This is a genomic window from Chelatococcus reniformis (assembly GCF_014640075.1).
Classification (GTDB): Bacteria; Pseudomonadota; Alphaproteobacteria; order Rhizobiales; family Beijerinckiaceae; genus Camelimonas; species Camelimonas reniformis.
This window is the reverse complement of the sequence record NZ_BMGG01000013.1, coordinates 1-56,020: the sequence shown is the minus strand read 5'-3', so window position 1 is coordinate 56,020 and position 56,020 is coordinate 1. Positions and strand designations below refer to the sequence as shown.

The 56,020-nt window shown below is 68.2% G+C and carries 52 protein-coding genes and 1 tRNA gene (1 of these 53 cut by a window edge); 27 read left to right on the top strand and 26 right to left on the bottom strand.

The features are described from left to right. The 3 genes from IEW34_RS28945 to IEW34_RS30990 all read right to left on the bottom strand — a co-directional run. Window positions 1–1,034, bottom strand: partial view of a potassium transporter Kup gene (locus tag IEW34_RS28945; protein WP_373288352.1) — the 5' portion only. It extends 904 nt beyond the left edge of the window; the window shows 1,034 of its 1,938 coding nt (coding positions 1–1,034); its start codon is at window positions 1,032–1,034; its stop codon lies beyond the left edge, outside the window. A 223-nt stretch (window positions 1,035–1,257) separates the two neighbouring features. Then, a complete protein-coding gene (gene ispG / locus IEW34_RS28940) occupies window positions 1,258–2,559 on the bottom strand; it encodes a flavodoxin-dependent (E)-4-hydroxy-3-methylbut-2-enyl-diphosphate synthase (protein WP_188612731.1) in 1,302 nt (433 codons plus the stop codon). A 101-nt stretch (window positions 2,560–2,660) separates the two neighbouring features. Then, entirely contained in the window at window positions 2,661–3,269 is a 609-nt protein-coding gene (locus IEW34_RS30990) for a Fur family transcriptional regulator (protein WP_280516346.1), read from the bottom strand. A gap of 328 nt (window positions 3,270–3,597) precedes the next feature. Here IEW34_RS30990 and IEW34_RS28930 point away from each other — a divergent pair, with 328 nt between their 5' ends. Further along, window positions 3,598–4,653, top strand: a complete 1,056-nt coding sequence (locus tag IEW34_RS28930; protein ID WP_188612729.1) for a patatin-like phospholipase family protein — start codon at window positions 3,598–3,600, stop codon at window positions 4,651–4,653. A gap of 71 nt (window positions 4,654–4,724) precedes the next feature. Here the strand turns inward: IEW34_RS28930 and IEW34_RS28925 are convergent, their stop codons facing one another. The 6 genes from IEW34_RS28925 to ftsE all read right to left on the bottom strand — a co-directional run bounded on the left by IEW34_RS28925 (window position 4,725) and on the right by ftsE (window position 9,415). Then, window positions 4,725–5,387 carry a class I SAM-dependent methyltransferase gene (locus tag IEW34_RS28925; protein ID WP_188612728.1) on the bottom strand — a complete coding sequence of 221 codons (663 nt, stop codon included), beginning with the start codon at window positions 5,385–5,387 and terminating at the stop codon, window positions 4,725–4,727. After that, window positions 5,384–6,601: a glycosyltransferase gene (locus IEW34_RS28920; RefSeq protein ID WP_244642290.1), complete on the bottom strand. Its 1,218-nt coding sequence runs from the start codon at window positions 6,599–6,601 to the stop codon at window positions 5,384–5,386. Before IEW34_RS28920 ends, IEW34_RS28925 begins: the two co-directional genes overlap by 4 nt. Before the next feature lies 1 nt (window position 6,602). Further along, entirely contained in the window at window positions 6,603–6,839 is a 237-nt protein-coding gene (locus IEW34_RS28915; protein WP_188612726.1) for an Lrp/AsnC ligand binding domain-containing protein, read from the bottom strand. A gap of 47 nt (window positions 6,840–6,886) precedes the next feature. Beyond that, window positions 6,887–7,654, bottom strand: coding sequence for a YdcF family protein (locus tag IEW34_RS28910; protein WP_244642289.1), 768 nt, complete (start codon window positions 7,652–7,654; stop codon window positions 6,887–6,889). A 112-nt stretch (window positions 7,655–7,766) separates the two neighbouring features. Then, window positions 7,767–8,741 carry a cell division protein FtsX gene (locus IEW34_RS28905; protein WP_188612749.1) on the bottom strand — a complete coding sequence of 325 codons (975 nt, stop codon included), beginning with the start codon at window positions 8,739–8,741 and terminating at the stop codon, window positions 7,767–7,769. Window positions 8,742–8,755: 14 nt separating this feature from the next. Next, window positions 8,756–9,415 (bottom strand): cell division ATP-binding protein FtsE, encoded by a 660-nt coding sequence (gene ftsE, locus IEW34_RS28900; protein WP_188612725.1) that lies wholly within the window; start codon window positions 9,413–9,415, stop codon window positions 8,756–8,758. Window positions 9,416–9,672: 257 nt separating this feature from the next. On the opposite strand from ftsE, the gene hpt reads away from it, so the two are divergent. Next, on the top strand, window positions 9,673–10,206 hold the full coding sequence (gene hpt, locus IEW34_RS28895; RefSeq protein ID WP_188612724.1) for a hypoxanthine phosphoribosyltransferase: 534 nt from the start codon (window positions 9,673–9,675) through the stop codon (window positions 10,204–10,206). 26 nt (window positions 10,207–10,232) lie between these two features. Here hpt and IEW34_RS28890 read toward each other — a convergent pair whose 3' ends face one another. Both IEW34_RS28890 and IEW34_RS28885 read right to left on the bottom strand, forming a co-directional pair. After that, window positions 10,233–10,823 carry a TspO/MBR family protein gene (locus IEW34_RS28890; RefSeq protein WP_188612723.1) on the bottom strand — a complete coding sequence of 197 codons (591 nt, stop codon included), beginning with the start codon at window positions 10,821–10,823 and terminating at the stop codon, window positions 10,233–10,235. A gap of 128 nt (window positions 10,824–10,951) precedes the next feature. Continuing rightward, window positions 10,952–11,923, bottom strand: a complete 972-nt coding sequence (locus IEW34_RS28885; RefSeq protein WP_210324618.1) for a hypothetical protein — start codon at window positions 11,921–11,923, stop codon at window positions 10,952–10,954. A 361-nt stretch (window positions 11,924–12,284) separates the two neighbouring features. Here IEW34_RS28885 and dnaK point away from each other — a divergent pair, with 361 nt between their 5' ends. The 8 genes from dnaK to IEW34_RS28845 all read left to right on the top strand — a co-directional run bounded on the left by dnaK (window position 12,285) and on the right by IEW34_RS28845 (window position 19,606). Then, a complete protein-coding gene (dnaK, locus tag IEW34_RS28880; protein WP_188612721.1) occupies window positions 12,285–14,195 on the top strand; it encodes a molecular chaperone DnaK in 1,911 nt (636 codons plus the stop codon). 227 nt (window positions 14,196–14,422) lie between these two features. After that, complete coding sequence (gene dnaJ, locus IEW34_RS28875; RefSeq protein ID WP_188612720.1) at window positions 14,423–15,550, top strand: molecular chaperone DnaJ; 1,128 nt, start codon at window positions 14,423–14,425, stop codon at window positions 15,548–15,550. 198 nt (window positions 15,551–15,748) lie between these two features. Next, window positions 15,749–16,345 (top strand): class I SAM-dependent methyltransferase, encoded by a 597-nt coding sequence (locus IEW34_RS28870; protein WP_244642288.1) that lies wholly within the window; start codon window positions 15,749–15,751, stop codon window positions 16,343–16,345. Between the two features lie 32 nt (window positions 16,346–16,377). Then, on the top strand, window positions 16,378–17,127 hold the full coding sequence (gene pyrF / locus IEW34_RS28865; protein ID WP_188612719.1) for an orotidine-5'-phosphate decarboxylase: 750 nt from the start codon (window positions 16,378–16,380) through the stop codon (window positions 17,125–17,127). Between the two features lie 62 nt (window positions 17,128–17,189). After that, on the top strand, window positions 17,190–17,498 hold the full coding sequence (locus IEW34_RS28860) for a DUF1330 domain-containing protein (RefSeq protein ID WP_188612718.1): 309 nt from the start codon (window positions 17,190–17,192) through the stop codon (window positions 17,496–17,498). A 7-nt stretch (window positions 17,499–17,505) separates the two neighbouring features. Continuing rightward, window positions 17,506–18,315, top strand: coding sequence for a 4-hydroxy-tetrahydrodipicolinate reductase (dapB, locus tag IEW34_RS28855; protein WP_188612717.1), 810 nt, complete (start codon window positions 17,506–17,508; stop codon window positions 18,313–18,315). 56 nt (window positions 18,316–18,371) lie between these two features. Beyond that, window positions 18,372–18,995, top strand: coding sequence for a 2,3-bisphosphoglycerate-dependent phosphoglycerate mutase (locus tag IEW34_RS28850; RefSeq protein WP_188612716.1), 624 nt, complete (start codon window positions 18,372–18,374; stop codon window positions 18,993–18,995). Then, on the top strand, window positions 18,992–19,606 hold the full coding sequence (locus IEW34_RS28845) for an alpha-ketoglutarate-dependent dioxygenase AlkB family protein (RefSeq protein ID WP_188612715.1): 615 nt from the start codon (window positions 18,992–18,994) through the stop codon (window positions 19,604–19,606). Before IEW34_RS28850 ends, IEW34_RS28845 begins: the two co-directional genes overlap by 4 nt. A 180-nt stretch (window positions 19,607–19,786) precedes the next feature. Here the strand turns inward: IEW34_RS28845 and IEW34_RS28840 are convergent, their stop codons facing one another. Next, window positions 19,787–20,686: a polyprenyl synthetase family protein gene (locus tag IEW34_RS28840; RefSeq protein WP_244642287.1), complete on the bottom strand. Its 900-nt coding sequence runs from the start codon at window positions 20,684–20,686 to the stop codon at window positions 19,787–19,789. Between the two features lie 122 nt (window positions 20,687–20,808). On the opposite strand from IEW34_RS28840, the gene mtgA reads away from it, so the two are divergent. From mtgA to IEW34_RS28820, 4 genes are all read left to right on the top strand, one after another. Continuing rightward, a complete protein-coding gene (mtgA, locus tag IEW34_RS28835) occupies window positions 20,809–21,570 on the top strand; it encodes a monofunctional biosynthetic peptidoglycan transglycosylase (protein WP_188612746.1) in 762 nt (253 codons plus the stop codon). A gap of 292 nt (window positions 21,571–21,862) precedes the next feature. Then, window positions 21,863–22,048: a 50S ribosomal protein L32 gene (gene rpmF / locus IEW34_RS28830; RefSeq protein WP_188612714.1), complete on the top strand. Its 186-nt coding sequence runs from the start codon at window positions 21,863–21,865 to the stop codon at window positions 22,046–22,048. A gap of 313 nt (window positions 22,049–22,361) precedes the next feature. Beyond that, on the top strand, window positions 22,362–24,110 hold the full coding sequence (locus IEW34_RS28825; protein ID WP_188612713.1) for an EAL domain-containing protein: 1,749 nt from the start codon (window positions 22,362–22,364) through the stop codon (window positions 24,108–24,110). Window positions 24,111–24,258: 148 nt separating this feature from the next. Next, window positions 24,259–24,348, top strand: a tRNA-Ser gene (locus tag IEW34_RS28820). 831 nt (window positions 24,349–25,179) lie between these two features. Here the strand turns inward: IEW34_RS28820 and IEW34_RS28815 are convergent. The 3 genes from IEW34_RS28815 to IEW34_RS28805 form a co-directional block, all read right to left on the bottom strand. Beyond that, window positions 25,180–25,746 (bottom strand): UbiX family flavin prenyltransferase, encoded by a 567-nt coding sequence (locus IEW34_RS28815; RefSeq protein WP_188612712.1) that lies wholly within the window; start codon window positions 25,744–25,746, stop codon window positions 25,180–25,182. Further along, window positions 25,743–26,264, bottom strand: coding sequence for a TIGR02444 family protein (locus IEW34_RS28810; protein WP_188612711.1), 522 nt, complete (start codon window positions 26,262–26,264; stop codon window positions 25,743–25,745). Before IEW34_RS28810 ends, IEW34_RS28815 begins: the two co-directional genes overlap by 4 nt. A gap of 244 nt (window positions 26,265–26,508) precedes the next feature. Then, the gene (locus IEW34_RS28805) at window positions 26,509–27,864 is read right to left on the bottom strand and encodes a UbiD family decarboxylase (RefSeq protein ID WP_188612710.1); all 1,356 of its coding nucleotides are present in this window, start codon (window positions 27,862–27,864) and stop codon (window positions 26,509–26,511) included. Between IEW34_RS28805 and IEW34_RS30820 the strand changes: the two genes are divergently transcribed. Then, complete coding sequence (locus IEW34_RS30820) at window positions 27,753–28,934, top strand: FUSC family protein (protein ID WP_244642286.1); 1,182 nt, start codon at window positions 27,753–27,755, stop codon at window positions 28,932–28,934. The genes IEW34_RS28805 and IEW34_RS30820 overlap by 112 nt on opposite strands. Before the next feature lie 138 nt (window positions 28,935–29,072). Here the strand turns inward: IEW34_RS30820 and IEW34_RS28790 are convergent, their stop codons facing one another. From IEW34_RS28790 to IEW34_RS28775, 4 genes are all read right to left on the bottom strand, one after another. Continuing rightward, the gene (locus tag IEW34_RS28790; protein ID WP_188612707.1) at window positions 29,073–30,701 is read right to left on the bottom strand and encodes a UbiD family decarboxylase; all 1,629 of its coding nucleotides are present in this window, start codon (window positions 30,699–30,701) and stop codon (window positions 29,073–29,075) included. A 26-nt stretch (window positions 30,702–30,727) separates the two neighbouring features. Beyond that, complete coding sequence (locus tag IEW34_RS28785) at window positions 30,728–31,153, bottom strand: SRPBCC family protein (protein WP_188612706.1); 426 nt, start codon at window positions 31,151–31,153, stop codon at window positions 30,728–30,730. Window positions 31,154–31,420: 267 nt separating this feature from the next. After that, window positions 31,421–32,101, bottom strand: a complete 681-nt coding sequence (locus tag IEW34_RS28780) for a cysteine hydrolase family protein (RefSeq protein WP_188612705.1) — start codon at window positions 32,099–32,101, stop codon at window positions 31,421–31,423. A 338-nt stretch (window positions 32,102–32,439) separates the two neighbouring features. Then, complete coding sequence (locus IEW34_RS28775; RefSeq protein ID WP_188612704.1) at window positions 32,440–33,399, bottom strand: amidohydrolase family protein; 960 nt, start codon at window positions 33,397–33,399, stop codon at window positions 32,440–32,442. A gap of 229 nt (window positions 33,400–33,628) precedes the next feature. Here IEW34_RS28775 and IEW34_RS28770 point away from each other — a divergent pair, with 229 nt between their 5' ends. After that, window positions 33,629–35,419, top strand: a complete 1,791-nt coding sequence (locus tag IEW34_RS28770) for a sulfatase family protein (protein ID WP_188612703.1) — start codon at window positions 33,629–33,631, stop codon at window positions 35,417–35,419. A 499-nt stretch (window positions 35,420–35,918) separates the two neighbouring features. Here the strand turns inward: IEW34_RS28770 and IEW34_RS28765 are convergent, their stop codons facing one another. After that, window positions 35,919–36,236, bottom strand: coding sequence for a hypothetical protein (locus IEW34_RS28765; RefSeq protein ID WP_188612702.1), 318 nt, complete (start codon window positions 36,234–36,236; stop codon window positions 35,919–35,921). 1,332 nt (window positions 36,237–37,568) lie between these two features. Beyond that, window positions 37,569–38,186: a TetR/AcrR family transcriptional regulator gene (locus tag IEW34_RS28760; protein ID WP_188612701.1), complete on the bottom strand. Its 618-nt coding sequence runs from the start codon at window positions 38,184–38,186 to the stop codon at window positions 37,569–37,571. A gap of 66 nt (window positions 38,187–38,252) precedes the next feature. On the opposite strand from IEW34_RS28760, the gene IEW34_RS28755 reads away from it, so the two are divergent. The 5 genes from IEW34_RS28755 (at window position 38,253) to IEW34_RS28740 (ending at window position 41,997) form a co-directional block, all read left to right on the top strand. Further along, entirely contained in the window at window positions 38,253–39,314 is a 1,062-nt protein-coding gene (locus IEW34_RS28755) for a zinc-dependent alcohol dehydrogenase family protein (protein ID WP_308424409.1), read from the top strand. Beyond that, on the top strand, window positions 39,311–40,168 hold the full coding sequence (locus IEW34_RS28750) for an alpha/beta fold hydrolase (RefSeq protein ID WP_188612699.1): 858 nt from the start codon (window positions 39,311–39,313) through the stop codon (window positions 40,166–40,168). The genes IEW34_RS28755 and IEW34_RS28750 overlap by 4 nt, the downstream gene beginning before the upstream one ends. Before the next feature lie 4 nt (window positions 40,169–40,172). After that, window positions 40,173–40,832, top strand: a complete 660-nt coding sequence (locus IEW34_RS28745; RefSeq protein ID WP_188612698.1) for a nitroreductase — start codon at window positions 40,173–40,175, stop codon at window positions 40,830–40,832. A gap of 158 nt (window positions 40,833–40,990) precedes the next feature. Further along, window positions 40,991–41,281 (top strand): alcohol dehydrogenase catalytic domain-containing protein, encoded by a 291-nt coding sequence (locus tag IEW34_RS31080; protein ID WP_308424408.1) that lies wholly within the window; start codon window positions 40,991–40,993, stop codon window positions 41,279–41,281. A gap of 59 nt (window positions 41,282–41,340) precedes the next feature. After that, entirely contained in the window at window positions 41,341–41,997 is a 657-nt protein-coding gene (locus tag IEW34_RS28740; RefSeq protein ID WP_308424407.1) for a zinc-dependent alcohol dehydrogenase family protein, read from the top strand. A gap of 275 nt (window positions 41,998–42,272) precedes the next feature. On the opposite strand, the gene IEW34_RS28735 is transcribed toward IEW34_RS28740, so the two are convergent. Next, window positions 42,273–45,878: an autotransporter outer membrane beta-barrel domain-containing protein gene (locus IEW34_RS28735; protein WP_188612697.1), complete on the bottom strand. Its 3,606-nt coding sequence runs from the start codon at window positions 45,876–45,878 to the stop codon at window positions 42,273–42,275. Between the two features lie 496 nt (window positions 45,879–46,374). Here IEW34_RS28735 and IEW34_RS28730 point away from each other — a divergent pair, with 496 nt between their 5' ends. The 6 genes from IEW34_RS28730 to IEW34_RS28705 all read left to right on the top strand — a co-directional run bounded on the left by IEW34_RS28730 (window position 46,375) and on the right by IEW34_RS28705 (window position 53,359). Then, window positions 46,375–47,667 (top strand): MFS transporter, encoded by a 1,293-nt coding sequence (locus IEW34_RS28730; protein WP_188612696.1) that lies wholly within the window; start codon window positions 46,375–46,377, stop codon window positions 47,665–47,667. A gap of 498 nt (window positions 47,668–48,165) precedes the next feature. Continuing rightward, entirely contained in the window at window positions 48,166–48,483 is a 318-nt protein-coding gene (locus tag IEW34_RS28725) for a hypothetical protein (protein ID WP_210324617.1), read from the top strand. A 55-nt stretch (window positions 48,484–48,538) separates the two neighbouring features. Then, window positions 48,539–48,820: a hypothetical protein gene (locus IEW34_RS28720; RefSeq protein WP_188612694.1), complete on the top strand. Its 282-nt coding sequence runs from the start codon at window positions 48,539–48,541 to the stop codon at window positions 48,818–48,820. Between the two features lie 65 nt (window positions 48,821–48,885). Beyond that, the gene (locus IEW34_RS28715; RefSeq protein ID WP_188612693.1) at window positions 48,886–50,319 is read left to right on the top strand and encodes an HlyD family secretion protein; all 1,434 of its coding nucleotides are present in this window, start codon (window positions 48,886–48,888) and stop codon (window positions 50,317–50,319) included. Further along, window positions 50,316–52,445, top strand: a complete 2,130-nt coding sequence (locus tag IEW34_RS28710) for a peptidase domain-containing ABC transporter (RefSeq protein WP_188612692.1) — start codon at window positions 50,316–50,318, stop codon at window positions 52,443–52,445. The genes IEW34_RS28715 and IEW34_RS28710 overlap by 4 nt, the downstream gene beginning before the upstream one ends. A gap of 227 nt (window positions 52,446–52,672) precedes the next feature. Next, window positions 52,673–53,359, top strand: coding sequence for a DUF2848 domain-containing protein (locus tag IEW34_RS28705; protein ID WP_244642285.1), 687 nt, complete (start codon window positions 52,673–52,675; stop codon window positions 53,357–53,359). A gap of 455 nt (window positions 53,360–53,814) precedes the next feature. Here the strand turns inward: IEW34_RS28705 and IEW34_RS28700 are convergent, their stop codons facing one another. From IEW34_RS28700 to IEW34_RS28685, 4 genes are all read right to left on the bottom strand, one after another. Next, a complete protein-coding gene (locus IEW34_RS28700) occupies window positions 53,815–54,105 on the bottom strand; it encodes a nucleotidyltransferase domain-containing protein (RefSeq protein ID WP_188612690.1) in 291 nt (96 codons plus the stop codon). After that, window positions 54,105–54,743 carry a hypothetical protein gene (locus tag IEW34_RS28695; RefSeq protein WP_188612689.1) on the bottom strand — a complete coding sequence of 213 codons (639 nt, stop codon included), beginning with the start codon at window positions 54,741–54,743 and terminating at the stop codon, window positions 54,105–54,107. The genes IEW34_RS28700 and IEW34_RS28695 overlap by 1 nt, the downstream gene beginning before the upstream one ends. Beyond that, window positions 54,740–55,432: an HNH endonuclease signature motif containing protein gene (locus IEW34_RS28690; protein ID WP_188612688.1), complete on the bottom strand. Its 693-nt coding sequence runs from the start codon at window positions 55,430–55,432 to the stop codon at window positions 54,740–54,742. Before IEW34_RS28690 ends, IEW34_RS28695 begins: the two co-directional genes overlap by 4 nt. A gap of 77 nt (window positions 55,433–55,509) precedes the next feature. Continuing rightward, window positions 55,510–56,020, bottom strand: a 511-nt coding sequence (locus IEW34_RS28685) for a DUF7919 family protein (protein ID WP_210324616.1), incomplete at its 5' end; no start/stop codon positions are given.

Sequence of the window (56,020 nt, the reverse complement as noted above, 5' to 3'; positions counted from 1 at the left end):
GGGATCAGGCCGAGCTGGATGGCCTGCCGGGTCAGCGAGAAGGCGCCGGTGATGACGGACTGGCTGGCGATGATGGTGGCGGCCGTCGCCAACAGGACCAACGGCAGCAGCAGCCATTGCGGTGCCAGGCGATAGAACGGGTTCTCGATGGCGGCCGGATCGGCGAGCACCAGGGCGCCCTGGCCGAGGTAGTTCAGCATCAGGGCCGGAAAGACGTAGCCGAACCAGGCGCTGCGGATCGGCGTGCGGCCGAAGTGTCCGAGGTCGGCGTAGAGCGCCTCGGCGCCGGTGACGGACAGGCAGACGGCGCCGAGCACGGCCAGGCTGAGGCCCGGGTGGTTGATGAAGAAGAGCGCGGCGTGGTGGGGCGAGATGGCCCACAGCACGTCCGGGTTCTGCACCACCTGCACCAGCCCGAGCAGGCCCATGGTGCCGAACCAGAGCCCCATGACCGGGCCGAAGAGGGCTCCGACCCGGCCCGACCCGTGATTCTGCACCGCGAACAGGGCGATGAGAATGACGATGGTGATGGCGACGATGTAGTGGTCGAGCGCCGGCGTGATCAGCTTCACGCCCTCGACCGCCGACAGCACCGAGATCGCCGGCGTGATCATGGCATCGCCGAAGAACAGGGCGGCGCCCGCCGCGCCGAGGAAGAGGATGGCGTGGCGCCACCGGCCGGCCAGGGCGCGCTGGGCGAGCGCCACCAGGGTGAGCGTCCCGCCCTCGCCGTTGTTGTCGGCCCGCAGCAGCACCAGCACGTATTTGCAGGTCACGATGATGGTCAGGGACCACAGGATGAGCGACAGCGCGCCGACCACGAGGGCGCGGGACAGGGTCTCGCCCCCGTGGCTCACCACCACGTTCACGGTTTCGCGAAAGGCATAGAGCGGGCTGGTGCCGATGTCCCCGTAGACGACGCCGAGCGAGCCGATCACCAGGGGCCAGAAGCCCACCTTGGGGGCGGGCGCCTCCAGGGCAGCCGACGTCATGTCGGCGTTGTCGGCCTGCTGAAGCGTTCGGTCGGATGCCATGTGAGGTGCCGGCTCGATAGGATCGCTAGGTCTGGTCGCTTGGCTGCGGCCCACCTGCTGACATGCGGACCGTCCGGACGCGGACCCTGCGGCCTCGGGACTGCGAGCGTGCGGTCCCGGCCGCCCGGCCCCCCCGAGCCCCATGGACGTACCACAGCTCTGCAACGGAAAGATAGACGGGTCCGTGGCGCCCCACCATAGGCGGGGAAGGGGGCGCGGATCGTCAGGCGGGCGTGCCGAAGCGGTCTTCGATGTAGGTCTCGACCATGCCGCGGAAGTCGGCGGCGATCTGGGGCCCGCGCAGCGTCGCGACCTTTTGACCGTCGACGAACACCGGGGCTGCCGGGCTCTCGCCGGTGCCGGGCAGCGAGATGCCGATGTCGGCGTGCTTGGACTCGCCCGGACCGTTGACGATGCAGCCCATGATGGCGACGTTCAGCGTCTCGACACCGGGGTAGCGCTCTCGCCAGCCGGGCATCGAGGCGACGATCCAGTCCTGGATATCCCGGGCGAGTTCCTGGAACACGGTGGAGGTGGTGCGGCCACATCCGGGGCAAGCGGCGACCAGAGGCACGAAGGTGCGGAAACCCATGGTCTGGAGGAGTTCCTGGGCGGTGCGCACCTCCAGCGAGCGGTCGCCGCCGGGCTCCGGCGTCAGCGAATAGCGGATGGTGTCGCCGATGCCCTCCTCCAGCAGGATGCCGATCGCCGCCGACGAGGCGACGATGCCCTTGGAGCCCATGCCCGCCTCGGTCAGGCCCAGGTGGATGGCATAGTCGGACCGCCGGGCGAGCTCGCGGTAGACGGCGATCAGGTCCTGTACCGCCGAGACCTTCGCCGACAGGATGATGCGGTCGCGGCCGAGCCCCATCTCCTCGGCCCGGGCAGCGGAGAGCAGGGCGGACTGGATCATGGCTTCGCGGGTGATGGCGCGCGTGTCGCGCGGCGCCGGCGCGCGCGCGTTCTCGTCCATCAGCGTGGTCAGCAGTTCCTGGTCGAGCGAGCCCCAATTGGCCCCGATGCGCACCGGCTTGTCGTAGCGCAGCGCCATCTCGATGATGGCGCCGAACTGGCGGTCGCGCTTGTCCTTGAAGCCGACGTTGCCCGGGTTGATGCGATATTTGGCCAACGCCTCGGCGCAGGCCGGGTGATCGGCGAGCAGCTTGTGGCCGATGTAGTGAAAATCGCCCACCAGCGGCACCTCGACGCCGATGCGGGCGAGCCGGTCGCGGATGAACGGCACCGCCCGCGCCGCTTCGTCCCGGTCCACCGTGATGCGCACCAGTTCGGAGCCCGTCTGCGCCAGCGCCGCCACCTGCCGGACCGTCGCGTCGACGTCGGCGGTGTCGGTGTTGGTCATCGACTGGACGACGATCGGCGCGCCGCCGCCGATCGTCACCTCGCCGACGCGAACGGCGACCGTCCGCCGGCGCGGGCTCGGCCCGGCAAGGCGCTCCTCCAGGCAGGGCGGCGGCCCGGCTTCATCGCCAGCCGCGGCGGCAGGAACTTGAACCGCAAGGTTCATGGCGATCTTTCTCCATCACGGCGCCGCCGGCGCCAGCGTGACTTGACGCGCTGATTAGGAAAATCCTGCGGCGCTCACAAGCCGCCGCGGCGCCGGGCTGGTCAGCGCGGCCGGCAATGGGCGCAAAGTCCCTCGATCTCCAGCACCTGGCCACGCGGCGCGAAGCGATGCGCGGCGATGACGGCGCCGACCGCACCAGCGACCTGCGGCGACGTCGCCTCGTCGACACCGCCGCAGGCCTCGCAGATCAGGAAGACGTTCATCTCGCCGGGGGCGTGGGCGTGCGGGCAGGCGACGAAGGCGTTCTTGGTGGCCAACCGGTGCACGAAACCCTGCTCGGTCAGGAATTCGAGCACTCGGTAGATGGTGATCGGCGCGATGCGCTTGCGCGTGCGCCCGGCCAGCACCTCGGCCAGGTCGTAGGCGCCCAGCGGCCGGTGCGTGTCGTAGAGCGCCTCCAGGACGGAGCGGCGCAGGTCCGTCAGCCGCACGCCGCGCTCGCGGCAGATCTCGTCCGCGAGGGCGAGCGCCTGCGGCGCCTCCCGCGCCCGTTCGGCCGCATGGGCGCAGGCGCCTGCATCGTGCGCATGGGCGGCGTGCGCAGGGGCAGCGGAGGCGCGGTCGGCGGGGGCGTGCGCAGCGTGGCCACGCACCTCGGCCTTCGCCTGCCGCCGGCCGTCGCGGCTCGGTTTGCGGTCAATGATCGTCACGGGGTTCCCGTCATGGCGCGCTCCACGCCTTCTGCTCCGGGCAATATAGGCCAGTCCGCGGGCGGTTTCACCTGTCAGCGGCGACCGTGGCGTAGCGAAGGCGAGCCTGGGAGCGCTTCGCGATCCGGCGGCGTCACCCAATCGCAGGAGAAGCGCTCCAGGATCAGAATTCCCGAGCATTTCTGCGCCGTCCGAGGGACCCATCCAACGGCGGAACGCTCTCGCCTGCAAGCCCCCTGAGCTTGTGCAGGCGCAGCCGGCACTCCATTTATGCTGCATTGCACAACGGCGCGGGGGCCGAATTCACCCCAAAGAACAGGATTGCAGGATGTTGGACGCGTTCTTCCGGCGCAAGCCGCCCCCGGTGGGGCTGGCGGGGCCGGGAACCGAGAAATACGTGGCGCTCGCGCTGCAGGGCGGGGGCGCCCATGGCGCCTTCACCTGGGGCGTGCTCGACGCGCTCCTGGAGGACGGGCGCCTCGGCTTCGAAGCGATCTCAGGCGCCAGCGCCGGCGCGATGAATGCCGTGGTGATGGCCGACGGCTTCCTCGCCGACGGGGTCGATGGCGCGCGGGCGCATCTGGAGCGGTTCTGGAAGGCGGTGAGCCTGGACGGCACGCTCAATCCGGTGCAGCGCGCCGTCATGGACCAGGTGCTCGGTTTTTGGAGCGGCGCGGTGGCGCCGTTCTCCACCGTGCTGCGACAGATGAGCCCCTATGAGAGCAACCCGCTCAACATTAATGCGCTCCGCAGCGTGGTGGAGGAGCTGATCGACTTTCCGCGGGTGCGGCAGGCGACGGCCGTGAAGCTCTACGTCTCGGCCACCAACGTGCGCACCGGCAAGCTGACGATCTTCGCGGGCGGCGAACTCACGGCGGACCATCTGATGGCCTCGGCCTGCCTGCCTACCATCTTCCAGACGGTGGAGATCGACGACGTGCCCTATTGGGACGGCGGCTATTCCGGCAATCCGCCGCTCATTCCGCTGTTCTACGAGGCGTCCAGCGACGACATCCTGCTGGTCCAGATCAACCCGATCGAGCGCGCCGAGACACCGCGGTCGCACAAGGAGATCGAGAACCGGCTGAGCGAGATCAACTTCAACAGCGCGCTGCTGCGCGAGCTGCGCACGGTGGAGTTCGTCGGCCGGCTGATCGACGAGGGCAAACTGTCGCTGCGCGAATACAAGCGCGTGCTCATGCACCGCATCGACGCCGATGAGGTGCTGAACGCCCTGCCGGGCGAGACGCGCGGGGCCGCCGACTGGCGCCTCTTCCAGGACCTGCGCGATGCCGGCCGCGCCTGCGCCCAGGCCTGGCTTGGCCGCCACTACGGCGACATCGGCAGCAAGGCAACCCTGGATCTCGCCGCCATGGTGGCCTGACGGGCGGCCCGTCTCCATCTGCCTCTCCCGCGCGGGGCAACATCGGCGTGAGCAGGCCGCGGCACGGGCAGTCAGCCGTCCGCCAGCCGCCACACCGACGTGTGCTTGATCTCGCTGTCCTCCAGCTCCCGCGTCACCGCGATGTCGTAGCTCGCGACGGCACGGAGCCGCTCGCGCGGCAGGTAGCTGCGGCCGGGATCGCCGATCAGCACGGTGGCACCGCGCCCGGCCAGCACCGTGAGCCAGGCGATGACCCGGGCCGCGAGGTCCCGCTCGTAGCAGATGTCGCCGGCCAGCACGACGTCCCAGCCCTCGTCCAGGTCCAGCACATCGTCGTCGCGCGCCGCGACGACGGCGCCGTTGAGCGCGGCGTTGAGGCCGATGGCGGTGACGGCAAAGACGTCGATATCGGCCGCCTCCACCTTGGCCGCGCCCGCCCGTGCGGCCGCCACCGCGACCAGGCCCGAGCCCGAGGCGAAGTCGAGCACGCGCCGGCCGGCGACCAGGCCGGGGTTGTCGAGGATGTAGCGGGCCAGCGCCTGGCCGCCGGCCCAGGCGAAGGCCCAGAACGGTGGCGGCAGGCCGATCTCGCCGAGCTCCTCCTCGGTCTTCTGCCACAGGGCCGTGGCCTCGCCGGCCAGGTGTAGCCGCAGCTCCGGCGCGTTGGGCACGGGAAAGACCGTGGTGTGGGCGGCGATGAAGGCGGCGCGGTCGGCGACCGATGGGGGGCTCATGCGGCGGCGGATCGCGGCGCCGCGGCGGCGGGGCCGGCCGGCAGCGGCGCGGCCAGCAGGCGCGCGTAGATCGCCTTGACGTCGTCCATCACTGCCCGCTCGGTGTGGCCGTCGAGCAGGCGCGCCCGGGCGGCCGCGCCACAGGCGGCCACGCGTCCGGGATCGCCGGCGAACTCCATCAGGGCGGCGGCGACGGCGGCCGCATCATCGACCGCCACCACGCGGCCATCGATGCCGTCGCGGACGAACGAGCGGCAGCCCGGCACGTCGGTGGTGACGATCGCGCGGCCGCAGGCCGCCGCTTCCAGCAGCGTGCGCGGCAGGCCCTCGCCGCCGCGCGAGGGCAGGCAGGCGACGTGATGGTCGCGCCATACCGCCGGCACGTCGTCGGAGCGGCCGTGCCAGGCGATTCCCGGCTCGGCCGCCCATTGCCGCAGCGTGGCCTCGGGAATGGCCTTGGGATTGGAGGGATCGGGCGCCCCGTAGAGCGACAGCTCGACGGCCGCGCCCTGGGCCCGCGCCAGGCGGGTCGCGGCGACGGCGAGGTCGATACCCTTGGACCACAGCATGCGCGCGACGACCGCGACCTTGAGCGGCGGCTGCGGGGGCAGCGGCGCCGGCGCGAAAGCGTCGGGATCGACGCCGGCCCCGCCGACCACGGCGACGCTCGGGTCCCCGGGCTCCAGGCCCAGGCGCCGGACGTCGTCCACATTCTCGAACAGGAAGACGGTCGTGGCGTTGCGCAAGACGCCGCGCATGGCGGCGCGGATGATGCCGCGCGCCCGCTTGCCGACCTGATCGCGCCGCGCGCCGAGGAAGCCGAGGCCGGTCAGGGCAAAGATCCGGCGCGCCACGCCGGCGCGGCGCGCGGCGAAGCCGCCGATCAGGATCGAGCGCAGGGCGATCATATGCAGGATCGCCGGCTTCTCCCGCGCCAGGATCGCGCTCAGCCGGGCGAAGGTGGCGGCGATCGCCAGTGGATTGAGGCTGCGCCGCTCGGCCTCCAGCGCGATGACGCGGCAGCCTGCCGCCTCCAGCACCGCGCGGTGACGCCGCACCCGGGTGATGACGAGCACGTCGAGCCCCATCTCGCGGGCGGCGCGCGCCATCGGCAGGAAATGCGAGGCGAAGAACCAGTCCTCGGTGATCAGGAAGGCGAGCAGCGGCGCCCGGCCGCCGCCGCCGCCGCAGGGCGGGGACCGGTCGGCCTCCACACTAGAACGCCTTGAAGGTGATGAGCGTGCGCGTGTCGGCGATGTCCGGAACGGTCTGCACCTTCTCCGCCACGAAATGGCCGATGTCGACACCGGCATCCACGTGGAACTTGGCGATGATGTCGAAGTCGCCGGCGATCGAATAGATCTCCGAGGCGATCTCGCGATCGGCCAGTTCGCTCGCCACCGCGTAGGTGCGGCCGAGCTTGCATTTGATCTGCACGAAGAAGGTCTGCATCAGCCTGGGTTCTTGAACGGATCGCGGGCCGGGTCAAGCCCGCCGGCTCAATGCAGGTAGGCGACGGGCAACGGCGTCAGCGGCTTCCTGCCGCCGACCACCACCGCGACGCGCGAATGCTCCGGATCGCCCTCGACCCGCGTACGCACCAGGGCCAGCAGGTACTTGGCGTATTCGCTGAGCAGCAGACGGGCGGTCATCGGCTCGTACCACCAGCGGTCCGGATTGGACTGGTCGGTGACGACGACATGCGGGCGCAGTTGCGCGCCCTCCACGACGCTCGACAGCTCCACCAGGGCGCGCGGCATGTGATAGTTCGAGGTGACCACGATGAGCGAGCGAAAGCCGTGCTCGCGCACCCAGCGGCGCGTCTCGATGGCGTTGCCGATCGTATTGCGGGCCCGGTAGTCGAGATCGACGCAGCAGGAGAACAGGCGCTGCGCCTCCGGGTTGAGGCGGGCGATCTGGCCGCGGCTGGTCTTCTCGTTGACGCCCGAGACCAGCAGACGCTGGGCCTGGCCGCGCAGCAGCAGGTTGACGGCGTCGTCGATCCGCTGGGCTCCCCCGGTGAGCACGACGATGCCGTCAGCGGATTCGGTCGGCAGCGATTCCTTGCGCTCGATCGCGTTGACGAACCAGAAGAAACCGCCGCCGAGCACGATCACCGCCACGACGCTCGTCACGGCCGCCAGGCGCCCGAGGATGTGCACTACCTGTCCTAGCAGTCGCGCTCCAGCTGCCGACCATTCGCTCATACCGGTCATGGGCGTGCGCGCAAAGCGGGCGTAGGGAGCCGTCGATCGGATCATAGACATCGAATGCCACCATAGGGCCGAATGCGGCACCCTGAAGGCGTAGGCCTTAACGTCTTGTTAAGAGCGCGCTTCTTGCCGATCCGACGATGCATGGGACCCCGTTTTATTTTGGCTACTCGATGTCGTGCAGATGCCGCCGCACGGTGACCCGCGACATCACCGCCGTGACCAGCGCTACCACGATGGCGATGGCGAGCACGGCGGCGTAGCCCTCCCAGCCGATGCTGAAGGCGCCGAACAGGGCCTCGATCTGCTCGCCGCCGGCGCTGGAGCGCCAGACCGCGGCGAGCATGCCGAGCAGCATGATCAGCGCCACTGCGCCAAGGCCCCCGATGAGGCCCCCGCGCAGGCCGAGATTCAGGAACCGGGCCTGGAATTCGCGGGCGATGAAGCGGTCGTCGGCGCCGACGAAATGCAGCACCTCGACGATCTCCTTGTTGCCCGCCATGGCGCCGCGCGTGGCGAAGGCGACCGCCAGCGCCGTCGCGACCAGCACCAGGCCGACGATCAGCGCACCGATCACCACCACCGTGTTGGCCATGGCGGCGAGCCGGGTGATCCACATGTGGTGGTCGTCCAGCGTCGAGCCCGGCACGGCGGCGGCGAGGGCCTTGCGCAGGCCGTCCGGATCAAGCTGGCGGCCGTTCGCCAGCTTGAGCACGACGATGCGCGGAATGGGCAGTTCCGCCAGCCCCAGGTTGCTGCCGAGCCATGGCTCGAGCAGCCGTTCGGCCTCCGCCTTCGAGTAGATCTCGGCGCTGGCGATGCCCGGCGTCGCCTTGGCGATGTCGGCCGCCTTGGCCACGTCTGCCTCCACGTCGCGTTGGCTGGTGGGGCGCACCTGGATCGTCATCTCGCGCGCCACGTCGGCGCGCCAGTCGGAGGAGGCGCGTGCCATCAGCACCGCGCCGCAGGCCGTCAACGCGGCAAGGAACGTCAGGATGGCGATGACGGTGACCAGGGCGCGTCCCGAGATGGAGCCCGCCGGCACCAGGGGCTGGTCGCGCCGGAGCGAGGCCGTGGCGGGCTCGCTGTCGGCGGTCCCGGTCTCTGGCTGCGGGACCGCGGTGGCGCGATCGTCGGTCATGGTCATCGATACAATCAATCGTAGATGTGCAGCCGGCCCTCGCCCAAGACGAGCCGGCGTGCGTCCACCTGATCCATCAAATTGAGATCGTGAGTGGCGATGAGGACCGACGTGCCCAGGCGATTGAGCTCGATGAACAGGCGCAGCAGCCGCCGCGCCAGGTTAGGATCGACGTTGCCGGTCGGCTCGTCGGCAAGCAGCAGCTCCGGGCGCACGATCAGGGCCCGGGCGATGGCCGCCCTTTGCTTCTCGCCGCCCGAGAGCACCGGCGGCAGCACGTGCATGCGCTCGCCCAGGCCCACCCAACGCAGCAGCTCGACGACCTCGGAGCGGTAGCTGGCCTCCTCCTTGCCCTGCACCCGGAGCGGCAGCGCCACGTTCTCGTAGGTGGTGAGGTGGTCGAGCAGGCGGAAATCCTGGAACACCACGCCCATGCGCCGGCGCACCGAGGTCAGGGCCTCGCCGCCGATGTGCGAGACGTCCTCGTCGAAGATGCTGATGAAGCCGCGAGTCGGCTTCAGCGCCAGCAGGATGAGCCGCAACAGCGTCGTCTTGCCGGCGCCGGAGGGGCCGGTGAGGAACTGGAACGATCGAGGCTCGATGGCAAAGGTGAGGTCGCGCAACACCTCGGGCCCCATGCCGTATCGCAGGCCGACACTCTCGAAACGAACCACCGCGGGCGAGCCCTCTCCGTTCGATCCGCCGTCACCGCGGCCGGATCGCGGCCGGACTGTACCGCCGCGGCCGGCAAACTGGAATATGGGTAGCGCCTGTGCGGCCGTGCCGTCGCCATGGCCGGGCTTGACCCGGCCATCTATCCACTAAGAATGCATCGCCAGCGGCTCGGGCACGCGTTTGTCGGGGCGGCGGACGGCCCCGGTCAATCCGCCAGGCGCGCGGTGCCGAACGGACGAGGGGACGAAGGAACGACATGACGGCAGAACGACGCATCCGGGTCCTGTTCGACGAGGCCGCCATCGCCGGGCGCAACGACGAGATCGCCCAGGCCATTGCCGCAGCCCACCTCAAGGATCTCCTCGTCGTGGCGATCCTCAAGGGCTCCTTCATGTTCGCGGCCGACCTGCTGCGCACCCTGCACCGGGCCGGGCTGACGCCGCAGGTCGAGTTCATGCAGCTCTCCAGCTACGGCCTGGGCACCACGTCGGTCGGCCAGGTCACCATGATCAAGGACATCGAGAGCGACGTGCGCGGCCGCGACGTATTGCTCGTCGACGACATCCTGGAATCCGGGCGCACGCTGGCCTTCGCCAAGGACCTCCTGGTGGCGCGCGGGGCCCGCGCCGTGAAGTGCTGCGTGATGCTGGAGAAGCCGCGCCGGCGGGCGGTCAACATCGTGCCCGACTATGTCGGCTTCCCATGCCCTGACGTTTTTGTCGTCGGCTACGGCATGGACGTCGGGCATTCCTATCGGCAACTTCCGTTCGTCGGTGTCATCGAAGATTGAAGCGGTCGTTCGCGGACTTCGGGAGGCTATCCGTTGAGCCGCCATACCGCCAGGTTGAGCAACGCGGCGAAGGCCACCCAGGCGGCCAGCGGCACCAGCAGCCAGGCTGCGGCGCGGTCGAGGCGGCGGAACAGCGCGATGGCGACCAGGATCGCCGCCAGCTGCACGACGATGTTGGCGAGACCGAGCGGTGGGTTGCGGGCGGCGAAGAACATCCATGGCCACGTGGCGTTGAGCGCCAGCTGAACGAAGAAGGCGGCGAGCGCCGTCGTCCGTCCGGGGCGGTCGGCCGGCAGCCGAAGGATGCGCCAGACCGCGAACGCCATCAGCGCGAACAGCGCCGTCCAGACCGGGGCGAACACCCAGTCCGGCGGGTTGAACGACGCCTTCGTGAGGCCTGCATACCAGCTCTCGATGTTGGGATAGGTGGCGACCTGTCCGAGCACCGAGGCGGCGACGACCGGCAGGACGGCCGCCGCAAGGCGGGCCAACGGGGACGGCCGGGCGCCGCCGGGCGCGTGGGCTGGCTCGGCGTTGCCGCTTCCGGGACCCTCGTGCGGACCGAGAGGCGGGCGGGGTAAAGGGGTTTGGGGGTCGCCGGGGTGTGCGTCGCGCATGGTGCTCCTCGTGTCGGACATAACGGCCGGGACGGGCGGGCGGGTCCGAACGGGCGCGATCTGCTATCTGTTTGATTTGTCGCGCGTTTTCTTCACGCGAACCGGCGTCCACTTCGCTCGAAAACGCTCTATTGTGCGGCGGCGGCAGCCGGGCGGGGTGTCTGCGCCCGCGCCTCGGCGGTCGCCTGCGGCGACAGTCGTGCCCTGAGGCCGGCGACACGGGCCTGGGTGAGACGTGTGTTGCAGAAGCCGTGGGAGTCCTCGGCGACGTAGTTGGCGCACTGCATGCTGCGCCGGGACGAGAAGCCCGCCTGCTCCGCGGCCTCGCGCGTCACCTCCGGGCCGCGGGCTCGCGCCAGCACCTGCCGGAAGACGTCGCGTAGGGCGGCATCGGCCCGGCCGCGCTCGCGCTCGATGTCCCGCACTTTGGGGCCGAGCGAGGTGCCCTTCGGCCCCCACAGGCCGGTGACCTCCGCCCGGCATTGCGCCTGGGTGAACGTGCATGCGCCGCCGTCAGGGCCGTTGGCGATCACCGCGTCGTCCATGACGTCGAGGTCGATGGGGCAGACCGGCGCATCGATGCGGTAGCGGGGCAGCCCGTCGGGCGAGCCGAGCGCAAGCAGGGATCCGGTCGACGCCATGTCGACCTGGCACAGCTGGTCCGGGCTGCCGATGGCGCGCCCGGCGAGTTTGAGCTCGGCCGATACGCCGTTCCCCGCTCGCGTCAACTTGAGCGAGCTGCCGTTGCCGTTGAGATAGAGGTCGGTGCCGAACAGCGTCGGCTCGGCGAAGCGTCCCGCGACCGCCGGGCCGGTGGGCGTCACCACGGCGGGCCGCTGGGCCAGGCCATGACTGGTGGCCGAGCGGACGGAGCTGCCGCCGGCGGCGCCCGGACGCGCCGGGCGCTTGCTTTCCCCCGGCGGCTGGCGTTTCAGCATCTGCGGCTGGGCGCCCTGGAGGATGAGCTGGGCTGCGGCGGGCGCAGGCGTCAGCAGCGGGCAGAGCAAGGCCACGGCGATGCCAAAGCGAAGCGACTTGCCAAAGAGAGGCGGCTTGCCAAAGCAAAGAAGCTTGCCGAAGAGAGGCTTGGGCCGCTTCAACCGGTGCGATCCGCTCAAGCGCATATGCGGCCCCGCCAAACGCAACACCTGCCCGAGTGCAATGATATATCGCAATCCCCGTGCCACCATAGCATTTCGCTGCGCGGTTGCGAATGGGGCGCGATCAACCTAACCAGACGCCTTGCGAAGCCCCTCCGGTGCCCCTAGCTGTGGCCCAAGTCGGGGCGCCGCCGCCCCGGGGCACTCGCCTTGCGAGGTTTTGGCCAGGCTCTTATATAGCCGAAGAACTCGCGTCAGTTCTCAGGTAACCGGCCTGTCATGCCACCTTGGATGACGGGAAGGTCCATGGCCGGGTCGCTTCGGGGCCCGGCGGTCTGCTTTGGAAAGTGAGGGATCAACCATGGGTAAGGTCATCGGTATCGACCTTGGAACCACCAATTCGTGCGTCGCCGTGATGGAAGGCTCGACGCCGAAGGTCATCGAAAATTCGGAAGGCGCGCGCACCACGCCGTCCATCGTCGCCTTCACCGACGACGGCGAGCGGCTGGTCGGCCAGCCGGCCAAGCGCCAGGCGGTCACCAACCCGGAGCGCACCTTCTTCGCCATCAAGCGCCTCATCGGCCGCACCTTCGCGGACCCGATGACGCAGAAGGACAAGGATCTCGTTCCCTACAAGATCGTCAAGGCCAAGAATGGCGATGCGTGGGTCGAGGCCGACGGCAAGGAGTATTCGCCTTCGCAGATCTCCGCCTTCATCCTGCAGAAGATGAAGGAGACGGCGGAAGCCCATCTCGGGCAGAAGGTGGACCAGGCGGTCATCACGGTTCCCGCCTACTTCAACGACGCCCAGCGCCAGGCCACCAAGGACGCCGGCCGCATTGCCGGCCTCGAGGTGCTGCGCATCATCAACGAGCCGACGGCGGCGGCGCTCGCCTACGGCCTCGACAAGAAGTCGACCGGCACCATCGCGGTCTATGACCTGGGCGGCGGCACTTTCGACGTCTCCATCCTGGAGATCGGCGACGGCGTCTTCGAGGTGAAGTCGACCAACGGCGACACCTTCCTCGGCGGCGAAGATTTCGACATGCGCCTGGTCGAATACCTGGCCGACGAGTTCAAGAAGGAGCAAGGCATCGATCTGCGGAAGGACAAGCTCGCCCTTCAGCGCCTGAAGGAAGCGGCCGAGAAGGCCAAGATCGAGCTGTCCTCGGCCAGTCAGACCGAGATCAACCTGCCCTACATCACCGCCGACGCCTCCGGGCCCAAGCACCTGGCGCTCAAGTTGTCGCGCGCCAAGTTCGAGAGCCTGGTCGACGACCTGATCCAGCGCACCGTCGAGCCCTGCAAGAAGGCGCTCAAGGATGCGGGCCTCAGCTCCGGGCAGATCGACGAGGTGGTGCTCGTCGGCGGCATGACCCGCATGCCCAAGGTGCAGGAGGTCGTGAAGCAGTTCTTCGGCAAGGAGCCGCACAAGGGCGTCAATCCGGACGAGGTCGTCGCCATCGGCGCCGCGATCCAGGCCGGCGTGCTGCAGGGTGACGTCAAGGACGTGCTGCTGCTCGACGTGACCCCGCTGTCGCTGGGCATCGAGACGCTGGGCGGCGTCTTCACCCGCCTGATCGACCGCAACACGACGATCCCCACCAAGAAGGGCCAGGTGTTCTCGACCGCCGAGGACAACCAGACCGCGGTGACCATCCGGGTGTTCCAGGGCGAGCGTGAGATGGCGGCCGACAACAAGATGCTCGGCCAGTTCGATCTCGTCGGCATCCCGCCGGCGCCGCGTGGCGTGCCTCAGGTGGAGGTGACCTTCGACATCGACGCCAACGGCATCGTCAACGTCTCGGCCAAGGACAAGGCCACCAACAAGGAGCAGGCGATTCGCATCCAGGCCTCCGGCGGCCTTTCCGACACCGACATCGAGAAGATGGTCAAGGACGCGGAGGCTCATGCCGACGAGGACAAGAAGCGGCGCGAGCTGGTCGAGGCGCGCAATCAGGGAGAGGCGCTGATCCACTCGACCGAGAAGTCGGTCGCGGAATACGGCGACAAGGTTCCGGCGGCGGACAAGAGCGCCATCGAAACCGCCATCCAGGCCCTCAAGAGCGCGCTCGAGAGCGAGGATGTCGAGACGATCAAGACCCGCACCAACGAGTTGATGCAGGTCTCGATGAAGCTCGGCCAGGCCATGTACGAGGCCGCTCAGACGGGCCCGGACGGGGGCGATGGCGACGGCGGCGCCGACGGCACCAAGAAGGAAGACGTCATCGACGCCGACTTCCAGGAAGTCGACGACAAGAAGCGGGCATAAGTTCGCGGCAGCCGCCGGTCTCCCCGGCGGCTGCCTGTTTCGAGCAGAACGGTGCCGTGTGGGCCGATGATCGCTGGACCGAAGAGTGCCGAGGCGCCCAGCCGCCCATCGCCCGGCGGCCGCGATGATATGTTGTTTGATTGTTGCGACGTGGGGTCTTCGGACACGCGCGAGCACCACATCCGGGCTGCGATCCGGACGTTTTTCGCAGCGGGGCGGGAATAAGCATGAGCAAGCGCTGCTTCTACGAGGTGCTGGAGGTCGAGCGGAGTGCCTCCGACGGCGAACTGAAGACGGCCTTCCGCAAGGCCGCCATGAAATGGCACCCGGACCGCAATCCCGGCGACCAGGCAGCCGAGGTCAAGTTCCGCGAGATCGCCGAAGCCTACGAGATCCTCAAGGACCCGCAGCGACGGGCGGCCTACGACCAGTTCGGCCACCGTGCCTTCGAGCAGGGCGTGGGAGCCGGTCAGCAGGGCTTCGGAACCGACTTCTCGGAGTTCATGACCGACATCTTCGATACGTTCTTCGGCGAGACGCGCCAGCGCGGCGGCCGCCAGGCACGCAACCGCGGCTCGGACCTGCGCTACAACCTGGAGATCGCGCTCGAGGAAGCGTTCACGGGCAAGACCGCCTCGATTCGCATCCCGACCGCCATCCGCTGCGAGACCTGCCAGGGCAGCGGCACGAAGGCAGGCTCGCGGCCGCGCACCTGCGCCACCTGCGCCGGCGCCGGCCAGGTGCGCACGAGCCAGGGCTTCTTCTCGATCCAGCGCACCTGCCCCACCTGCAACGGCCGCGGCGAGGTCATCGAGAACCCGTGCGAGGCCTGCCATGGCGCCGGCCGCCAGACGCGCGAGCGGACGCTGTCGGTCAACGTGCCGGCCGGCGTCGAGGACGGCACTCGCATCCGGCTCGCCGGCGAAGGCGAGGCGGGTTCCCAGGGCGGCCCCTCCGGCGACCTCTACATCTTCATCGCGATCAAGCCGCACGCCATCTTCCAGCGCGACGGAGCCGACCTGTTCTGCCGCGTGCCGATCGCCATGACCGTGGCGGCGCTGGGCGGCGAGCTCGAGGTCCCGACGCTCGACGGCACCCAGACCCAGGTCAAGGTGCCGGAAGGCACCCAGACGGGAAAGCAGTTCCGGCTGCGGAGCAAGGGCATGCCGGTGCTGCGCACGCGCAACGTCGGCGACCTCTACATCCAGGTGGTGGTCGAAACACCCCAGAACCTGACGCGCCGCCAGCGCGAGCTGCTGGCCGAATTCGAGCGCGAATCGTCCGGCGATACGCATCCCGAGAGCTCGGGCTTCCTGTCGCGGGTCAAGGAGCTGTTCGCCGGCCTGAGTGGCTAGACCGGCTGTTGCAGCCTTCAGCCGACACGTTCGACCCTGGCCGCCGCGCACCGGCAGGCGGAGGGCGGCGACCGGCGAATGGTGGCCATGCTCGCCAGGCAGCCCGGGGCGGGCTTGGCATCTTGACGGCGCCCCCGAGATTGTCGAGTTAGCGAAAGCCGGCGCCTGTTCGCCGGCACAGGAAGCCGGAGGCATCCCTTGCCGCACGCGAGCCGACGCAAAGAGCCGCCCGTCCGCATCGAAGACGATGCACGTTTCCTGAAGTCCTGGGTCGAACGACCGCTGGTCACCGGCGCGGTCACCCCGTCCGGCCGCATGCTGGCGCGGACCATGGCGAGCTACCTCAACCCCGAAACCCCCGGTCCGGTGGTCGAGCTCGGGCCCGGCACCGGCCCGGTGACCGAGGCGATCCTGCGCCGCGGCTTCGACGCATCGCGGCTGATCCTGATCGAGTTCAACCCGGACTTCTGCAAGCTGCTGCGCCATCGCTTCCCGCAGGCCATGGTGATCGAGGGCGATGCCTACGACTTCCCGCGCATCGTGCGCGAACTGGCGCAAGAGCCGGTGGCCGGTACGGTGTCGAGCCTGCCGCTGTTCACCAAGCCGCTACCGCAGCGCATGGGCCTGCTCGGCCACGCTTTCGACCTCATGCATCGCAACGCGCCCTTCGTGCAGTTCACCTATTCGGTGGTGCCGCCGATCCCCAAGGATTCGACCTCATATACCGCTGAGCGATCGGAGCGGGTGTGGTGGAACCTGCCGCCGGCCCGCGTCTGGGCCTATCGCCGCCCTTGAGGGACCCGGCACCCCTGTGCCATGACGGCGCCATGAGCGCGCCGCCCCTCCCGCCCCCGCCCCGTCCCGCCCCGACTGCACGTGAGCGGCTGATCGTCGCCCTCGATGTCCCCGACCGCAGGGCGGCCGAGGCCATGGTCGAACGTCTGGGGCCGACCGTCGGCTTCTATAAGGTCGGCCTCGAACTCGCCTACGGCGGTGGCCTGCCGCTGGTCGAGGAACTGGCCTCCCGCGGCAAGCGGGTGTTCCTCGACCTCAAGCTGCACGACATTCCCAATACGGTGGAGCGCGCGGCGGCACAGGTGGCACGCCTGGGCGCCACCTTCCTCACCGTCCACGCTTACCCGCAGACCATGCGCGCCGCGCTCGCCGGCCGCGGCGCCGGCGGGCTGCGGCTCCTCGCCGTGACGGTGATGACGTCTTACAACGATGCCGATCTGGCCGACGCCGGCTTCCCCGCCGGCGTCCGCGCCACGGTGGCGGCCCGCGCCGCCTACGCCGCCCGGCTCGGTATCGACGGGCTCGTGCTGTCGGCCGAGGAAACGGCGGCGGTGCGGAGCGAGCTTGGTCCGCGCCTGCTGATGGTGACGCCGGGCATCCGCCCGGCGGGTGCCGATCTGGCCGACCAGAAGCGAGCGGTGACGCCGGCGGCGGCCATGCGCGCGGGCGCCGACTATATCGTGGTCGGACGGCCGATCACCGCAGCGGCCGATCCGGCGGCCGCGGCCGAGGCGATCGTGCAGGACATTGCTGCGGGCCTCGCGCCTTCGGCCCTCGGATGAGATCATCCGACGGCGCGGGACTGCTCCACGCTGAGGGCCCGCCGGAACAGGAGTGACAGCCCATGGCGAAGGGATATTGGATCGGCCGCGTCGACGTGAACGACCCGGAGGGCTACAAGGCCTACGTTGCCGCCAATGCCGAGGCGTTCGCCAAGTACGGCGCGCGCTTCCTGGTGCGCGGCGGCGCCTTCGCGGCCGTCGAAGGCGAGGCGCGGGCGCGCAATGTGGTCATCGAATTTCCCAGCCACGAGGCGGCGCTCGCCTGCTGGCACTCGCCCGAATACCAGCGCGCGAAGGCGTTCCGCGAGCCGCCGGTCGGGCTTGCCGATATCATCGTCATCGAGGGCTACGACGGCCCGCAGCCGGGCTGAGGGTGCCATGACCGATACGAGACTGGTTGTCGTCGGCGCGGCGGGTCGCATGGGCCGCATGCTGGTCGCGACCATCGCCGATACCGCCGGCGTCGTGCTCGCCGGGGCCACCGAGCGTCCGGGCTCGCCGGCCCTCGGCCAGGACGCCGGCACGCTCGCCGGGCTCGGCGCCGCCGGCGTCGCCGTGACCGACGATGCGGCCGCCGCCCTTGCCGGTGCCGACGCCGTGGTCGACTTCTCGTCGCCGGCCGCCTCGGTGGCGCTCGCCGCCCTTGCCGCCGAGCGGGGCGTCGCCCACGTCGTCGGCACGACCGGCCTCGGTGAGGCTGACCTCGCCGCCCTGGCCGAGGCGGCGCGCCGCATCGCCGTGGTGCGCTCGGGCAATATGAGCCTGGGCGTCAACCTGCTGGCCGGCCTGGTGAGGCAGGCGGCGGCGGCGCTGGGCGACGACTTCGACATCGAGATCCTGGAAATGCACCACCGCCACAAGGTGGATGCACCCTCGGGCACGGCGCTGCTGCTCGGCGAGGCCGCCGCCGCCGGGCGCGGCGTCGACCTGGCGCAGCGCTCGGTGCGCGTGCGCGACGGCCACACCGGCGCCCGCGGGGCCGGCGACATCGGCTTCGCCGCCCTGCGCGGGGGCTCTGTGGTCGGCGACCACAGCGTCGTGCTGGCCGGCGCGGGCGAGCGGCTGGAGCTCGCCCACCGGGCCGAGGATCGCGGCATCTTCGCGCGCGGCGCCGTCAGGGCGGCGCTCTGGACGCGCGGCCGGCCGCCGGGCCTCTATTCCATGGCCGATGTCCTCGGCCTCGCCTGACCTTCCAGCCTTCCAGTTTTCCCGTCTTCATGTCGCTACGCCGGAGTCTCCATCCCATGTCCGAACGCCTGCTCGTCCTCGTCCGCCACGGCCAGAGCGACTGGAACCTGAAGAACCTGTTCACCGGCTGGAAGGATCCGGACCTGACCGCGCTCGGCGTCGAGGAGGCCAAGGCGGCCGGCCATCGCCTGAAGGCGCGGGCCCTGAGCTTCGACCGCTGCTTCACCTCGGACCTGACCCGGGCCCAGCGCACCCTCGACCTGATCCTCGCAGCGCTCGGCCAGACGGCGCTGCCGATCGCCCGCGACCAGGCCCTGAACGAGCGCGACTACGGCGAACTCTCCGGCCTCAACAAGGATGACGCCCGCGCCCGCTGGGGCGAGGAGCAGGTGCATGTCTGGCGCCGGTCCTACGACGTGCCGCCGCCCGGCGGCGAGAGCCTGAAGGATACGGCGGCCCGCGTGCTGCCCTATTACATCAGGACCATCCTGCCGGCGGTGATGCGCGGTGAGCGCACGCTGGTGGCGGCGCATGGAAATTCGCTCAGGGCCCTGCTCATGGTGCTCGACGGCCTCGACGCCGACACCATCCCCGGCGTCGAGCTCGCCACCGGCGTCCCGCTGGTCTACCGGCTCAAGGCCGACACCACGGTCGACGCCAAGGAGATCCTCACCGCGTGAGGATCGACGTCGCCCCCGGCGTGGTCCATCTGCCGGGCTACCTCGACCGTGCCGCGCAGGAGGCGCTCGCCGCCGACCTGCGCGTCGTGGCGCGGGCCGCCCCCGTCTTCACCCCGCGCATGCCGCGCACCGGCAAGCCGTTCTCGGTGCGCATGACCAATTGCGGGCCGCTCGGCTGGGTGTCCGATGAGAGCGGCTACCGCTACCAGCCCACCCATCCGGCCACGGGCGAACCGTGGCCGCCGATGCCGTCCGCGCTGCTGCGGGCGTGGGCGGAGCTTGCCGGCTATCCCCACGGGCCGGAAGCCTGCCTGGTGAACTTCTATGCGGCGTCGGCGCGCATGGGGCTGCACCAGGACAAGGACGAGGCGGACTTTGCGGCGCCGGTGGTATCGCTGTCGCTCGGCGACACCGCGCTGTTCCGCATCGGCGCCGCCGAGCGGCGTGGCCCGACGCGCTCGCTGAAGCTCGCCTCCGGTGACGCGCTGGTGTTCGGCGGCCCGGCCCGCCTCGCCTTCCATGGCATCGACCGGGTGATGGCCGGCACCTCGACCCTGCTGCCGCAGGGCGGCCGCATCAACCTGACGCTGAGGCGGGTGAGCGCGCCCTGACGGGCTCCTGCGTCCCGGTCGGTGCCCGCCACTCGACCCCCTCCACCGCCTTCGGCGGGGCTTGTCCTGACCTGATAGCCCGCCGTTCGCATCGGCGGGCGTGACGGGTTTGACCCGCCCGTCCGCGTAGCTCGACCAGGCTCGAGACGCGGCCATGACGCGTGGGACGGCCGGGCCGCCCTACGTGCGCCGCACGGCGACGAAGCGAGCCGCTTCGCGCAGGATGTCGGCCTCGGGGCCGAAGCCGACCAGGCTGGCGATCGCCTCGTCGACCAGCGCGGCGCAGCGGGCGCGCGCGCCATCGGGGCCGAGCGCCGCGACCAGGGTCGCCTTGCCCGCTGCCGCGTCCTTGCCGGTGCGCTTGCCCACCGCGGCACTGTCGCCCTCGTAGTCCAGCAGGTCGTCGGCGACCTGGAAGGCGGCGCCCAAAGCCGCCCCATAGGTGTCGAGGTGACGCCGCGCGTCGGCGGGCGCCTCGCCCACCAGCGCGCCGGCGCGGACGGCGAAGGCCAGGATGGCGCCGGTCTTCATCGCCTGCAGCTCGCGGATCTCGGGTTCGCCGAGCGCTGCCGTGCCGAAGCGGCCCTCGGCCGCGAGGTCGTGCATCTGGCCGCCGACCATGCCGCCGGCGCCGGCCGCGCGGGCAAGGCCGGCGACGAGCGCGCCGCGCACCTCGGCCCGCGCGTGGGTCGCTTCGTCGGCCAACACGTCGAAGGCGAGAGTCAGCAGCCCGTCGCCGGCGAGAATCGCTGTCGCCTCGTCGAACGCCCTGTGCACGGTGGGTCGGCCCCGGCGCACCTCGTCGTCATCCATGGACGGGAGGTCGTCGTGCACCAGCGAGTAGCAGTGGACGAGCTCGATGGCGCAGCCGGCACGGAGCGCGGCTGCTTCCGGCGCCCCGCAGAGCCGGCCCGTCTCGATCGTCAGGAAGGGCCTGAGCCGTTTGCCGCCACCGAGCGCCGCATGGCGCATGGCCTGCATGAGCCGCACCGGCCGCCGCCTCTCGCCTGGCCGGGCATCATCGACCAGAATGGCTGCAAGGTGGGCTTCGACGGCCTCGGCCGCTGTCTGCAGCCGCACTTGGAACGCATTTGGGAGCAAGGGGTTGTCCGATCCATTACGCCGCGCGCGAGCGGAATTTGACAGGGTTCGCCGTGCCGGACGCGGATGACCGTATGTGGCCTCCTCATCGTGCCCATCGCATGCCGGAGGCGGCCGGCGGGGTCAACCCACTGCGGCCGGCCCGGCGCGATCCGCCAACGGAGCAGGGTGCCATTCCGACGCGCCGACGGCCCAAACGCAGCCTGCGCCGCTTCGCCGACGTGCTGCATGGCGTGCTCCTGGCCGTCGTGCTGGTGCCGGCCCTGCTCATCGTGATCTACGTCTTCGTGCCGCCGGTCTCGACGCTGATGCTGGGCCGCTGGCTCACCGGCCAGCCGGTGGCGCGCACCTGGATACCCTTGCGGTCGATCTCGCCCAACCTGCCGCGCGCCGTCATGACCTCGGAAGATTCCCGCTTCTGCCAGCATTTCGGCGTCGACCTCATCGAGATGCGCAACGTGCTGGAGGACTGGGAGGAGGACGGCGGCCCGAGCCGCGGCGCCTCGACCATCGCCATGCAGACGGTGAAGAACGTCTTTCTCTGGCCCGGGCATTCCTATGTGCGCAAGGCTCTGGAGATCCCGCTCGCCGTGGTGATCGATGCGCTATGGTCGAAGCCCCGCGTGATGGAGGTCTATCTCAACATCGCCGAATGGGGCGACGGCATCTTCGGCGCGGAGGCCGCGGCGCGGCGCTACTTCCGCAAGAGCGCCCGCGACCTGACGGCGGGCGAGGCGGCGCGGCTGGCCGCCGTGCTGCCCAACCCGCTGCGCTTCGATGCGGGCCGTCCCTCCGCCTTCGTCTCGCGCCGCACGGGCAGGATCCTGGCCCGCATGCCGAACCAGCCGACGGACTGCCTGTGAGCCGCCGCCACCTTGCTGTGGGCGGCAGATCTTGCCCATCCCATGAGAGGACTGTCCTGCCCGTCATCGGTCCCAGGGCTTCGTTTCGGGCGTGATCTCGTCCGCCGGAGGGGCCACTTTTTGGGAACGTGCTCTAGCCAATGAGCGCGCCAGCCTGTATAAGCCGCGGCTTCTGCCGCATCGGATCCGGGTGGGACACCATTCCGGCCATTTGGTGCTGCGCAATCCACATCGCGCGGCTGCGGGGACATCGTCCCCGCTCCGGCTGCAGCACGCTCACCGAGAGACTGACATGGCCGTTCCGAAACGTAAAACCTCGCCCATGAAGCGCGGCTTCCGCCGTTCCGCCGATGCCCTCGTCGCCCCGACCTATGTGGAGGACAAGGATTCCGGCGAGCTGCGCCGCCCGCATCACATCGATCTGAAGACCGGCATGTACCGTGGCCGGCAGGTGCTGAAGCCCCGCAGCGAGGCCTGAGCGGAGCGGCGGCAAGCCGCTTCTCTTCGAGTGATCGTCGGCGTGAGCCCCGCATGGCCCCCATGCGGGGCTTGTTGCGTTGGCGGGCTTGCGGGCCGAGCGCCGTGTCCCGTCCTCGGTCATCTCGGTGCCGCCGTTTTCACACTCTGTTAACGACGGCATCCCATCATCGGCGGCTCTGGAGTGCCTCGCGGATGGAGCATCCGACCGCAGAGAGGTGCTGCTGCTTCGAGCCCCTGACGCATTGTGGCCTGACCGGACGATCGCGCCCGGTCGGGGAGTTGCTCGGGGCGTCGGTCGGGGGCGGAACGGGATGGATATGCGGCAGGTCTTCGCCATCGCGACAGCCCATGCGGGCACCGGCGCTCGCGATGCGCCGCTCGACCCCGAGCGGGTGCTCTGCACATGTGGCGCGGTGGTCTACGAGTGGGACCTGGCCACCGACCGGCTGACCTGGGGCCCTAATCTGCGCGCCGTCTTCGGCCTCGACCGTCGCCACCGGCTTGCCTGTGGCCGGGCCTACAACGCGCTCGTCGTCGCGGCGTCCGGCGACAGCCGCGACGAGGCGGTGCTGGCCTCGGGACAGGCCGATCATGGCAACGGCGTCGCCTACCGCTGCCGCTACGTGGTGGCCTTCGGCCCGCGCAAGTTCGTCATCGAGGATAGCGGTCACTGGTTTGCAGGTCCGGACGGTCGCCCGGCCTGGGCCCAGGGCCTCGTGCGCGCCTTCCCGCTCGGCCGGCGCGCAGCCGATCCCGAGCGGGGGACGAGCGAGGCGCGGCCGGAGCCGGCGCGCGAGCGGCTGCTGCGGGCGTTGACCGCCCGCCTGCACGACCCGGCGGCCGTGCGGACCCAGGTGACGGTCATGGTCGCGGCGGTGGAGCGTCCGGAAAATGCCGACTTGGCCGACCCGGCCCGCGCGGTGCCGAGCGAGGCCGAGATGGCTCGGCTCGAGGCGCGCCTGCGTCACCGGCTCAAGCGCCGCGATTTCCTCGTCCAGCTCACGCCGGCCCGCCTGTGCATCGTGCTGAACGCCTGCGACGTCGATCACGCCTTGGCGGCGGCGCGTGCGCTCGGCGGCGGCGTCGCCGATCTGGTGGGGCCCGGCCGTCAGGCGCTGTTGCGCATCGGCGCCGTGACGGCGGGCGAGCGCAGCGGTGATGCCACCGCCCTCCTGGAGCGCGCCGAGGAGGCCGCCGACCACGCCAAAGTGCAGGGCGAAAGCGTGTGGCGATTGCCGCCCCGCCTGCGCCGCCGGGCCGTCGCGCGCTCCAAATCACCCTCGCCGCTCGACCTTATCGCCGCCCTCAATGGCCGCCGCGTGCGGTTGGCGCGCCGGCCGCTGATCGAGCTTGGTGCCCGCCGTCAGGCGGCCGAGCACGTTTGGCATACGGGCGAGCGGCCTCTCGCCGCGCCGCAGCCCGGCCTGGAAGCGGTGCAGGCCGAGGTGACCGATGCCGACGGCAGCTTTGCCGGTGCCGCCGCCCTAGCGCCGCTGGCCGAGCGCCTCGGCCTGTCGCCGCTGCTCGACCACCGGGTGCTGGAGCTGGCGCTCAAGGCGCTGCGGGCCGACCCGGAAGCGCAGCTGATGATGACGCTGTCGGCGGCAACGCTCCTGGGGCCCGGCTGGCTCGCCACGCTGTCCGCCTATCTCGGTGCCCATCGCGACGTCGTCGACCGCCTCGTCGTCGCCATCGACGAGCGTGCGTTCGCCGTCGATCCGGCCACCGGGCAGAGCTGCGTCCCCGCCACCACCGTGGCGGCCAATCTGTCGGCCATGAAGGCGCTGGGCCTCGGTGTCGCCATCGCTGGCTACGGCGGCGGGCGGCTGAATCTTGCCGATCTATCGGACCTGTCAGCCGATCTGGTGACCATCAACCGCGCGCTGGTCGCCGGGGCCGTGACCGCAAGCCAGGGCCGCTTCGTGCTGCGCTCGCTCGTCGCCGGCACCCGCCACCTGGGCCTGCCCGCCTTTGGCGAGGCCGGCGACGATGCGGGCCTGCGCTCGGTCCGCGCGGTGACCGACACGCCTCTGCCGGCGACGCGGGCGGAGGGCGCTTAGCGCCGCGCCGGCGGACCTTGCAAGGTGGACGGGGCCTGCGCCGCCGGGTCGCTCCCACAACCTTGGAAATCGGCGGCGGGAGCGCTTGTCTCGCCGCCCGCTCACGTGTAGTAAGCGCCCCTTACCACGGCGCTTGGCCTCTGGTTGCGGAGAGGTGGCAGAGTGGTTGAATGCACCGCACTCGAAATGCGGCATACGGGCAACCGTATCGGGGGTTCAAATCCCTCCCTCTCCGCCAATTGATACGGGTCATGTTTGACCCGTGCCGCTTTCCTTGAGTGGCACAGCCCGCAGCCTAACAATTTACCTCGGCTAATCAGTGGCACCGGCGCCGCGGGGCTAGTGCATTTCCGCGTTTCTTCGAATCGTCGAAATGCTCTATCTGTTTGATTTGTCGCCTTTTCTTCACGCGAACCGGCGTCCACTTCGCTCGAAAACGCTCTAACAGCGATGCGACGCTTCCTCGCCCATCATGAGAGGCGAGACATTCCCCAGCATCTCCGCGTTGTCGCTCGTCATCATGGCCGCGGGCCGCGTCCGAAGGGCAGGGCCCGACGGCCGCCTCCCGGTGCCAGGGCAGACCACGAGGACGGAGCGGCTGGAGAACGAGCTACGGGGCTGCGGCGTTGACAAGCCCGAGCGTCGCGCCGCGCGCCAGACGCTTTCGCGCCGCCCACCCGGGTCTTCATTGCCATGGATCTATCGCCATCCTGCGGCGCCCGCTCGAGCCGGGCCGTCGGGCATCGCTTCATCACACGTTCAAGCAGCCGCGGCGAAGCTCAATCAGCACCCCTCGACCAGCAGGGCGTGGCCGGGAGACACGAATTCTGTATTGAGCGGCAGTTGACTCGTCGCGGCATCATAGAGGGCGCCGCAGCCTGATTGATAACTGTACACGGCCATCATTCTGAGATCTCCCCGCGGAAACGCGTCCTGGGTTATCGCAGCTCAAGACGGGCAAATGACCTACTCGCGCGGCTCGCAGGCCCGCTTGCGCCGCTTTGGCCGCGGCCCATCGATAGCCCGGCTCGCGCGTCGCCGGCAGGGGCATTGCCCCCGCGTGCCGTCATCAACCCGGTTCGCGCCAGCGCTTGGTGAGGTCGAGGTGGATGGCGAACAGATCCATGGCCCGCGCCACCGTCTGCGTCACCGCTTCGTCCAGGGTCTGGAGGCCATGGTAGAAGGCCGGAACGGGCGGCATGACGATGGCGCCGTTCTGCGTCGCCTGGGCCATGAGCTGGATATGGCCGGCATGCAACGGCGTCTCGCGCAGCAGCAGCACGACCCGGCGCCGCTCCTTGAGGCAGACGTCGGCGGCCCGGACGACCAGCTCGTCGTTGTAGCAGTGCGCAATGCCGCTGAGCGTCTTGATGGAGCAAGGCGCCACCAGCATGCCCGACGTCAGGAACGACCCCGACGAGATGGCCGCGCCGATGTCCTTGTGGCTGTAGACCTCATCGGCGAGCTGGCGCACGTCGTCCAAATGATGGTGCGTTTCCTCGGCGATCGTGCGCGCGCCGGAGGGCGTCACGATGAGATGGGTCTCCACGTCATCGACGGATCGCAGCAGTTCAAGCGCGCGGATGCCGTAGATGACACCCGAGGCGCCGGTAATAGCAATGATGACGCGCCTCATGACACCCCGCTTGTGGCCGAACGCGCGATCGTGAGCAAAGCTTGTCGCTCATCGTCGCGCGCTGCACGGCTACTGTAAAAGGATAGGACGGCCAACCCGTTCCGCTCGGCGGTCCCGGCGGCCGTGCTCTCATGGCCGTCGGCGACGCCGATGTCGCTCGCCGCCGCCTCCAGCATATCGAGCTCGATCAACTCGGCATCGAGTTCGAGCTTCTTGACCTCCGTCCGCAGCCGCGTCGCCCGCTCGGCTGCGGCCGGAACGTCGGAAGTCTTGAGCCATCTGCGTGCCGAGCGCAGCGGCTGAACGACGTGCGCGTTCCAGTCGGCGACCTGCGCATGCAGGCCGCCGATGTCGGCCTCCGTCAGCCGCGCGCCGCTCCGAGCCGCCGTCCAGACGGCGGTCAGCAATATGACGACATTTACACCAGCACGGTCCTGCAGCAGCAGGCAGGCGTCTCCGACCCCTGGCCGTCCGTACAGTTCGACGGCAAAGCGTGCCAGGCCGGCGTCTTCGGACATGTCTCCCCCCGTGCGTCATGCGGACAGTAGAACGGCGACTTTACCAGACCGAGGAGAAGGCCGCGCCCGGCCGCGGGCGCGGCGTCGACCGGCACGGAGAGTGACGGACGGACCCCTGATCAGGTCTGTGTTTCCAAAGCGACGAATAGCCGGGCCAAGCCCGGCTGTCGTATTGAGACGGCAAGCTTTTCGAATCCGGAGCGCTTTTCTCTGATCGGGTGGTTCCACCCGATCAGGACGCGCCTTAGCGGGATTCGATCTCGGGCAGGTCGAACTCCCGCCAGCCCGGGACCTCCGAGACGTCAGGGAAGTCACCGCCGAACGGGCGCGTTGCATCGATGCCGACGGCCGACGACAGCGGCCCATCGGTGTAGGGGTCGAGTGGCGCCGTGGCTGTGCCGTCCACGACGAACACATCGGTCCGTGGCTTCACGCGGAACGACATCGCCCATTCGACCTCGGCCGAGTTTCTGATGTCGATATCCGGCTCAACCACGATCACCCATTTTGGATGGAGGTTGCAGGCCATCGTCGCCAGGATCGCCTGCTTCGCCTCACCTTCATATCGGGGGGTCATGGCCAGGACGATGTAGACCTGCACCCCGCCGGAACTGTTGATCGAGATGTCGCTGATCGATGGGAACTGCGCCTGAAGCTGCTGCAGGACCGAGGTCTCGAAAGGAATCTGCTTCAAGACATGGTTCTCGGTAATTGGTTTGCCCGTCAACAATCCCTGAAATATACCGTCCTTACGATGGGTGATCGCGGTAACCGTTGCCGTCGGCTTCAGTGAAGCCGGTGTGTAGTAGCCGGTATACTCACCGAGCGGCCCCTCCACCTCCAGCTTATCCGTGTTGACGGTGAATTCGATAACGAACTCCGCCCACGCCGGGATCTTCAAGTCACTGCCGATGGCCTTCGCGAGCTCGACCGGCGCCCCACGCAGACCTCCCGCAACGTACCAGTCGTTGCTGGCATCACCGGATTGAACCTGGCACGAGAACATCGTCATCGGGTCGACACCGATGATGGCCGCGCCATGCAACGTTACCCCCAGTTCCTGGGCTTTCGCGATGTTCTTCCCGAAGCGATGGTTGCTTGCCGAAAAGACCCCCATCTGCTTGGGTCCCTGCACCTGAAGGCGGTAGTTGCCGATATCCGGCACACCCGTCTCGGGATTCTCGGAGACGATGATGGCGGCGGTGATATAGGGGCCGCCGTCCTTGGGGCTGTAGATCGGCACCGGCAGCTTGGTGAGATCGATGTCGTCGCCCTGGAGCACGACGTCCTGGCATGGCGGAGACCCCTGGAAATCGATCGGGCCGACGGGATTCTGGATGCCGTCGAGGACGCGTTTGTGAATGGTCGCCTCGGTGGCCTCGAAGCCGATCAGTGCCCGCTTGCGGTTTCCGTACAGGCCGGCCACGAGCGGGAACGCCGTCCCCGTATCGCGGAAGAGGAGGGCCGGTCCGTCGCGCGAACTAGACTTTGCCAGCGCCTTGGCGATGTCGTACTTCAAGGCGATGGGCCGCTCGATTTCGACGAGCTCACCAGATTCTTTCAGTGCTGCCAAGAAAGATCGCAGGTCCTGATATGGCATTGAAGATCATCCCCTTCATCAGTTCAGTAATGCGCCGATTTATTCCAAGCCCGAGCGGCCACGAGATTCGAGCCGCCGTCCGCGTCGGGTTAGCCGTCGGCCTTCCCTTGCTGACCATCTTCGCAATGGGCAGGCTTGATCTTGCCGTCTTCGCCGCCTTCGGCGCCCTTACCGCGCTCTATGGCCACAGCGAGCCATCCGGCCGCCGAGTCGGAACCCAACTGGTCGTGGCGGTGGCCTTGACGCTCACGATGGCGGCCGCGACGTTCTTTGCCGCCGCCCAGGGACCGACATGGTTGCTCGGCGTCCTTCTTGTCGCCGTCGTGCTCTGCTCGGGGGCCTTGGGCGCCGTCATGGGATGGGTGCCGCGCGGCGAGATATTCTTCGTTCTCGTCCTCCTGGTTCTCGCCGGCATTCCGGCGACCTGGACGAAAGCTCTCGTCGGCACAGCGGTCGGCCTCGGCGCCGCTCTCTTTTCGGTGGCGCTGACCGTCCTCGACCGAACGCTCGCCGGCGACACGGGTAAACCCGATCGACTGCGCGACCGGATCGCCGCGCGCCTTGCCAGCATCGAGCGCCGTCAACACGTCATCTCCGTCGTCGCGGCCACTGTCGGCGTTCTTGCCGCGTGGTTGGCGGCGCTCGCCTTGGGAATCGGCCATCCGTACTGGGCATCGGTGGTCGTCACCGCACTCATGCCCGCCCTGCTGTCGTCCCGGGTTCGCTCCAGGGTCGTCCATGTCCTCGCTGGCACCCTCGGCGGCGTCGCGATGGCCGCCGTCATATTCGCCTTTGAGCCAAGTCCCCTCGAGCTGATCGTGATGATCATGGTGTGCCAAGCCATCGCCGAGCTCTTCATCGCCAAGAATTTTGGCCTTGCGCTTCTGTTCCTGTCGCCACTCGCGATCGGGATGAGCAATCTCGGTCGGGGCTTGCCCTGGGGGCCGTTGATGGCCGACCGTCTCGTCGAAGCGGGACTGGGCGCGGCTATCGGACTGGCGGTGATCTTCGTGGTCCGCGAGCTGGCGGGGATCCGTCTGGAGGAGCCGAGCCAAGTCGAGGCACGGTGACGCGCATCTGGCTGCTTGCGGGCGAACGACCTCCCAATCGGCGAGCGTCCTCTTGGTCGGTAGGCCGAAGCTCAATGTGGCCCTCCCCGACACGTCTGGACGCCGGAGCCGGCGGCTCCCGCCGGCTCCGTCTCATGTCTAGCCGGCGGTCTTGAGGTGCCGCGGGTCGGAGTGGTGATCGGGCTGTGGTGTCGCTTCCCATGCGAAAGGCTGGCTCGACAGCGTGTAGCGGTACCAGGGCGGATCGTTGCTGCGGCCGAGCTCGTGCCGGAGATTGCCGAACGAGCGATAGAGGATCGGATAGGGCTGCCCGTGATAGTGCTTGAGGATCTCGTACCAGGCACGCGGCTCCGCGGCGATGAACGCCCGCATGTCGCCCGTCAGTTCCTCCTCGCTCATGATCCTCACATCCGGCGGCGGGTCGCCCAGATCGGTCAGCGTGCTGCGGACGAACTCGTTCGGATTCCAGTTGCTCCCCAGCGGAACCGTGCAGTCCATTCCGATCTTGGAGGCGATGCCCGGTTCCGTACTCTTGGGGTCCACCGTCATCGTGTTCAGCCCGTCGAGCCGCACCGTGTCCCGATCGGGCATATACCGATAGGCCATGGCCGCCAGCACCGCCTGGTCATCCCAGATGTCGACATCCGTGTCGAAGACCATCGCGACCTTGGGAAGACCCTGCTTGGAGCAGGTGAGCATCACCCCCAGCGCCTGCTTGGCGTCGCCGGCGCCGAGCGGATGGATCTTGGCATAGGCGATGTTCGACAGGCCGCCGGCGGGGCAGCGCACCTCGTGGACATCGATGCCCGCGTTCTTCAGGCCGTTGAATAGATCGGCCTCGATCGCCGGCAGCTGCAGCATGTTGTCCGTATACCAGGGGTGCAGACCACCGATCGTGCAATGCTGGTAGATGCCGCCCTTGCGATACGTCATCGCCTTTACCTTGAGGCGATAGTTATGCTTGATGCCCCCGCCGTACATGCCGGTGAACTCGCCGTACGGACCCTCGTCGTAGACGAGCCCTTCCAGCGCCAGCAACTCGCATTCGAGAACGATCTCGGCATTCGCGGGCACGACGACGTCGATCGTCTCGCAGCGGATCATCTTCGCGGCGGCGCCGTAGAACGATCCCAGCACCTCGAAGTCGTCCGTGTCGGTCGTGACGCCGACCAGGGCGGAGATCTTATCGAGCGTCGGGCCGCCGAGCACGATGGCGACCTCGAGGTTCTGCCCCTTGGCCGCCGCCACCATCGCGTGGATGCGCTGCCTGTGGGAGGTGCAGGTCATGTCGACGGACTTTTCGTCCTTCGATCGGAACATCGAGCGATAGATGCCCCAGTCGTAGACGCCGGTATCCGGGTGCTTGCTGATGAACAGATTGTCGTTGGTATAGGCGTGGCCGTCCCGGTCGTGGTGGAGGAATAGCGGCAACCGCGTGAGGTCGACATCGTCGCCCCTCAGGATCACCTCCTTACACGGGGCGGTCGTGACCTGCTCCCAGGCGATCCGGCCCTTGGATCGCTCGACCATCTTCAGGCCCGTCTTGGTTTTGTCGCACCCCATCGCCCAGGCGAACATGTCCTGATTCGAATAGGCGTTGGCGAGCACGGAGAACTCGCTGTCCTTCACCTTTTCGATAAGGACCGCCTTGGTCGGATGCGCCTCGAGGAGTTGTGGGATCTGGTCGACGCGAACCTCGTCGGGAATCCGCACGAGGAAACCGGCCTCATCCATCGAGGCCACGAAATCGGCGAGCGATTGCTGCATGATGCGAGCCTTACGACGGGCATGCCTCAGGAATGGGCGGGGGCGACAGTGCCTTTTTCCGTGTAGGCGCGGAGGTGGTGGAGCATGGCGCCCCACAGGCTGTTGCATTTGGCGAAGTTGCCGCCGTCATGAGGCCAGCCGGCATGGTCGAACGTGACCTGCACGCGACCGCGCGGTTCCGTTCCCAGGTGGAAGGTCGCCGTCGTGCCGACGGAGTCACCCGGCCCCTCGGTGCATTTCCAGGACACTTTATCGGCGTCGTGCGCGACGATTTCCCAATGAAAGGTCGGACCGCGACCGTATTTAAGGACCCATTTGGAGCCGACATCTCCGTCGCCGGAGACTTCGGCCATCGTCCAGCCCGCCAGTCCCTCGGGTGTGGTCAGCGCACGATGGACTTTGGCGTGGTCTGCATCGATGTTGACGACGTGGCGCAACGAATGACTTGACATGCGATCCCCCTTCCACACGCCGTGCGGGCCGGCCGCCGCACTATAGCCGCGACCTAACTAAAGGCTAGTGACAAACGGGTGTCGGCGGCGCTCGGCCGAGCGACCCTAGGACGCACGTCCGATCCCCGGTCTGCTGGCCCCGGAGGGGCGGGGCGCCGCGTCTCCCGCATGCGGGACGGCATCGCAGGCGCAGATGAAGGCGAAGACCGTATCGGCGCGCGTGGCCGGTGCTCCGGCCGCCGGAACACGGTTCCCCGTCTTCGCCCGCTATGACGCCAAGAGAGATGACACCTCGTCCGTTGTAACTACGTCGGCAAAGGTGAGCATCATGTTGTTGAGCGTATTGTTGTGCTCAAAATCGGTGTGAGTTGCAGTCGCGTCCGATACAAACAAGATTTTGTAGTTCATCATCATGGCGTCGCGAGCGGTTGACTCGCAACAAATGTTGGTGGCGCAGCCGCTGACGATCACGGTATCGATCCCGAGGCCGGACAAGCGCTGATGAAGCTGCGACGAGCCGTCGACAAACGTCCCGAACCTGAACTTGTTGATGCGCATGTCGGCAGGCTCGATGTCGAGGTCAGGATGAAGCGCGTGTCCGGGCTGGCCGACCATGAATGTCGCGTACATCCCCTCGCGCTTGGCGGGTGTCCAGAACGCATCGAACCAATTGGACCAGCTCGTCTTGCTCTCGTCGCTGATGGAGTTCTGAACGAACACGTTGAGGGCGCCCGCTGCACGACATGCGGCGCTGATCCGGTTAACGTTGGGGATGATGTCGACCGCCGGCGCAATTTCAGCAGGCGCCCCGGGTGTCATGAAGCCGACTTGCATGTCGATCACCAAATGCGCTGTCCGCTTGGGATCGATGCGTTCGAACAGGCGAAGGCGGCCGCGCCGTTGCAAGGCGATCTGAACGATGTCGTCGTTGAGCTCGATCTTGTGCACGCGAACCCCCTTCGCAGTGGCTGCCGATGGCTTTAGCCCATCGGCCCCGCGATGCTCAAGCCGCGACGAGCCGTGCGCGTTTCAATGGTTGGCTAGCGGCGCGTGGCGGTGGCCGAGAGAGCCAGAGGGCGGGATGATTCTCTGTTGAATGGTCCCGCCCCAGATCATGACCTTGAACATGATCTCTTTCAGAGCTTGCCGTTCACTCTAGAGGATCGTGCTCAAGGGCGGCCCGCCTAGAGCATTTCCGCGTTTCTTCGAATCGCCGAAATGCTCTATCTGTTTGATTTGTCGCGTTTTCTTTACGCGAACCGGCGTCCACTTTGCTCGAAAACGCTCTAGACCGTCAGGTTCATCAGGCGCACCGCATTGAGCCGCGCCACCTTCTCCCGCGTTGCCTCGTCGATTGCGGCGTTGTCGACGAATTGGCCCGCCACGGCGCTATCCTCGTAAGGGTAGTCCGCCGAGAACAGCACGTTGTCGGCGCCGAGCGCCGAGATGGCGGCAATGAGAGGGACGTCGTCACACTGGCCTGACGTCGTCACGAAGAGGTTGCGCCTGAGGTAGTCGGACGGCTTCAGCTTCAACGGTCGCTTGCCGGTGATGAGCGCCGCACGGCTGTCGAGGCGCCACAGCGTATAGGGCAGCGTTTCGCCCATGTGGCCGAGCACGATCTTGAGCCGCGGAAAGCGGTCGAACACGCCCGCGAACACCAGGCGCAGGAAGTGGGACGACATCTCGATCGTCCATTCCCAAGTGGGCTTGCGCAACTCCGGCGCACCTTGAAGCACGTGGGGGAGCACGTACGAATCACCCGGATGCAGGTAGAGCGGCACATCCAGCTCCTGCATCACCTCCCAGAACGGGTCGTAGCGCGCATCGTCCAGATAGACGCCTTGCGTGTGGCCGTTCACCAGGGACCCAACGAAGCCCAGATCTCGCACACACCGCCGCAGCTCGGCCGTGGCGGCGGGCACATCCTGCATGGCGAGATGCGCAAATCCGCGATAGCGGTCGCTCCGGCCCGCGATGGCCTCGGCGAGAAAATCGTTGGCGTCCCGCGCCAAATCGACGGCGCGCGCCGCGTCCGCTTCCGCCTGCACGCCCGGCCCGGAGATCGACAGGACGGCGATCTCGATACCTGCCGCATCCATGGCCGCCAGACGGCGCTCGCCGAAATCCGACATGGCGTCCACCAGCGCACGCGAAGCTTCGGGGGTCACCAGTGGCATTGCCGCCAGCATATGCGGCAGCAGGCTCGGCAGAATGAAGTGTTCCTCGAGGGCGATCTTCTTCATAATGTAACATCTTTATGACGAGGCGCCGAGGCGCCGGGCGGGCGGGACCTTAGCTGAATGTGAGCTGCCATGCGCTGGGGGAAGTGCAATCTAGCCGGTTTGTGAACGCCGCTTCATCGCGCGTGCGTCCCCGTCTTTCTCTTGCTTGTTCATAGGGGCCGAGAAATCAGTTGCTTCAGCACTCTTCACCTGAGATATCTCCACGAGCTTGGCTTAGGGGGGGTGCCTGGTGACGAAGAAGGCGGACACGTCGGTCGACCCGTCCCGCAGAGGGCTTTTCACGTCCGGGGCGGCGCTGCTGGGAGCGACCCTTTTGCCCAATACGGCGCAGGCCGGGGACATGCCGTCCCGTGCGCCTACCCCCACCAAGGCGCCCGACGCGCCGCCCGGCGGCTACAACATTCTGTTCATCCTGGTGGACCAGGAGCACTTCTTCAATAAGTGGCAGTTTCCAGTGCCGGGTCGCGAATGGATCAAGGCCAACGGCATCACGTTCACCAACCATCAGGCCGCGTCCTGTGTCTGCTCGCCCGCCCGATCGACGCTCTATACCGGCCTCCACATTCCCCACACCGGCGTCTTCGACAACGCCAACGCCCTATGGCAGCCGGACATGTCGACGGATGTGAAGACGGTGGGCCACCGCCTCGCCCAGCTCGGCTATCACGCCGCGTATCAGGGCAAATGGCACCTGTCCATCAATCTCGATGAGGTGAACGAGGCCATCGACGCGCCATTTCCCAAGTATCGGGAAATCATCAAGAGCTACGGTTTCGACGACTTCTTTGGGGTCGGCGACATCAACGACCGGACCCTGGGCGGCTATAATTACGACGACACCACCACGGCTTTCGTCACACGCTGGCTGCGCACCAAGGGGCAGGGCCTGAAGGCGGCTGGAAAGCCGTGGTATCTGGCGGTGAACTTCGTCAATCCCCACGACGTGATGTTCGTCAATTCCGACCTTCCGGGGCAGACGGTGCAGGGCGAGCGATCGTCGATGCCGATTGCCCGCCCTCCGGGGAACGAGCTCTACGCGGCGACCTGGGACGTGCCGCTGCCATCCACGCGGACGCAGGCCTTCGACGCGCCCGGCCGCCCCAAGGCGCAGCAGACCTATCAGGAAGTCATGGATTTTCTGGTCGGCCAATGGCCCGACGAGGATCGCCGTTGGCGGGTGCTTCAGAACTACTATTTCAACTGCATCCGTGACTGCGACCTCCAAGTGTCCCGGGTGCTGGAGGCCATCAAGGCCAACGGCATGTCGGACGACACCATCATCGTCTTCACGGCCGATCATGGCGAGCTCGGCGGCCACCATCAGATGCGCGGCAAGGGCAATTCCACCTATCGCCAGCAGAACCATCTGCCGCTGATGATCGTCCACCCCGCCTATCCCGGCGGCCTCACCTGCGATGCGGTGACGTCGCAGGTAGACATTGCTCCCACCATCCTCGCGCTCACCGGCGCCGCGCCGGACAAGCTGAAGCAGGCGGCCGAGGGCTTGCCGGGGCGTGATTTCTCACGGTTGCTCACCACGCCGGGTGCGGCGAAGGCGGAGACGCTACGGCCGGGATCGCTGTTCTGCTACAACATGCTGAGCTACCAGGACGCCGGGTGGGCGGCCCATTTCGACGTGAGATCGAACAACTCGGTCCCGCTCGCGCAGCGGATCGCCGCTCTCAAGAAACAGCCGCCCGACTTCAAACTGCGTTGCTCCATCCGCAGCGTGTTCGACGGCCGCTACCGTTTCTCCCGCTACTTCTCCCCCGTGGGCTTCAACACGCCGTCCACGTGGGAAGACCTCGTCGGAAAGAACGACATCGAAATCTACGACCTTCAGAATGATCCGGATGAGGTCGACAACCTGGCCCTGAAGGGCAAGGCAGCGGGCGACCTGGTCATGGCCATGAACGGGAAGCTGAATGGCCTGATCGCAACGGAGGTCGGCGAGGACGACGGCAGCTTCCTGCCCATCAAAAACGGACAGTGGGTTTTTCCGCCGGCAAGCGAGAGATAGGGCAACTCTTCGAGGTAGGCTGCGAGGGGCTTCGGGCTGAGCTGATCAGGCGGATCAGACCTTATCGCGAAGAGGTCGGCTCTACGCGTCGCGGCGGCATCCGGCCTAGAGCGTTTTCGAGCGAAGTGGACGCCGGTTCGCGTGAAGAAAACGCGACAAAACAAACAGATAGAGCATTTCGGCGATTCGAAGAAACGCTGAAATGCTCTAATCGAAGCGCGAGTGAGCGTCCCGCCCGACAGATGTCATGGCCGGTCGAACCGCTGTGGCAGAGTTCGCGCCGAAGTGCGGACGGTCAGGACGCGCAAAGCGAGCTGAGACAGCCGCTTTAAGCCCTCCGCAACGCGGCGGATGCATGAGGGTCTTCCGACGGCGTCGCCTCCGTCGCCACACCACGAAATCCACGAGCGCCCGGTAAGATACGCGAAAGGCCGGCGGCACGGTAGCGCCGCCGGCTGTTCAGCCGGATCATCGGCCTAGTCGGTGGCCGTGCAGCCGATCAGCAGGGGTTGCCGCCCGTGCTTTGGCAGCCCTTATTGCCTTGCCGATTGGCGCTGTTGTCGATGGGGCCGCCGCCGGGGCCGGGCTTGTCCGTAGCCTGGTTGCCGCCGGTGCTCTGCGAGCCGTAATTGCCCTGCGCGTCGCGGCCCGTCGCGATCGGGCCGCCTCCCGGGCCCGGGCGATCGGTGCCCTGGTTGCCGCCGGTGCTCTGGGCGACCACGAACGCGCCTGCATAGGACGAGGCAGCATCGGCGAGCGCCGGCCCGGAGGCGAGCAGGGCAGCGGCGGCGACGATCATAGCTTGAGCCGTTTTCATTAGATGACCTCCCAGTTCGATATGAGTTGGCGGTCGCGCGGACGCCGTTTGCGATCGTAAGGACCAATCCTGTTAGAACGCGAGCTTTATGAAAACTGCAAGCCCCCGAATGCCGATTGTGATCACGAAAATGAAGGCCCTGCGGCTTTAGAGCCTGCTTGGAAATGGCGGGCGGGTCGGCCGACGGGTCTTTTCACGCTCTGGTGCGTCGGCGAACTTGCCGATATCGACCGATATCGGCTGTGATCGCCTCCTGCCAAGGCGCGAAAATCCCTCGACGGCCCTCCGCCGCCCAATTCCCAAACAGGCTCCTAGGCGCTCCGGGCGTTCACCTCGGGGGCGTCTCCGCTCAGCCGGCGGTGCCGCCGCCGACCAGACGCTAGAGCCCTCGCGATTGGGTGGAATCACCCGATCGCTGAGAAGCGCTCCAGATTCAAAGGACTATGAGCATTTCTCTGCCGTTGGATGGCCTCACCCGACGGCAAAATGCTTGAGGGCGAGCGACCGGGCCTGACCACGGCAATGGGTTCTTCAGGAGCTGTGGCAAGCGGTATTGCAGGGGGAATTTCCCCCCGTTGAGGTCCGCCGTTCTCCACCCTCCAATGCCCATGGTGGGGGGCCAGCCTCGCGAAGGTCCAAGTTGGGGGACGCAATGACTCTCAAATTGATGCCAGGTGTCGCTCGTGGAGATGACGGTCTCGTCGTTACCACGTGGCGCTTGTGCGTAAGCATCCCGGACGGCGTCGGCGTCGGTTGCAGCCATCAGCACACGACGCGTGAGGAAGCGCTGGGCTGCCTGGAGGCGCGGGCCGCGCTTCGCGCATTCGCGGGCCGGCCGGATCGGCGCGCAGGCTGGGAGCCGGCTCCGCCCGGGTCGGTGCGTGCCCGGCAAGCGCTCGAGAGCCTTCGAGGCTAGTCGGCGCCGCCGTCGCGGCGGCATCCCGCGGGCAACGCTTCGTCGCCAAGACCTTTCGTTCTCAAGACCTTTCGATTGCATTTGCGATCCGCAACCTGCCGGCCCTGTCGCTCGTCGCGGCGCCCCTCCTCAGGCTCGTCGACCGGGCGCGCCCGCCGCCTTCTGGGCTGGGTGCTGCTGTCGCCGATCGGGGCCGACCGGCTTGTAGACCGGTTTGCGCGTGTGTTCTTTCCGCAGGTCGCAGCCGCCCACATCCAGCCCCAGCGTCGGCGAAGGTCAACGGATGGCGCCTGCCATAGCGAACACGCCGGTCTCCAGCGCGTTGGTGCGGCCGGCCACGCCCGGGATGATCGAAGAGAATTTTGCACTTATTCGTGGCGTTCGCGTGCGCGGTTGCTCGCCGGCGCCCGGCCGGCCTACTCCGTCGCGGCCGTGGCGCCGGTGAGCAGCGCGCCCATAGCTTTGCCGGTCAGGGCCATCGGCACCGTGTCTCGCGACGCGGCGCGCTCGAGTGCAAGCCCATGCGACAGGGCGAGCAGTGACATCGCCAGTTCGGCGGGCGTGAGGCTGCCCTTCCGTCCAAAGCGCTCCAGCGTGGCGTCGATCAGGCGGCTGAGTTCCGAGCGGTAGTCCGCATAGGTGCGGGCGAAGGCGTCGTCGGCCGTCGCGGCACGCGATGCCCGCAGCTGGAATTCGGCGATCAGCAGGCACCAATCGGGGTTGTCGCCGAGCTCCCGGTAGCGGGCTGCGGCCCCGGCGACGAAGTTTTCGAAGGTAGCGCTCTGCGCCAGCAGCACTTCGAAGTCCCGTAGATCCCTGTCGAGATGCCGCTGGTACAGGGCGAAGAAGATCGCGTCCTTGTCCGCGAAGTTGGAGTAGAACGCGCCGCGCGAAAAGCCGGCATTCTCCGCGATCTGGTCCACCGAGGCTCTGTCGAAGCCGAGCTCGGCGAAGCATCGCGCGGCTGAGCGCATGAGCAGCTCGCGGGTTCGCGCCTGGCTTTCCTCGCGGCTCAGTCGTTTCGCGTTGCGCACGGCTCCTCCAGTCGAAACGGCTTGACACCATAGCACGGATGAATTCAGATACATTATCGTATTTGAATGGTGATATGTATGCGGTGCTGGGAGCTATGCTCATTCGGTCCTGACGGTCTGGCCCCCGGTGAACGGCCGGAGCCGGTGCCGGGCTCATGCGAGGTGCTCGTCGAAATTGACGCCGTGGCACTGAATTATCGCGATCTGGCCATCGCGCGTGGTGTCTACGCGCCCGCCCAACCGCTGCCGATGGTCCCGGCGTCCGACGCCGTGGGCCGCGTCGTCGCCGTGGGTGCCGAGGTCGACCGCTGGCGAATCGGCGATCGGGTGATCGGCTGCTACATGCAGAGTTGGGATCGGGGGCCGAGCGAGCGAGCCGATCGCGCCCACACGCTCGGCTCGCCCCTCGACGGGGTGCTCTGCGAACGCCGCGTCTTCCCGGCCGGCTTCATCGTTCGCGCGCCCGAGCGGCTGACCGACGTGGAATGCGCGACCCTTCCCATCGCCGCGCTCACCGCCTGGTGCGCGCTCTTCGAGCTGGCGGTAGCCAGGCCCGGTGAAACGGTGCTGGTGCAAGGGTCCGGCGGCGTATCGACCTTCGTCGTCCAGCTCGGGCTGGCCGCCGGACTGAAAGTCGTCGCGGTGTCACGCTCCGCGGAGAAGGCCGCTGCCATCCGCGCACTCGGGGTCGAGACGGTGATCTCATCGCAGACGCCCGACTGGGGCAAAGCGGTGCTCGCCGCGACCGCCGGGCGCGGCGTGGACGCGGTCGTCGACGTCGGCGGCGAGACAAGCCTGCCCCAGTCGATCGCCGCCAGCGCTCAGAACGGGCGGATCGTGGCGACAGGCTTCCTCGGCGGCCTCAGCGCCACGATCGAGCTCGGCCCGATCATCACCAAGAACCTCACCATTCGCGGCGTGACGGTGGGCTCGCGGGCGAGCTTCGAGGCGATGCTCGCCTTCATCGAGCGTGCCAGCTTCAGGCCGGTCATCGACAGCGTCTTCCCCTTCGACGCGGTCCCGCAGGCCTATCAGCGTCTCGCCAGCGCTGACCAGCACGGCAAGGTGTGCATCAACCTCAGAGAAACGCAGCCAAGAGAAACGCAGCCAAGGGAAACGCAGCCATGAGATTGGCCGAATGGTGGGACGGCGGTGACTTCGTCGAGGTCGACGGGGCACGCATCTTCACCCGGATCGACGGCGCCGGCGAGCGGACGGTCGTCTTTCTCCACGGGTTCCCGACCTCGTCGCACGACTGGTCGGCGGTGGTCGAGCAGCTGCGCGGCCGCTATCGCTGCGTGAGCTTCGACTACCTGGGCTACGGCGCCTCGGCGAAGCCGCCCGACGCCGATTATTCCGCGCTCATTCAGACGGACCGCGCCCTCGCCATTCTCAGCGCGCTCGGCGTCGCGCAGGCGCAGGTTGTCGCCCACGATCTCGGCGGCATCCTGCTCCAGGAGCTCCTGCACCGGCATGAGGAGGGCCGGCTCGCCTTCACATTGCAGCAGGCCATCTTCATGAACTCGTCCGTCTTTCCGGCGCTCTATCGACCGACGCCGGCACAGCAGGCGCTGGTCGATCCGGTCCAGGGCCCGCCCCTGGCCCGGGCGCTGACGCGGGAGTCGCTCGCAGCGAGCCTGGCGCCGCTGTTTCCGTCCCGGCGGCTCTCGGACGCGGAGGTCGACGACCTGTGGACGTCCGTCCAGCACGAGGGGGGCCAGCTGCTATGGCCCAAGCACCTCGTCTACATGGCCGAGCGCGCGCGGCTCGCCGCGCCATGGGAAGCGGCGCTGGCCCAGACACGCGTGCCGCTCGGCTTCCTCTACGGCCTCGCCGATCCGATTTCGGGCGGGGCCATCGTCGAGCGCGCCGCAGCCGTGCTGCCGCATGCCACGACGGCCGGGCTTCCCGGCCTCGGCCATTTCCCCCAGGTGGAGCGGCCGGACGATGTGGCCGACGGCCTCGCCAAGCTGCTGGGGTGACGCCATGGATGTCTCCGAGGCCGTGGCACGGCGCATATCCGTGCGAGCCTTCACGCCCGAGCCGGTTCCCAAGCACCGGGTGCTGTCCTTGTTGGCGAAGGCCGGGCAGGCGCCGTCGGGCGGCAACCTGCAGCCCTGGCGGGTCCACGCGCTGACCGGCCCCCCGCTCGAGGAACTCAAGGCCAGGGCAACAGCCAACCCGGCCGGCGAGGCCCCCGCGTATCAGGTCTATCCGCCGGGCCTGTGGGATCCCTATCGGCGCCGGCGCTCCGAATGCGGCGAGGACCTCTACGCGACAATCGCGATCGCGCGGCAGGATCGGGCCGGCCGCTTGCGGCAGCTCGCCGAGAACGGGCGGCTGTTCGGCGCGCCGGTCGGCCTCTTCGTCTCTCTCGACCGGCGGCTGGGTCCGCCGCAATGGGCCGATCTCGGCATCTTCCTGCAGACGCTGATGCTGCTCGCCGTCGCCGATGGGCTCTCGACCTGCGCCCAGGAGTATTGGTCGCAATATCCGCAGACGCTGGCGGAGCTCCTCGATCTGCCCGCCGAGGAGATGGTGTTTTGCGGCATTGCGCTGGGATATGCGGCGGAGCATCCCATCAATGGGTTGCGAACCAGACGCGAGCCGCTCGCCGCCTGGGCAGCGCTGCACGGGTTCGACTGAGCGGGAGCGGCCGTCGGACGGCGTCCTGCCGCAGCGGAGCATTGCAGCCAACCGACTTGTCAGACCGTGGCCGGTGAGACTACCCCCGCAAGCGCCAAGGGCCGCGCCCAAAAGGACGCTGGCCAGGAGAGGCGCATCGGCGCCGCGGGGAGGGAATGATGAGGATCTGGCAGATCGAGGGTGCCTACGGCATCGACAATCTGCGGGCGGGCGAGACGCCGGCGCCGCAGGCCGGGCCGGGACAGGTCGTGGTGGCGATCAAGGCCACGTCGCTCAACTACCGTGACCTGATCACCGTGAAGGGGCAGGGCGGCCGCCATCCGTTGCCGCTCATCCCCTTCTCCGACGGCGTCGGCGAGGTCGTGGCGGTCGGCGAGGGGGTGTCGCGCGTCAAACCGGGGACCGGGTGTGTCCGCTGTTCTTCCAATCCTGGCTCGACGGGCCGGTGACCGCCCAGAAGCGCTCGCGGCCTCTGGGCGGCCCCCTTCCGGGTGTGTTGCAGGAGCAGATGCTCCTCGATGCGGACGGGGTCTCCAAGGTTCCGGCCCACCTGTCCTTCGAGGCGGCGGCGACCTTGCCCTGCGCGGCGCTCACCGCCTGGCGCGCCATCGCCGTCGAGGCCCCGGTGGGGCCGGGCGATACGGTGCTGGTGCAGGGGACGGGCGGGGTTTCGATCTTCGCCCTCCAGTTCGCCAAGGCGCGCGGCGCGCGGGTCATCGCGACCTCGTCGAGCGAGGAGAAGCTGGAGCGCGCCAGGGCGCTGGGAGCCGACGAGACGATCAACTACCGCAGCACCCCGCAGTGGGGTGCCCGGGCCCTGGAGCTGACCGGCGGCAAGGGCGTCGACGTCATCGTCGAGGTGGGCGGCGAGAGCACCCTGAAGCAGTCGCTGGATGCGGTGCGGGTCGGTGGGGCCATCGTCGTCATCGGTGTCCTCGGCGGCATCTCGACGCCCATCCTGGTGCCCTCGGTGTTCAGCAAGAATCTGCGCATCCTCGGCATCTCGGTGGGCAGCCGCGCGCATTTCGACGACATGTGCACCCACATCGACCGCTGGAAGCTGGAGCCGGTCGTCGACAGGGCCTTCGGCTTCGGTGAGGTGCCGGCGGCGCTGCGGCTGATGGAGGCCGGGGGGCATTTCGGCAAGGTCGTCGTGCGCGTCTAGAGCGTTTTCGAGCGAAGTGGACGCCGGTTCGCGTTAAGAAAACGCGACAAATCAAACAGATAGAGCATTTCGGCGATTCGAAGAAACGCGGAAATGCTCTCTAGGATCCCGCACGCCTGGGGATGGATGGCCGGGGTCGAGCCCGGCCACGGAGATGCGCGCCAGCGCCGCGCGCAGGCCAAGCAGAGCCCGGGGCGGCGACGAATTGCCGGCTGTGGCCCGCCGCCGGCCATCGCCGCTATGCAATCGCGGACCAGGCCGCGGGCCACGGGTCGCTACCAGGTGACGCGGAAGCCCAGGCGCCCGCCCACGGACCGCCCCGTCTCGCTGCCCAGGCGGACATTGCAGTCGGCGGCGGCGAACAGGCTGACGTTGTCGGCCACAGCGGCGGACACGCCCGCGCCCAGTTGCGCCCAGGTGCCGCCGGTGCCCGCATCGAAGGCCATCGGGTAGGCGCCGCTCAGGCTGGCGAAGGTCGCCGTCGGGCCATCGCCGAAGGCGTGCCAGAGATTGACGCGCCCCCAGGTCGAGATGGCGCGGCCGTTGTCCAGCATCCAGGCGCGTGTCAGGCGGGCGCCAATGCGGCCGTAGGCCGTTCCGGCCGTGTCGTAGCCCACGGCGCCGTAGCGGTCGGCGCCGTCGGCGAACGACAGGCGCTGATAGATGACCTGGGCTTGCGGTTCGATGGTCCAGGCGGTGCCGAGGGCGATGGGGTAGCCGCCTTCCAAGGAGGCGAGCAGGCCCCAGCCCTGGGTCTTCAGGAATTCGCCCAGGAGCGAGGTGGCGTGCGCCTGATCGTAGAAGGTGCCCTGGATCGCCGCGTCCACGTACCAGCCGCCGGCACCGCGATGGGTCCAATAGGCCCCCATCGCATAGGCGTCCATGGAGGCTTGTCCGGCGCGCCCGCCGTAGACGGCGTTGACGTCGCCCTCGATGTGACCGGCCCCGACGAACAAGCCGGCGAGGTCGCGCGACCCGGTGGTGCCATCGGTGCGATAGAGGTCGAGGCCCGCCTGGAAGCCGGCAAACCGGATATCGTAGCTCGGCCCCTGCCCGAGGAAGCGATCGAGCTGCGCAAATCCGCTGCCGCCGGACGAGCCGTTGCGGCCGGTCTCGCCGAAGGCGCGGGCCCACGCCGCGCCGCTCGATCCCAGGGGGCTCCCCGCCGCGGCCGCCCGCGCATCGGCGCGGTCGTCGTAGGTGCCGACCATGGCCAGGCCGAAGCGGGCGGCCATGGCCGGCAGCGCCAGGTCGACCGCGACCTCGGGGCGGATGTCCGGCAGGCCCGACCCGCCCGGGGCCGGGCGTGTCGAGCGCAGGAACCAGTCGTCTCCGCCCGCGAGGCCGCCGCGGTAGAGATTGTAGTCGAAGGCGCCGGCGGCGACGCGCGCCCCGTTGAGCGAGAACGCCGTCGGCGACGTTTGAGCCCCGTTCACCGTCTCGACCAACAGGATGCCGTCGCCGGTGGTGGGCGCGCCACCGCCGGTGGGTTGGATGACGAGCTGCGTCTGGCCGCTCGCCGTGCCCCCGTCGATGATCAGCCGGTCGGCGCCGCCCGTGCCGGCGAGGAAGGCGTTCATGCTCAGCGTGGCGCCGGCGCCCGTGTAGCTGCCGACGGCCAGGGCCTGGTAGGCCCCTGCGGATGCGGGCGGCGCAAAGGCGATGCTGCTGTCGCGGACGGCGATGCGGCTCAGGCGCGACGGCGGCGCGATGTCCGCCGGTGCGAGCGTCCAGGCGCTGCCGTTGTCGAGCGTCAGCGCGATCGTCGCCGTGTCGGCGGCGGTGATCGCGCCTGCGATCACCGAGCGCGACGCGTTGAGGACGAGATCGGTGCCGGCCGCCATCACGGCGATGCCGCTCGCGGCCGACAGCGAGCTGGCGTCGAGCGACAGCGCCGCGCTGCTCGGGCCCGCCGTCGTGACGACCGGAACGGCGGCCACCGCCGCGGCAGCCAGGCCCTCCGCGCGTATGCTGCTGCCGGCGAGGGCCATCGCCGCGCCCTGCCCCAATACGGCGCCATGCGAGAAAGCGCCGAAGGTGGTGATGCGGGAGCCGGCGAGCGCCACGGAGGCGCCGGCTCCTTGGGCCACGGCACCGAAACTGAAGGCGCCGAAGGTCTCCACCGTCGATCCCAGGGCCGAGATGCGGGCCGGCGCGTCGAGGCTGGTGGCGAGCAGGCCGTGACCCGCGCCGCGCAGCACGATCGTGCTGCCCGAGAGCGCGATGGTGCCGTTGCCGGTCGCCCACGCCCCATGTCCGCCGACGAGATCGACGGATAGCCCGGTCGCGCTGATCGACGCCGGCGCCGTGCCTCCGGCGTGTAGCGCCGCTTGCGCCGCCCCGCTGATGCGCACGCCGTTCAGCACGGCGCTGCCGCCCCCGCGCACGTCGACGCCCGTGCCGGTGACGGCATCGCCCCGCAGCGCGACCGCGACGCCGGTGAGCGACAGTTCTGCGGTGCCGCTGCCGCCCTGCACGAAGGCGCCGTCGCCGCCCACCGACGCCGAGATCGTGCCGCCTTGGTCGAGCGCCACCCGGCCATTGCCGCCGACAAAGATCGCGGGCACGTAGTCCTGCATGGGGGCGAGCGTCACCGGCCCGTCGGCGGTGACGACGCCGCCGTTGGCGGCATAGACCGCGGCGCGCGCGCCGAACGGGCCGCTGACGAGGCCGGTCCAGACCGTGCCGGCGCTCACCACCGCCGGCCCTCCGTCGGCCACCACCTGCCGTTGGTTCGCCGGCGGCGTCCAGCCGAGCAGGCCCAGCAACTCCTGGAAGAGATGGGCCGGCGCGTCGTGATCGTCGGCGTTGGCCGCGTTGAACAGGACGGTGATGGTGCGGTCGGTGGCGCGGTCGTACATGACCAGCACCTCGAAGCCGAGGCCGTTGCCGGTGTGCCCGATCCATCCCTGGATCTCGCCCATGCCGAAGCCGTAACTGTCGTATTCCGGGCTGTTTGGATCGCTTTTCGTCGATCCGAACGACTTCATGCGGGCGACGAATTCGGCCTCGCTCAAGGTGGCGCCGGTGCCGACGGCCTTGCCCCAGCGCTCCAGATCGCGGGCGACGCCGGTCAGCGCTCCGGACGCGCCAGCGCCCGAGGCGTTGAACTCGTCGAGGGCGACGGGCCCCTCCCCGGCGTCGAAATAGCCGACCGCGTTGGGTTGAGGCAGGGCGCCGCCACCCTGGTCGATCACCGAGGCGAGGCCCAGCGGCCCGCTCAGGCGCCGTTGCACCTCCACGGACCAGGCGCTGCCCGTGACGGCGGCGATGACCTGGCCCAGCAGAACCGTGTTGGTGTTGGAGTATTGGAAGGACGTGCCCGGCGTGAACTGCAGCGGCTGGGCGAAGCCGTAGGCCAGCAGTTCGTCAGGCGTCCAGACCTTGCCGGGGTCCGCTCCGGCTGCCTCGCCGAATGCCGGAGAGGCCGTGTAGCTGAACAGGCCCGAACGCATCTCGGCGAGCTGGCGCACGGTGATGACGTCGCCACTGGGCACACCGGCCACGTATTTGCCGACCGGGTCGTCGAGCTTCAGGCGCCCTTCCTGGGCGAGCTGCATGACAACTGTCGTCACGAACGACTTGGTGACGCTGCGGTAGCCGAAATATGTGTCCGGCGTTGGCGCGGCGTTCGTTGCGATGTCGGCCACGCCGGAGTTGATGGCGAAGCTGCTGTCGCCCTGGCGCAGCAGCACGACCGCGCCGGGGATGCGTTTGTCGACCCGGAACTGGTCGATCGCCCGCTGGAGCACGCTCACGCTCGCCGGATCGCCCCAGGGGAGCGCGACGGGATCCGCCAGCGCCGGGGTCGCGGCGAGCATAGCCGCCGCCGAGACGAACAGAAGCGAGCGCCGCCAGGCGCCGCGAGCCGCGAACCACATTTGAACGCCCCTCTGCCCTCTACGCGCCCGGAGCCGATCGAGCTGCCCGCTCAGCCCTGCGATACAGCTCTGCCAATGGCGCGCCTTGGACTCGATGACGTGGTTGCGGTGATCGCGCACACATCGGCGAGTCGACGGCAAAGTAACAGAGAATTTCGACTTGCGTCCATGCGGACCGCTCGCTCGGCGCAGGGCCGTCCGCGCCCTAGGGGCGGCGCCGTCCAGAGCGTCCAAAGTGCCTCGGGCCGCGGATGCCGACGGGACCGTCTACCCGCTCATTCCGTTGACAGTGCCTGGCTTGCCGAGGCCCGGCGCCCCGTGCAGGAACCGGGCGATACACTTCTCCGCGTTGGTCGTGTGCCGTCGCTATCGGTGACGGCGGCCGAAGGCGCTGCAATAGTCGGCCACCGGCGAGTCGCGGTGCCCGTCCTCCTTGCATCGGCGGTGGGCGAGCCGGGCTGTCGTCCGCACCGCCTCGAATGGCAAGGAGCTCGCCATGGGAACGCCCCTGTTCTTCCCGGGCTGGAAGGTCGTCGCCGGATCCGGCATCGGCATCGGTTTTGGATCCGCCGTCTTCTTCGCGGCAGGTTTCGCGCTGCTGTCCGGCGCCATCGGCCGGCAGTTCGGCTGGACCCAGCCGCAACTTGCCGGCGCGGCGACGCTATACCTGCTCGCCCAGACCGTGATGTTTCCGGTGTGCGGCTGGCTGCTCGACCGCTGGGGCTCGCGCAGGATCGCGACGGCGAGCATCGCCTTGTTCGGTGCCTCGCTGCTGATCCTCAGCCAGATCGGCAACTCGCTGACCCAGTTCTACCTTGCCTTCGTCCTCATCGGCCTCGTCAGCGCCGGGACGAATGTGATCTCCTATGCGCGGGCGATCTCGCTGTGGTTCGACCGCAAGCGCGGGCTGGCGCTGGGCATCGCCGCCTCGGCGCAAGCGCTCGGCGCGTTCTCGATTCCGATCGTCATGCAGGCGCTGATCGCCCAGTCCGGCTGGCCGACCGCGGTGCTTGTGCTCGCCGCTTTCGAGCTCCTGATCTGCCTGCCGCTGGTGGCGCTGCTGGTGCTCGACAGCCCAGCCCCCTATGGCCTCCTGCCGGATGGTGGCGAGGCGCTCCCCGAGCGCCCTGCGCCGCAGGCGCCCGCCGTGCAGCTCCGCATGGCGGCCGTGGTGAGGACGGCGACCTTCTGGAAGCTGGCGATCGGCTTCGCGCTCATGGGCGCGTCGCTTTATGCCATCATCACCAACGTCGCCTACGTCCTCACCCAGCTGGGCGGCCGCAGCCTGGCCGAGGTCGCGCTGATCCAGGCGTTCGCGGGCGTGGCCGTCCTGGTCGGCAGGATCGGTTTCGGCTTGATGCTCGACCGCCTGCACGCGCCCGTGGTGGCGATCATCGCGCTTGCCTTCTCGGCCGTGTGCTTCCTCGTCTACGGCACGTCCGCCAGCTTCGCCGTGCTACTGGTGGGGGGCATCATCGGCGGCCTGGCCATCGGCGGCGAGAGCGACCTGCTCCCTTATCTCGCCGGGCGCTATTTCGGCACGGAAGCGGTGTCGAAGGTCTTCGGCTGGTTCCTGTTCGCCTTCTTTCTCGGCGGCGCCGTCGCACCGGTCGTCTTCGCCTGGGCGCTCGCCGCCTACCCCGGCTCCGGCGCGCCGCTGTATGCGCTCGCCGCTCTCCAGATCGTGCCGGCCCTGCTGTTCCTGTCGCTCGGGCGCTATCGCGAGGCGAGCGCCCCGTCGGTCGGGGGCATCGACGGCAAGCCGGTGGCGGACGTCGCCGGCGCCTGAGCGACCGCGGCGGCGGCCGGATTAGCCGCTGCTCCGCGCGACCGGAATCTGAGTTTCCTTAAGAGGCATCGTCGCGCGGGCGACGGGCGCACGCTTGGCGGATCCGTTGGCTGCCGACACGGTCGCAGGACGGCGCTGAACAAGCTATAGCATTGCCGTAGCCCGGGAGACCGGCGAATTGAGAGCGACTATTGGCTCATTGGGTCGGAACACAAGCAGATATCATGCGTTTACATCTGTTTCGAATTGCCATGTGATCTAAAAAAGTGTGAATTATATCTCTAATAAGCTGGCAAGATATTTATAGATTGGAATTTAATCTCGATTCGACAGATTTTTGACACAGAATACCCAAGCATACGACAAAGGATATTCAGATTGTCGCCACGCGGCATGGGGCACCATTGCGCGTCACGAGGTCCCAGACCCTCGCGATGCGCCCGAAGCCGGGCGGTCCCATCACAAACTCAGACGACGAGGATCGCGATGAGCTATTCCATGACCTATCAGCTTCCCTATGCCCCCGCCGTTCCCGGCCTCCATGCCTCAATCGCGCTTCGCGACGCGACGCTGCCGGTGATGCCCGATGACATCCGCGAGCTGTCCGATGACGAGCTCGACGCCGTCAACGGCGCCATCGCGCCGCTCGCGATCTATGCGGTTCGTATCGGCGGGGGCGCCGTGGTCGGCGCCGTGGCCGGCGGCGTGACCTCCAGCATCAACGGCGATTTCAGCTGGCGCGCGGTGGGCGCCGGTGCGGCCGCAGGCGCCCTCGGCGGCGCATTCGGCGGTTGGCTGAAGGTCAGCGGCTTCTGAGTCGTCAACGCGGCGGGCGTCGATGACGCCCGCCGCCCCATCGGAGGAGATCGCAATGATCTGGCTGACTGCATCCCTGGCCCTGGCCGATCTCGTCACGACGGTCGCCGGCGTGCGGATCGCCGGTCCCGGTGCCGAGAGCAACTTGCTGTTTCAGCGGCTGATCGCGCGTCACGGCCTGGAGGTCTTCGTTGCCGGCTATGCTATCGTTGCGGGCGCGGCGATCGGCCTTGCCTCCCGCTTCGAAGGCGCGCTCGAAGGGCTCGCGGCGGTCCTCGCGCTCATCGTCGCCAACAACGGCTACGCGATCTGGCGGCTGGCACGGGCCGCCGGCTGATCGCGCCGCAAGATGATCTCCGCCCCCCAGGTTTGGGCGCTGCTGCACGACGGCTCGCGCCCTGAATGAACCAGCCCTTCCGATATGAGGTCCGGCTGTCGGCCGCCCCTGCGAACGCAGCCGCGCCGGCCTGGGCGCCACAGGCGGTCCCGCAGCCGGCGGCCGCGATCGCCGAGCCTGCGCCAGCGCCTGCCGCCGACCCCGCGCCCACGCCTCTCTTCCGCGCCGAGGTCATCGATACCCGGCGCGAGCGGCTGCTCGGTGCGCCCCGGATCGTCGCTCCCCTGGCGCTCCGGGCGGCGGCGCCGTTTGCCGCGGCGGCCGTCGCCGCCATCGCCGGCCTGCTGGTGCTCGGCAGCTACAGCCGTCGGACGACCGTCAACGGGGTCATGACGCCCGTGGACGGCATCGCCAAGATCAACGCTCCCGCGGCCGGCCGGATCGTCCAGCTCGCCGCGAGCGAGGGCCAGGTCGTGACCCGGGGACAGCTACTCTACACGCTCGATATCGACGCGCTGTCCAATCTCGGCGGGACCCAGGTCGCTGTCGTGGAGGAGCTGCGGCGCCAGCGCCAGGAGCACGAGGCCGAGCGCCTGCGCAAAGCCGCGCTCGACCGCGCGCAGAAGCAGGAGCTCGTCCAGCGCGAGCACGACACGGCGCGCGAGATCGGCCAGATCGATCAGCAGATCGCGGTCTCGGGGGAGTACGTCAAGGCACTCAAGGAGGGCTTTGCGCGCTACCAGGAGTATGCCCGGCGGCAGATCGTCGTGCAGATGCAGGTCGACATCAAGGAGCAGGCCTACATGGCCGAGCGCCAGCAGCTCGAACGGCTGCGCCGCGAGCGCCTGCAACTGGCGACCAAGCTGAGCGAGCTGAGATCGCAGATCGCCACCTCCGACACGCGCAGCGCCTCGGCGCAGAGCGAGCTCACACGTCAGATCGCGCAGACGGACCAGGCGATTGCCGAAGGCGAATCCAAGCGTGCCCTCTGGATCACGGCGCCGCGGGACGGCATCGTCACCGGCATCGTGGCGCGCGCCGGCGAGACGGTGGCAGCCGGCGCGCCGATGGCCACGATCCTGCCCGGCACCTCGCGCCTTCTGGCCGAGCTCGGCGCGCCGAGCAGCGCCATCGGCTTCATCGAGCCCGGCCAGAAGGTGCTGCTCCGCTACGAGGCGTTTCCCTACCAGAAGTTCGGCCAGTACGGCGGGCGGGTGAAAGCGATCTCACGCATCGCGCTGCGGCCGGAGGAGCTGGCGGATCTTCGCCAACCCGGTCCGAGCGCCGCGCCGGGACCGGCCCCGGGCAATCAGAACCTCTACCGCATCACCGTCGAGCCCGAGCGTGCGGAGGTGAACGCCTACGGCGCCGCGCAGAAGGTGACGGCCGGCATGCGGGTGCAGGCCACCGTCTTTCTCGACAAGCGGCCGCTCTATCAGTGGATCCTCGATCCGCTCTACAGCCTGAGCGCCGGCACCGCGGGAGCGGGAAGCCCGTGACGGTTCTCGAACGCCTCCGCTTTGGCTTCGGCCGCCGCACGCCCGTCATCTTGCAGACCGAGGCGGCGGAATGCGCCCTCGCGTGCCTGGCGATGGTGGCCAACTTCCACGGCCATTCGCTCGACCTCGCCGCCATGCGCCGCGCCTACGCGACCACCCTGAAGGGGCTGACGCTGCGCGCCCTGATGGGGCTGGCCGGCACCCTCGACCTGACGGCCCGGGCGCTCCGGCTGGAACCGGCCAGCCTCGGCCGCCTGCGGCTGCCGTGTATCCTGCATTGGAACCTCAACCACTTCGTGGTGCTGGTCGAGGTGAACGAGACCTTCGTCGTGATCCACGATCCGGCCGCCGGGCGGCGCAAGCTCGCGTTGGCGGAGCTCGCCAAGCAGTTCACCGGCGTTGCGCTGGAGCTGTGGCCGAACGCCAGCTTCAAGCCGGTCATCGAGCGGCGCCAGCTCAAGCTCACCGAGCTGCTGCGCAGCATCAGCGGCCTCGGCCGGGCGATGTCCCACGTGCTGCTGATCTCGATCGCCATCGAGGCGTTCGCCCTCCTGATCCCCATCGGGACGCAGCTCGTCGTCGACCAGGTCATCGTCGCCGGCGACATGTCGCTGCTGACCGTGATCGCGCTGGCGCTCGGCCTGCTCGTCGCGCTGCAGGCCGCCACCCGCTTCGTGCGCTCGTGGGCGATCATGGTCATGTCCACCAACCTGGGTGTGCAGCTGACCTCCAGCCTGTTCGACCGGCTGATCCGCCTGCCGGTCGACTATTTCGAGAAGCGCCACATCGGCGACGTCATCTCGCGCTTTTCGTCGCTGGGCGAGATCCAGCGCACGGTGTCGACGCAACTGGTGACGAGCGTCGTCGACGGCATCATGGCCATCGGCCTGTTCGCCATGATGCTCGTCTACGGCGGCTGGCTGGCGGCGATCGGGCTCGTCACGACGGCGCTCTATGTCGCGGCGCGGGCGATCACCTACGCCGCCTACCTGCAGGCCTCGGAAGAGGAGATCGTGTTCAATGCCAAGCGCGACACGCATCTCATGGAGACCGTGCGCGGCATTTCGAGCCTGAAGCTGTTCGACCTCAAGGAGCGGCGCCGGGCCGGATGGCTGAACCATCTCGTCGACGCCACCAACGCCAGCCTCAAGACCGAGAAGCTCGACGTCATCTTCCAGACGGCCACCAGCATCCTGTTCGGGGCCGACCGCATCCTGATGCTCTATCTGGGGGCTGCCGCCATCATCGCCGGCAGCTCCTCGGTCGGCATGCTGCTGGCGTTCCTCGCCTACAAGGACGACTTCGCACGCCGCATCGAGAACCTGATCAACAGCCTCGTTCAGTTCCGCATGCTGTCGCTGCACGCCGAGCGGGTGTCGGACATCGTGCTGTCCGAGGTGGAGGACGAGGGCGACGATCGCAGTCCGCCGCTGCGCCGCCCCGAGGGGCGCCTCGAGGCGAAGCAGTTGAGCTTTCGCTACGGCGCGAGCGAACCCGAGATCTTCAAGCGCCTCGATCTCGCCGTGGAGCCGGGCGAATCCGTGGCGATCGTCGGCCCCTCCGGCTGCGGCAAGACCACCCTCGTGAAGGTGCTCGCCGGGCTGATGGCGCCGAGCTCGGGCGATATCGCCATCGACGGCGTGCCGCTGCGCGCCCTCGGCCTCACCAACTACCGGCGGCTGGTCGGCTGCGTGCTGCAGGAGGACCGGCTCTTCGCCGGATCCATCGCCGACAACATCTGCGCCTTCGACCTCAGCCCGGACGGCGATCGCATCCTCGCCTGCGCGCAGGCGGCGGCGCTGCACGAGGATATCCTGCGCATGCCCATGGGCTACGAGACGCTGGTCGGCGACATGGGATCGACGCTCTCCGGCGGCCAGAAGCAGCGGCTGTTCCTGGCGCGTGCACTCTACAAGGAGCCCGCGATCCTGTTCCTCGACGAGGCCACCAGCCACCTCGACGAGGCCAATGAAGCGGTGGTGAACAACGCCATCCGGCGCCTGCGCATCACCCGTATCATCGTGGCCCACCGCCCCTCCACCATCCGCAGCGCCGATCGCGTGATCGATCTGGGCCACACCGGTGTCGTGCGGCCGCCGACGCCGGTCCTCACCCCCGCCCAATAGAGCCGGCGCCGAGGGAGCATCACGGCGCCGCGGGCGCACGGCGATCGCGCCTCGCCAGACCCATGGGCGTTTCCGCGCGCGCAACGGCTCGCTATCTTTCGTCGCCGGGGATGCGGCTGCGGTTGACGTATGCAAGGTGAAGGGCAAATGGATGCCGCCCGATCACGGCATTCGGCATGCCGAGAGCGCAGCGCAACGGATCGCAACCGTGGGCGGAGGGAATTGCCGTGGGTAGCCCAACTCTTCGTTTTCTGATCCATGCCGGCGGCCGCAGCACCGAGGAGCGGCTCACCATCCACACCGCCGTCATCGCCGGCTGGACCGGGCGCGACAAGGCGGCGCTGGAGACGCACATCGCTGAATTGGAGGCGCTCGGCGTGCCGCGGCCGGCCACCACGCCGGTCTACTACCGGGTGGCGGCGGCGCGCCTGACCACCGCGGCGGCCATCGAATGCTCCGGCCCCGACTCCTCGGGCGAGGTGGAGTTCATGATCGTGGCCGCCAACGGCCGTCGCTATCTCGGCCTCGGCTCCGACCACACCGACCGCAAGGTGGAGATCTACAACGTCACCGTCTCCAAGCAGATGTGCGACAAGCCGATCGCGCCCGAGCTGTGGGCGCTGGACGAGGTGCTGCCGCACTGGGACCGGCTGATCCTGCGCTCGCATGTGGAGATCGGCGGCCAGCGCAGCCTGTACCAGGAGGGCTCGGTGGCGGCGATGCTGCCGCCGCTCGACATCATCGCCGGTTACGGCGAGAGTCTCGCCGACGGTACGGCGATGTTCGGCGGCACCTTGGCGGTGCACGGCGGCATCCGCCCGGCCGACCGCTTCGCGTTCGAGATCACCGACCCGGTGCTGGGCCGCCGCATCCGCCACGCCTACGACGTGCGGGTGCTGCCGGTGGCGGGGTAGGCGCGGCGGCGGCCGCCGCGATGGCGGAGGAGGGCCCAGGGCCGGACGAGGCCGCCGCGGCGCCGCGCTCGCTGCGCGACGAGGCCCCATGAGACGATTAAGCAGCGCATCATCCTGTGCGCCGTCCGGCCCGGCAAGGCGCCGAGCGAGGCGGCGGTAGCCACCGGCTTCGGCCGCACCTCGTGCGCCTGCTCAACGACGGTCTTGCGCACACCCCGCCGCAACGCGTCGGAGAGCAGGTGTGAGGAACGACCGACTTTGACCCAAGGCGGCCCTCCCGGCACGGCGGTGCGAACGGCCGCTTCGCGCCGCATATCGGCCGTTCAGCTGCTCCGAAGCTGATCTTGAAAGCAGCCGTTGGTTCATGTGGCGGTGATCAACAGGATGGTGAGAAGCTGCACGACCGCATCGGAGCGATCTGGTAGCGTAAAGCAGACGCCTGAGTGCGCCCTTCGTCAAGTAGCGGACGCCGACAGTGTCGTAAGCGCTACGCACTTTTGTCGCGTCACAAATTCGGTGTGCCGCTCTTCAGATGGCTGCATGTAAAGAATGTGGAGCGGCAGAAACTCGCCTGCCGCCCGGAGCTCCCGCTTCAGCTGGGACAGCGTGTCACCGCTGGGGCCCACAACCAGAATGTCGACATCCGCGCCGATGCCGCGCAAGGCCGAACCGAACATGTAGGCGTCGAACTGCTCCAGCGAGCCACAGCAGCCCAATAGATGGGCGGCTATCTCGCCGGCGGTCATCAGGCCGTTCTCAGATGTTCCTTCAGCTGGTCCCATTTCATCACCTCACACCCAAGCTCACGCCCAGCATCAATCGCCTCAGCCGAAGGATTCCCGTTGGGGTTGATGTTCCAAACAATATCTAGAGGTCCGAAGTCAGCCCAAAGGCTGCGAACGGCGTCTGCCGTAGGCTCATAGTCGGCCAGCATCCCAATTCTGAGGCTCGTTCCACTTCTAAGTGCCACCCGGTGAATGCGGTCAAACTCCCGGCTCACGTCACGCACAGGACCATATTGCCGAAGCAGCCGATCCGAAAACCTGTACGCTTTATGCGAGGCCGTGTTCGCATCTCCGTCGAGCGCGGCCGAGGTCAAGGTTCCGAAACTTCCCCAGCCTACACGGGCGTCTTCGAGATACTTGATCGCGTCGCCTCGCCAAATGCATGCCGACCGATAGCCGCACAGGAAGTCCATGTCGGGGTACTTCTGCTGGTAATTCGCCGCAGTCGCCGCATCGATCTCGTTTGCGGCCGATATGGCGGCAAGCACGTCCGGCTGATCCGGCGTTACAATCCGGATCAGCTCGCCATGGACATATTCCGCGGTCAATTGGCCCTGCTCCGCGATGTTGGCGAGCGCGTATTTGACCTGCCAGTTCACGAGAACATGCCTTCCATCGCTTCGGGAAACCGGATCGCGCGGCCGGCGACGCCGCAAACATGGCGCTCCGCCAGCCCGCGCACATGCTCCTGATATTCGGCAAATGTCCGGCGCTCGTCCTCAGTGGCGAGCTGCAGGTTCGCTTGGATGATAGCCTGAACGCGGTAGTGGTTGGGGAGGATAACGCTCCGCATCCGATGGCTCCACGTCTTCGCAGCCTCGGACTCGGGATCATACTCGAAATCGGTACCTTGCTCCGGGGCGAACTTGTCCCAGATCGCCTTGTTTTCGGCCATGACCCCGGAAATCGCTGCTCTCACTTCAGCGCGATCGTCATAAGCCCTGATCCCTTGCTTTGCCGCCAAGTTGGATACGTGGTTCTGCTTCCACCCCAGGAGGATGTTACGGGGGAAGCCATCGGGGTCCTTGTCGATCATCGTGTGGCACGTCGGGCAGAGCAAGATGATATTTTCGACGGAGTCCGGATCGAAGTCGCCTTCAGGTCGATCTTCGTGGCGCGGGCCGGCCTCACCGTGCGGAATGACGTGGGCCATTTCCGCGATGTGCTTGTTGCCGCCCAGTTCAACGGGGAACAAAGCGTCAAGGCATTCCGGTCTTTGGCAATGCCCTGCTGCTTCAGAGAACAGTCGCAGTCGTGTCGCTGCTGGTATCGTTTTGCGGTCCGCCATCAACAAGCCCCCAATTCGTCACCCGCGACTAGGTCGTGAACTCATAAACGGAAGCAGGCAGGAAAGGCGCATCGTCGTCAGCGGCAGGCGATGATGGCATCTACGAAAACCTTCGGCGGTGCGTAGTGATGTTCACTGACGTAGTGAAGGATAAGCGCCGGCGCGACGTATGTGAAACCATCACTTCCCTTGACCCAAATCTCGCCGTTACCCATTGTCTCGGGACGAGCTTGCAGCATTGGCATGCCGCCTGATGAGAGGGTCATTGGTGGTCGCGGGCAGAAGTCGCAAAGGTGGCAACCCCGATAAAGATTCACGGGCTCCGCAGCCGCTTTCCTCAGAGCGCTGAGAAACAACTCGTTTGGTTCTGCCACCGGCATTTCGTGGTCGAAGTTCAGCCAGCCAACGTTTAAGATAGCTGGGTCTGGTTCGGCGCCTCCGTAGGTGAACGGCGTTAGGTCAGGGAAATAGCTCATAACGGCGATGACGTGAGCCCCTGAAACTCCTCCACGGATAGTTAGAGTCCGCCCCAGCACGAGGGACGGACGGATGAAGAAGTCACGGTTCACGGAAGAGCAGATCATTGCG

What these genes read in the sequence shown, in the direction of transcription:
- ispG (WP_188612731.1), bottom strand. Translation starts at nt 2,559, where the DNA reads ATGAACCTTGCGGTTCAAGTTCCTGCCGCCGCGGCTGGCGATGAAGCC.
- IEW34_RS28930 (WP_188612729.1), top strand. Translation starts at nt 3,598, where the DNA reads ATGTTGGACGCGTTCTTCCGGCGCAAGCCGCCCCCGGTGGGGCTGGCG.
- IEW34_RS28925 (WP_188612728.1), bottom strand. Translation starts at nt 5,387, where the DNA reads ATGAGCCCCCCATCGGTCGCCGACCGCGCCGCCTTCATCGCCGCCCAC.
- IEW34_RS28915 (WP_188612726.1), bottom strand. Translation starts at nt 6,839, where the DNA reads ATGCAGACCTTCTTCGTGCAGATCAAATGCAAGCTCGGCCGCACCTAC.
- IEW34_RS28910 (WP_244642289.1), bottom strand. Translation starts at nt 7,654, where the DNA reads ATGTCTATGATCCGATCGACGGCTCCCTACGCCCGCTTTGCGCGCACG.
- IEW34_RS28905 (WP_188612749.1), bottom strand. Translation starts at nt 8,741, where the DNA reads ATGACCGACGATCGCGCCACCGCGGTCCCGCAGCCAGAGACCGGGACC.
- hpt (WP_188612724.1), top strand. Translation starts at nt 9,673, where the DNA reads ATGACGGCAGAACGACGCATCCGGGTCCTGTTCGACGAGGCCGCCATC.
- IEW34_RS28890 (WP_188612723.1), bottom strand. Translation starts at nt 10,823, where the DNA reads ATGCGCGACGCACACCCCGGCGACCCCCAAACCCCTTTACCCCGCCCG.
- dnaK (WP_188612721.1), top strand. Translation starts at nt 12,285, where the DNA reads ATGGGTAAGGTCATCGGTATCGACCTTGGAACCACCAATTCGTGCGTC.
- dnaJ (WP_188612720.1), top strand. Translation starts at nt 14,423, where the DNA reads ATGAGCAAGCGCTGCTTCTACGAGGTGCTGGAGGTCGAGCGGAGTGCC.
- pyrF (WP_188612719.1), top strand. Translation starts at nt 16,378, where the DNA reads ATGAGCGCGCCGCCCCTCCCGCCCCCGCCCCGTCCCGCCCCGACTGCA.
- IEW34_RS28860 (WP_188612718.1), top strand. Translation starts at nt 17,190, where the DNA reads ATGGCGAAGGGATATTGGATCGGCCGCGTCGACGTGAACGACCCGGAG.
- dapB (WP_188612717.1), top strand. Translation starts at nt 17,506, where the DNA reads ATGACCGATACGAGACTGGTTGTCGTCGGCGCGGCGGGTCGCATGGGC.
- IEW34_RS28850 (WP_188612716.1), top strand. Translation starts at nt 18,372, where the DNA reads ATGTCCGAACGCCTGCTCGTCCTCGTCCGCCACGGCCAGAGCGACTGG.
- mtgA (WP_188612746.1), top strand. Translation starts at nt 20,809, where the DNA reads ATGCCGGAGGCGGCCGGCGGGGTCAACCCACTGCGGCCGGCCCGGCGC.
- rpmF (WP_188612714.1), top strand. Translation starts at nt 21,863, where the DNA reads ATGGCCGTTCCGAAACGTAAAACCTCGCCCATGAAGCGCGGCTTCCGC.
- IEW34_RS28825 (WP_188612713.1), top strand. Translation starts at nt 22,362, where the DNA reads ATGGATATGCGGCAGGTCTTCGCCATCGCGACAGCCCATGCGGGCACC.
- IEW34_RS28815 (WP_188612712.1), bottom strand. Translation starts at nt 25,746, where the DNA reads ATGAGGCGCGTCATCATTGCTATTACCGGCGCCTCGGGTGTCATCTAC.
- IEW34_RS28810 (WP_188612711.1), bottom strand. Translation starts at nt 26,264, where the DNA reads ATGTCCGAAGACGCCGGCCTGGCACGCTTTGCCGTCGAACTGTACGGA.
- IEW34_RS28805 (WP_188612710.1), bottom strand. Translation starts at nt 27,864, where the DNA reads ATGCCATATCAGGACCTGCGATCTTTCTTGGCAGCACTGAAAGAATCT.
- IEW34_RS28790 (WP_188612707.1), bottom strand. Translation starts at nt 30,701, where the DNA reads ATGCAGCAATCGCTCGCCGATTTCGTGGCCTCGATGGATGAGGCCGGT.
- IEW34_RS28785 (WP_188612706.1), bottom strand. Translation starts at nt 31,153, where the DNA reads ATGTCAAGTCATTCGTTGCGCCACGTCGTCAACATCGATGCAGACCAC.
- IEW34_RS28775 (WP_188612704.1), bottom strand. Translation starts at nt 33,399, where the DNA reads ATGAAGAAGATCGCCCTCGAGGAACACTTCATTCTGCCGAGCCTGCTG.
- IEW34_RS28765 (WP_188612702.1), bottom strand. Translation starts at nt 36,236, where the DNA reads ATGAAAACGGCTCAAGCTATGATCGTCGCCGCCGCTGCCCTGCTCGCC.
- IEW34_RS28755 (WP_308424409.1), top strand. Translation starts at nt 38,253, where the DNA reads ATGGTGATATGTATGCGGTGCTGGGAGCTATGCTCATTCGGTCCTGAC.
- IEW34_RS28750 (WP_188612699.1), top strand. Translation starts at nt 39,311, where the DNA reads ATGAGATTGGCCGAATGGTGGGACGGCGGTGACTTCGTCGAGGTCGAC.
- IEW34_RS28745 (WP_188612698.1), top strand. Translation starts at nt 40,173, where the DNA reads ATGGATGTCTCCGAGGCCGTGGCACGGCGCATATCCGTGCGAGCCTTC.
- IEW34_RS31080 (WP_308424408.1), top strand. Translation starts at nt 40,991, where the DNA reads ATGAGGATCTGGCAGATCGAGGGTGCCTACGGCATCGACAATCTGCGG.
- IEW34_RS28740 (WP_308424407.1), top strand. Translation starts at nt 41,341, where the DNA reads ATGCTCCTCGATGCGGACGGGGTCTCCAAGGTTCCGGCCCACCTGTCC.
- IEW34_RS28735 (WP_188612697.1), bottom strand. Translation starts at nt 45,878, where the DNA reads ATGTGGTTCGCGGCTCGCGGCGCCTGGCGGCGCTCGCTTCTGTTCGTC.
- IEW34_RS28730 (WP_188612696.1), top strand. Translation starts at nt 46,375, where the DNA reads ATGGGAACGCCCCTGTTCTTCCCGGGCTGGAAGGTCGTCGCCGGATCC.
- IEW34_RS28725 (WP_210324617.1), top strand. Translation starts at nt 48,166, where the DNA reads ATGACCTATCAGCTTCCCTATGCCCCCGCCGTTCCCGGCCTCCATGCC.
- IEW34_RS28720 (WP_188612694.1), top strand. Translation starts at nt 48,539, where the DNA reads ATGATCTGGCTGACTGCATCCCTGGCCCTGGCCGATCTCGTCACGACG.
- IEW34_RS28715 (WP_188612693.1), top strand. Translation starts at nt 48,886, where the DNA reads ATGAACCAGCCCTTCCGATATGAGGTCCGGCTGTCGGCCGCCCCTGCG.
- IEW34_RS28700 (WP_188612690.1), bottom strand. Translation starts at nt 54,105, where the DNA reads ATGACCGCCGGCGAGATAGCCGCCCATCTATTGGGCTGCTGTGGCTCG.
- IEW34_RS28690 (WP_188612688.1), bottom strand. Translation starts at nt 55,432, where the DNA reads ATGGCGGACCGCAAAACGATACCAGCAGCGACACGACTGCGACTGTTC.